Annotated in this window: 54 protein-coding genes, 1 tRNA gene and 3 pseudogenes (1 of these 58 running past the window's edge); 24 read left to right on the top strand and 34 right to left on the bottom strand. The window is 64.5% G+C overall.

The window, feature by feature from the left end; translation table 11 throughout:
- Both A5634_RS11895 and A5634_RS11890 read left to right on the top strand, forming a co-directional pair.
- Positions 1–2,009: the 3' portion of a (Fe-S)-binding protein gene (locus tag A5634_RS11895; protein ID WP_065144242.1), read on the top strand. The gene continues 1,039 nt to the left of window position 1, outside the view; only the last 2,009 of its 3,048 coding nucleotides appear in the window; its start codon lies off the left edge, out of view; it ends in the stop codon at positions 2,007–2,009.
- A 30-nt stretch (positions 2,010–2,039) separates the two neighbouring features.
- Positions 2,040–3,328: pseudogene (locus tag A5634_RS11890) on the top strand (pyridoxal phosphate-dependent aminotransferase).
- A gap of 35 nt (positions 3,329–3,363) precedes the next feature.
- Here the strand turns inward: A5634_RS11890 and rfbA are convergent.
- Genes rfbA through A5634_RS11875 form a run of 3 tightly spaced genes read right to left on the bottom strand, consistent with a single transcriptional unit; the run spans position 3,364 to position 5,374 of the window.
- A complete protein-coding gene (gene rfbA / locus A5634_RS11885) occupies positions 3,364–4,230 on the bottom strand; it encodes a glucose-1-phosphate thymidylyltransferase RfbA (protein WP_065144240.1) in 867 nt (288 codons plus the stop codon).
- Positions 4,231–4,247: 17 nt separating this feature from the next.
- Positions 4,248–4,607, bottom strand: a complete 360-nt coding sequence (locus A5634_RS11880) for a nuclear transport factor 2 family protein (RefSeq protein WP_065144256.1) — start codon at positions 4,605–4,607, stop codon at positions 4,248–4,250.
- An 11-nt stretch (positions 4,608–4,618) separates the two neighbouring features.
- The gene (locus tag A5634_RS11875; RefSeq protein WP_065144239.1) at positions 4,619–5,374 is read right to left on the bottom strand and encodes a maleylpyruvate isomerase family mycothiol-dependent enzyme; all 756 of its coding nucleotides are present in this window, start codon (positions 5,372–5,374) and stop codon (positions 4,619–4,621) included.
- A 106-nt stretch (positions 5,375–5,480) separates the two neighbouring features.
- Here A5634_RS11875 and A5634_RS11870 point away from each other — a divergent pair, with 106 nt between their 5' ends.
- Complete coding sequence (locus tag A5634_RS11870; RefSeq protein WP_081290373.1) at positions 5,481–5,933, top strand: PaaI family thioesterase; 453 nt, start codon at positions 5,481–5,483, stop codon at positions 5,931–5,933.
- Positions 5,934–6,006: 73 nt separating this feature from the next.
- On the top strand, positions 6,007–7,794 hold the full coding sequence (locus A5634_RS11865; RefSeq protein ID WP_065144237.1) for an N-acyl-D-amino-acid deacylase family protein: 1,788 nt from the start codon (positions 6,007–6,009) through the stop codon (positions 7,792–7,794).
- Here the strand turns inward: A5634_RS11865 and A5634_RS11860 are convergent.
- The 8 genes from A5634_RS11860 to A5634_RS11825 form a co-directional block, all read right to left on the bottom strand.
- On the bottom strand, positions 7,784–9,115 hold the full coding sequence (locus A5634_RS11860; RefSeq protein WP_065144236.1) for a UDP-glucose dehydrogenase family protein: 1,332 nt from the start codon (positions 9,113–9,115) through the stop codon (positions 7,784–7,786). The genes A5634_RS11865 and A5634_RS11860 overlap by 11 nt on opposite strands.
- A gap of 73 nt (positions 9,116–9,188) precedes the next feature.
- Complete coding sequence (locus tag A5634_RS11855; protein WP_437339968.1) at positions 9,189–10,559, bottom strand: DUF7159 family protein; 1,371 nt, start codon at positions 10,557–10,559, stop codon at positions 9,189–9,191.
- 129 nt (positions 10,560–10,688) lie between these two features.
- A complete protein-coding gene (locus A5634_RS11850; RefSeq protein ID WP_437339967.1) occupies positions 10,689–12,515 on the bottom strand; it encodes a DUF7159 family protein in 1,827 nt (608 codons plus the stop codon).
- Between the two features lie 44 nt (positions 12,516–12,559).
- Entirely contained in the window at positions 12,560–13,132 is a 573-nt protein-coding gene (gene dcd, locus A5634_RS11845; RefSeq protein ID WP_065144235.1) for a dCTP deaminase, read from the bottom strand.
- Positions 13,133–13,168: 36 nt separating this feature from the next.
- Positions 13,169–13,846, bottom strand: a complete 678-nt coding sequence (locus tag A5634_RS11840; RefSeq protein ID WP_065144234.1) for a hypothetical protein — start codon at positions 13,844–13,846, stop codon at positions 13,169–13,171.
- 287 nt (positions 13,847–14,133) lie between these two features.
- The gene (locus A5634_RS11835) at positions 14,134–14,325 is read right to left on the bottom strand and encodes a ferredoxin (RefSeq protein ID WP_065144253.1); all 192 of its coding nucleotides are present in this window, start codon (positions 14,323–14,325) and stop codon (positions 14,134–14,136) included.
- Between the two features lie 26 nt (positions 14,326–14,351).
- Entirely contained in the window at positions 14,352–14,831 is a 480-nt protein-coding gene (locus tag A5634_RS11830; protein ID WP_065144233.1) for a hemerythrin domain-containing protein, read from the bottom strand.
- 13 nt (positions 14,832–14,844) lie between these two features.
- A complete protein-coding gene (locus tag A5634_RS11825) occupies positions 14,845–15,291 on the bottom strand; it encodes an OsmC family peroxiredoxin (RefSeq protein ID WP_065144232.1) in 447 nt (148 codons plus the stop codon).
- 181 nt (positions 15,292–15,472) lie between these two features.
- Between A5634_RS11825 and fdxA the strand changes: the two genes are divergently transcribed.
- The 3 genes from fdxA (at position 15,473) to A5634_RS11810 (ending at position 16,587) form a co-directional block, all read left to right on the top strand.
- Entirely contained in the window at positions 15,473–15,826 is a 354-nt protein-coding gene (gene fdxA / locus A5634_RS11820) for a ferredoxin (RefSeq protein WP_065144231.1), read from the top strand.
- Complete coding sequence (locus A5634_RS11815) at positions 15,823–16,500, top strand: helix-turn-helix transcriptional regulator (protein WP_065144230.1); 678 nt, start codon at positions 15,823–15,825, stop codon at positions 16,498–16,500. The genes fdxA and A5634_RS11815 overlap by 4 nt, the downstream gene beginning before the upstream one ends.
- A gap of 16 nt (positions 16,501–16,516) precedes the next feature.
- A tRNA-Gly gene (locus A5634_RS11810) sits at positions 16,517–16,587 on the top strand.
- 84 nt (positions 16,588–16,671) lie between these two features.
- Here the strand turns inward: A5634_RS11810 and A5634_RS11805 are convergent.
- The 6 genes from A5634_RS11805 to A5634_RS11780 form a co-directional block, all read right to left on the bottom strand.
- A complete protein-coding gene (locus A5634_RS11805) occupies positions 16,672–17,607 on the bottom strand; it encodes a hypothetical protein (protein ID WP_253861564.1) in 936 nt (311 codons plus the stop codon).
- A gap of 132 nt (positions 17,608–17,739) precedes the next feature.
- Positions 17,740–18,939 carry a tyrosine-type recombinase/integrase gene (locus A5634_RS11800; protein ID WP_065144229.1) on the bottom strand — a complete coding sequence of 400 codons (1,200 nt, stop codon included), beginning with the start codon at positions 18,937–18,939 and terminating at the stop codon, positions 17,740–17,742.
- A 1-nt stretch (position 18,940) separates the two neighbouring features.
- The gene (locus A5634_RS30325) at positions 18,941–19,132 is read right to left on the bottom strand and encodes a helix-turn-helix domain-containing protein (protein ID WP_065144228.1); all 192 of its coding nucleotides are present in this window, start codon (positions 19,130–19,132) and stop codon (positions 18,941–18,943) included.
- Between the two features lies 1 nt (position 19,133).
- Positions 19,134–20,846: a replication initiator gene (locus A5634_RS11790; RefSeq protein WP_081290372.1), complete on the bottom strand. Its 1,713-nt coding sequence runs from the start codon at positions 20,844–20,846 to the stop codon at positions 19,134–19,136.
- Positions 20,847–20,849: 3 nt separating this feature from the next.
- Positions 20,850–22,274, bottom strand: a complete 1,425-nt coding sequence (locus A5634_RS11785) for an FtsK/SpoIIIE domain-containing protein (RefSeq protein WP_065144227.1) — start codon at positions 22,272–22,274, stop codon at positions 20,850–20,852.
- Positions 22,274–22,720, bottom strand: a complete 447-nt coding sequence (locus tag A5634_RS11780) for a hypothetical protein (protein ID WP_065144226.1) — start codon at positions 22,718–22,720, stop codon at positions 22,274–22,276. Before A5634_RS11780 ends, A5634_RS11785 begins: the two co-directional genes overlap by 1 nt.
- 188 nt (positions 22,721–22,908) lie before the next feature.
- Between A5634_RS11780 and A5634_RS11775 the strand changes: the two genes are divergently transcribed.
- Positions 22,909–23,769, top strand: a complete 861-nt coding sequence (locus A5634_RS11775; RefSeq protein WP_065144250.1) for an AAA family ATPase — start codon at positions 22,909–22,911, stop codon at positions 23,767–23,769.
- 226 nt (positions 23,770–23,995) lie between these two features.
- Here the strand turns inward: A5634_RS11775 and A5634_RS11770 are convergent, their stop codons facing one another.
- The 3 genes from A5634_RS11770 to A5634_RS11760 form a co-directional block, all read right to left on the bottom strand.
- Entirely contained in the window at positions 23,996–24,592 is a 597-nt protein-coding gene (locus A5634_RS11770) for a TetR/AcrR family transcriptional regulator (RefSeq protein ID WP_065144225.1), read from the bottom strand.
- Between the two features lie 21 nt (positions 24,593–24,613).
- The gene (locus A5634_RS11765) at positions 24,614–27,697 is read right to left on the bottom strand and encodes an RND family transporter (RefSeq protein ID WP_081290371.1); all 3,084 of its coding nucleotides are present in this window, start codon (positions 27,695–27,697) and stop codon (positions 24,614–24,616) included.
- A gap of 132 nt (positions 27,698–27,829) precedes the next feature.
- The gene (locus A5634_RS11760; RefSeq protein WP_065144224.1) at positions 27,830–28,135 is read right to left on the bottom strand and encodes a hypothetical protein; all 306 of its coding nucleotides are present in this window, start codon (positions 28,133–28,135) and stop codon (positions 27,830–27,832) included.
- A gap of 178 nt (positions 28,136–28,313) precedes the next feature.
- On the opposite strand from A5634_RS11760, the gene A5634_RS11755 reads away from it, so the two are divergent.
- On the top strand, positions 28,314–28,907 hold the full coding sequence (locus A5634_RS11755; protein WP_437339969.1) for a TetR/AcrR family transcriptional regulator: 594 nt from the start codon (positions 28,314–28,316) through the stop codon (positions 28,905–28,907).
- Between the two features lie 255 nt (positions 28,908–29,162).
- Here the strand turns inward: A5634_RS11755 and A5634_RS11750 are convergent, their stop codons facing one another.
- A complete protein-coding gene (locus tag A5634_RS11750; RefSeq protein ID WP_065144247.1) occupies positions 29,163–30,179 on the bottom strand; it encodes an LLM class flavin-dependent oxidoreductase in 1,017 nt (338 codons plus the stop codon).
- A 107-nt stretch (positions 30,180–30,286) separates the two neighbouring features.
- On the opposite strand from A5634_RS11750, the gene A5634_RS11745 reads away from it, so the two are divergent.
- The 3 genes and pseudogenes from A5634_RS11745 to A5634_RS11735 form a co-directional block, all read left to right on the top strand.
- On the top strand, positions 30,287–30,925 hold the full coding sequence (locus tag A5634_RS11745; protein WP_081290370.1) for a TetR/AcrR family transcriptional regulator: 639 nt from the start codon (positions 30,287–30,289) through the stop codon (positions 30,923–30,925).
- A 41-nt stretch (positions 30,926–30,966) separates the two neighbouring features.
- Positions 30,967–31,413 (top strand): PaaI family thioesterase, encoded by a 447-nt coding sequence (locus A5634_RS11740; protein WP_437339966.1) that lies wholly within the window; start codon positions 30,967–30,969, stop codon positions 31,411–31,413.
- Positions 31,410–32,000, top strand: a pseudogene (locus A5634_RS11735) (alpha/beta hydrolase); the annotation flags it as partial. The gene A5634_RS11740 and the pseudogene A5634_RS11735, both read left to right, overlap by 4 nt.
- Positions 32,001–32,103: 103 nt before the next feature.
- Here the strand turns inward: A5634_RS11735 and A5634_RS30130 are convergent.
- Positions 32,104–32,250 carry a hypothetical protein gene (locus A5634_RS30130; RefSeq protein ID WP_367593456.1) on the bottom strand — a complete coding sequence of 49 codons (147 nt, stop codon included), beginning with the start codon at positions 32,248–32,250 and terminating at the stop codon, positions 32,104–32,106.
- Positions 32,251–32,702: 452 nt separating this feature from the next.
- Between A5634_RS30130 and A5634_RS11730 the strand changes: the two genes are divergently transcribed.
- Complete coding sequence (locus A5634_RS11730; protein ID WP_253861563.1) at positions 32,703–33,293, top strand: TetR family transcriptional regulator; 591 nt, start codon at positions 32,703–32,705, stop codon at positions 33,291–33,293.
- Positions 33,294–33,824: 531 nt separating this feature from the next.
- Entirely contained in the window at positions 33,825–33,974 is a 150-nt protein-coding gene (locus A5634_RS28170) for a hypothetical protein (protein ID WP_155769495.1), read from the top strand.
- On the opposite strand, the gene A5634_RS11725 is transcribed toward A5634_RS28170, so the two are convergent.
- Entirely contained in the window at positions 33,961–34,887 is a 927-nt protein-coding gene (locus A5634_RS11725) for an NAD(P)-dependent oxidoreductase (protein WP_216638732.1), read from the bottom strand. The genes A5634_RS28170 and A5634_RS11725 overlap by 14 nt on opposite strands.
- 640 nt (positions 34,888–35,527) lie before the next feature.
- On the opposite strand from A5634_RS11725, the gene A5634_RS11720 reads away from it, so the two are divergent.
- On the top strand, positions 35,528–36,349 hold the full coding sequence (locus A5634_RS11720; RefSeq protein ID WP_253861562.1) for a carotenoid biosynthesis protein: 822 nt from the start codon (positions 35,528–35,530) through the stop codon (positions 36,347–36,349).
- A gap of 51 nt (positions 36,350–36,400) precedes the next feature.
- Here A5634_RS11720 and A5634_RS11715 read toward each other — a convergent pair whose 3' ends face one another.
- Both A5634_RS11715 and A5634_RS11710 read right to left on the bottom strand, forming a co-directional pair.
- A complete protein-coding gene (locus tag A5634_RS11715) occupies positions 36,401–36,886 on the bottom strand; it encodes a DUF456 domain-containing protein (protein WP_065144220.1) in 486 nt (161 codons plus the stop codon).
- 35 nt (positions 36,887–36,921) lie between these two features.
- Positions 36,922–37,581: a TetR/AcrR family transcriptional regulator gene (locus tag A5634_RS11710; protein ID WP_065144219.1), complete on the bottom strand. Its 660-nt coding sequence runs from the start codon at positions 37,579–37,581 to the stop codon at positions 36,922–36,924.
- A 120-nt stretch (positions 37,582–37,701) separates the two neighbouring features.
- On the opposite strand from A5634_RS11710, the gene A5634_RS11705 reads away from it, so the two are divergent.
- The 3 genes and pseudogenes from A5634_RS11705 to A5634_RS30125 all read left to right on the top strand — a co-directional run.
- Positions 37,702–38,388: a hypothetical protein gene (locus tag A5634_RS11705; protein WP_253861561.1), complete on the top strand. Its 687-nt coding sequence runs from the start codon at positions 37,702–37,704 to the stop codon at positions 38,386–38,388.
- Complete coding sequence (locus A5634_RS11700; RefSeq protein WP_065144217.1) at positions 38,385–39,197, top strand: SDR family oxidoreductase; 813 nt, start codon at positions 38,385–38,387, stop codon at positions 39,195–39,197. Before A5634_RS11705 ends, A5634_RS11700 begins: the two co-directional genes overlap by 4 nt.
- Before the next feature lie 160 nt (positions 39,198–39,357).
- Positions 39,358–40,215 (top strand): annotated as a pseudogene (locus A5634_RS30125) (PE family protein); the annotation flags it as partial.
- 368 nt (positions 40,216–40,583) lie between these two features.
- Here the strand turns inward: A5634_RS30125 and A5634_RS27300 are convergent.
- The 4 genes from A5634_RS27300 to A5634_RS11680 form a co-directional block, all read right to left on the bottom strand.
- On the bottom strand, positions 40,584–40,901 hold the full coding sequence (locus A5634_RS27300; RefSeq protein WP_081290368.1) for a DUF3761 domain-containing protein: 318 nt from the start codon (positions 40,899–40,901) through the stop codon (positions 40,584–40,586).
- 102 nt (positions 40,902–41,003) lie between these two features.
- Positions 41,004–41,549, bottom strand: coding sequence for a TetR/AcrR family transcriptional regulator (locus tag A5634_RS11690; protein ID WP_065144244.1), 546 nt, complete (start codon positions 41,547–41,549; stop codon positions 41,004–41,006).
- A 428-nt stretch (positions 41,550–41,977) separates the two neighbouring features.
- A complete protein-coding gene (locus tag A5634_RS11685) occupies positions 41,978–42,574 on the bottom strand; it encodes an RES family NAD+ phosphorylase (protein WP_065144215.1) in 597 nt (198 codons plus the stop codon).
- On the bottom strand, positions 42,571–43,275 hold the full coding sequence (locus A5634_RS11680) for a helix-turn-helix domain-containing protein (RefSeq protein ID WP_155769494.1): 705 nt from the start codon (positions 43,273–43,275) through the stop codon (positions 42,571–42,573). The genes A5634_RS11685 and A5634_RS11680 overlap by 4 nt, the downstream gene beginning before the upstream one ends.
- Positions 43,276–43,403: 128 nt before the next feature.
- Between A5634_RS11680 and A5634_RS11675 the strand changes: the two genes are divergently transcribed.
- A complete protein-coding gene (locus A5634_RS11675) occupies positions 43,404–44,657 on the top strand; it encodes an NAD(P)/FAD-dependent oxidoreductase (protein WP_065144213.1) in 1,254 nt (417 codons plus the stop codon).
- 125 nt (positions 44,658–44,782) lie between these two features.
- The gene (locus A5634_RS11670) at positions 44,783–45,883 is read left to right on the top strand and encodes a ferritin-like domain-containing protein (protein WP_065144212.1); all 1,101 of its coding nucleotides are present in this window, start codon (positions 44,783–44,785) and stop codon (positions 45,881–45,883) included.
- On the opposite strand, the gene mtnA is transcribed toward A5634_RS11670, so the two are convergent.
- Positions 45,880–46,851 (bottom strand): S-methyl-5-thioribose-1-phosphate isomerase, encoded by a 972-nt coding sequence (mtnA, locus tag A5634_RS11665; protein WP_065144211.1) that lies wholly within the window; start codon positions 46,849–46,851, stop codon positions 45,880–45,882. The two genes, A5634_RS11670 and mtnA, sit on opposite strands and share 4 nt — an antisense overlap.
- Before the next feature lie 71 nt (positions 46,852–46,922).
- Here mtnA and A5634_RS11660 point away from each other — a divergent pair, with 71 nt between their 5' ends.
- Complete coding sequence (locus tag A5634_RS11660) at positions 46,923–47,753, top strand: class I SAM-dependent methyltransferase (protein ID WP_065144210.1); 831 nt, start codon at positions 46,923–46,925, stop codon at positions 47,751–47,753.
- Between the two features lie 36 nt (positions 47,754–47,789).
- Here A5634_RS11660 and A5634_RS11655 read toward each other — a convergent pair whose 3' ends face one another.
- Positions 47,790–50,405, bottom strand: coding sequence for a flavin-containing monooxygenase (locus tag A5634_RS11655; RefSeq protein ID WP_065144243.1), 2,616 nt, complete (start codon positions 50,403–50,405; stop codon positions 47,790–47,792).
- A gap of 123 nt (positions 50,406–50,528) precedes the next feature.
- Between A5634_RS11655 and A5634_RS11650 the strand changes: the two genes are divergently transcribed.
- Entirely contained in the window at positions 50,529–51,851 is a 1,323-nt protein-coding gene (locus A5634_RS11650; protein WP_081290366.1) for a VWA domain-containing protein, read from the top strand.
- Here the strand turns inward: A5634_RS11650 and A5634_RS11645 are convergent.
- Positions 51,848–52,225 (bottom strand): EthD domain-containing protein, encoded by a 378-nt coding sequence (locus A5634_RS11645; RefSeq protein ID WP_065144208.1) that lies wholly within the window; start codon positions 52,223–52,225, stop codon positions 51,848–51,850. The genes A5634_RS11650 and A5634_RS11645 overlap by 4 nt on opposite strands.
- Before the next feature lie 64 nt (positions 52,226–52,289).
- Between A5634_RS11645 and A5634_RS11640 the strand changes: the two genes are divergently transcribed.
- The gene (locus A5634_RS11640) at positions 52,290–53,051 is read left to right on the top strand and encodes an alpha/beta hydrolase family protein (RefSeq protein WP_065144207.1); all 762 of its coding nucleotides are present in this window, start codon (positions 52,290–52,292) and stop codon (positions 53,049–53,051) included.
- A 3-nt stretch (positions 53,052–53,054) separates the two neighbouring features.
- On the opposite strand, the gene A5634_RS11635 is transcribed toward A5634_RS11640, so the two are convergent.
- Both A5634_RS11635 and A5634_RS11630 read right to left on the bottom strand, forming a co-directional pair.
- A complete protein-coding gene (locus A5634_RS11635; RefSeq protein WP_253861565.1) occupies positions 53,055–55,652 on the bottom strand; it encodes an AAA family ATPase in 2,598 nt (865 codons plus the stop codon).
- A gap of 107 nt (positions 55,653–55,759) precedes the next feature.
- The gene (locus A5634_RS11630; RefSeq protein ID WP_253861560.1) at positions 55,760–55,948 is read right to left on the bottom strand and encodes a hypothetical protein; all 189 of its coding nucleotides are present in this window, start codon (positions 55,946–55,948) and stop codon (positions 55,760–55,762) included.
- Between the two features lie 130 nt (positions 55,949–56,078).
- Between A5634_RS11630 and A5634_RS11625 the strand changes: the two genes are divergently transcribed.
- Entirely contained in the window at positions 56,079–57,107 is a 1,029-nt protein-coding gene (locus A5634_RS11625) for an AbrB family transcriptional regulator (protein ID WP_065144204.1), read from the top strand.
- The last annotated feature ends 39 nt before the right edge of the window (positions 57,108–57,146 follow it).

Genomic DNA, 57,146 nt, shown 5'->3' with positions numbered 1-57,146 from the left:
CGCCCGAGGGCGGGCTGGGTGAAGAACTGCGCGGCGAGAAGCACGCCGAGGAGCATCACGTTCCCGAGTCCGGCTTCGGCCGGGTAATGGGTTCCGGGCCCGAGCAGGCGACCCGCCCGTTGGTCGGCACCGCCGAACAAGGCGGTGTCATCGACCCCGATGTGTTGTGGTCCTGCGTGACGTGTGGTGCTTGCGTCGAGCAGTGCCCGGTGGACATCGAGCACGTCGACCACATTGTTGATATGCGCCGCTACCAGGTGATGATGGAGTCGGAGTTCCCCTCCGAGCTGTCCGTCTTGTTCAAAAACCTTGAAAACAAGGGCAATCCGTGGGGCCAGAATGCCTCGGACCGCACCAGCTGGATCGATGAGGTCGACTTCGACGTTCCGGTCTACGGCGAAGATGTCGAGAGCTTCGACGGCTACGAGTACCTGTTCTGGGTGGGCTGCGCCGGAGCCTATGACGACAAGGCGAAGAAGACCACCAAGGCCGTCGCCGAACTGCTGTCGATTGCCGGAGTCAAGTATCTGGTGCTGGGTACCGGCGAAACCTGCAACGGCGACTCGGCTCGCCGCTCGGGCAATGAGTTCCTGTTCCAGCAACTGGCCCAGCAGGCCATCGAGACCCTTGACGGGGTGTTCGAGGGCGTGGAGACCGTAGACCGCAAGGTCGTCGTCACCTGCCCGCACTGCTTCAACACCCTGGGCAAGGAATACCGACAACTGGGCAGCAACTACAGCGTGTTGCACCACACCCAGCTGCTCAACCGCCTGGTGCGGGACAACAAGCTGGTGCCGGTCAACGCCGTCTCCCAAGACATCACCTACCACGACCCCTGCTACCTGGGCCGGCACAACAAGGTCTACGAGGCGCCGCGTGAGCTGATTGGCGCCGCGGGGGCCACCCTGACCGAGATGCCCCGCCACGCAGAGCGCAGCTTCTGCTGCGGCGCCGGTGGAGCACGGATGTGGATGGAAGAACACATCGGCAAGCGCATCAACCACGAGCGCGTCGACGAGGCACTGGCCACCAACGCCACCACCGTCGCCGTCGCGTGCCCGTTCTGTCGGGTGATGGTCACCGACGGCGTCAACGACAGGCAGGAAGAGGCCGGGCGCAGTGGCGTCGAGGTGCTCGACGTGGCCCAGGTCCTGCTCGGCTCGCTCGACCGCGACAGCGTCAAGCTGCCGGAGAAGGGCACTGCCGCAAAGGAAGCCGAGCAACGCGCGGCCCAGGCGGAGAAGGCCAAGCCCAAGGCCGCCGCACCGGCCGCGCCCGCGGAGGCCGAGCCGCAGGAAGTCACCGAAACGAAGCCGGCGCCCGCGGCGGAGGAAAAGCCTGCCGCGGCGGCACCCGTCAAGGGTCTGGGTATGGCCGGCGGCGCGAAGCGCCCCGGTGCCAAGAAGACCGCCGCTCCCGCGGCAACGACGGCCGAAGCGCCGGAGGCCGCGGCCCCCGCGGCGCCGACCAAGGGGCTCGGCATGGCGGCCGGCGCCAAGCGTCCCGGTGCCAAGAAGGCCGCTGCGGCGCCTGCCGAGACAGCCGCAGCGCCGGAAGCCGCGGCGCCCGCAGCACCAGTTAAAGGCCTCGGCATGGCGGCCGGCGCCAAGCGTCCCGGTGCCAAGAAGTCCGCACCCGCGGCGGCAGCGGAGCCAGCGAAAGTCGAGGCTAAAACCGAGACACCGGCTCCTGAAACACCGGCCCCTGAGACACCGGCCGCCGAGTCGGCCAAGCCCGAGGCACCGGTCAAGGGTTTGGGTATCGCGGCCGGCGCCAAGCGCCCGGGTGCGAAGAAGAGCGCACCAGCTGCCCCCGCGAAGCCCGCCGAGCCCGAACCTGCGGAGCCGGAAAAGGCCGCCGAGCCCGAAGCGAAGTCCGAGCCCGAAGCAAAGTCGGAGCCCGCTGCGTCCTCGGAGAGCAACGGCGACCCAACTCCTCCGGCGGCACCTGCTGCCCCGGTCAAGGGCTTGGGCTTAGCACCGGGTGCGCGTCCACCGGGCAAGCGCTGATCACGTTTTGACACCGATCAGCAAATATCGGTGGACAGCGATGGGACGATGTTGAAGTGACCACTCATCAGCTGCCCGCGCATACCTCCGGGCATCACCGGCAGCGCGCGTTCGCGCAGTCGTCCAAGCTTCAGGACGTCCTGTACGAAATCCGCGGCCCGGTACACGCACACGCCGCGCGGCTGGAAGCCGAAGGGCACCGCATCCTCAAGCTCAATATCGGCAACCCGGCGCCGTTCGGCTTCGAGGCACCCGACGTGATCATGCGCGACATGATCCAGGCACTGCCGTACGCGCAGGGGTACTCCGACTCCCAGGGCATCCTGTCGGCTCGGCGCGCGGTGGTCACCCGCTACGAGCTCGTCGAGGGTTTCCCGCGATTCGACGTCGACGACGTCTATCTGGGCAACGGGGTCTCCGAGCTGATCACAATGACGCTGCAGGCGCTGCTGGACAACGGCGACCAGGTGTTGATCCCGGCGCCGGACTATCCGCTGTGGACGGCGTCGACCTCGCTGGCCGGCGGCACCCCCGTGCACTACCTGTGCGACGAGACCCAGAATTGGCAGCCCGACATCGCCGATCTGGAATCCAAGATCACCGAGCGCACCAAGGCGCTGGTGGTGATCAACCCGAACAACCCCACCGGAGCGGTGTACGGCCGCGAAATCCTTACGCAGATAGTCGCTTTGGCGCGCAAGCATCAACTTCTGCTGCTAGCCGACGAGATCTACGACAAGATCCTCTACGACGATGCCGAGCACATCAGCGTGGCTTCACTGGCACCGGACTTGCTGTGCCTGACCTTCAACGGTCTATCCAAGGCCTACCGGGTAGCCGGCTACCGGGCCGGTTGGCTGGCGATCACGGGGCCTAAGGACCACGCCAGCAGTTTCATCGAAGGAATCAACCTGCTGGCCAATATGCGTCTGTGCCCGAATGTCCCTGCGCAGCACGCGATTCAGGTGGCGCTCGGTGGATACCAAAGCATCGAGGACCTGGTGCTCCCAGGCGGTCGACTGCTCGAACAGCGCGACGTTGCCTGGACCAAGCTCAACGAGATTCCCGGGGTTTCGTGCACCAAACCGGAAGGCGCGTTGTACGCGTTCCCCCGGCTTGATCCCGAGGTCTACGACATCGACGACGACGAGCAGTTGGTGCTCGACCTGTTGTTGCAGGAGAAGATTCTGGTCACCCAGGGCACTGGATTCAATTGGCCCGCACCGGATCACCTGCGCATCGTGACTTTGCCGTGGGCGCGCGATCTTGCAGGCGCGATCGATCGGCTCGGCAACTTCCTGGCCAGCTACCGGCAGTAACCGGCCCCGTCCGCGGGCGGACTCCTGTTCGGCGCTCAGCTGCGCTTCAACAGCTCCAGTAGGTAGTTGCCGTAACCGGACTTGGCCAGGCGATGGCCACGCTGCGACAGATGCTCGTCGTCAATCCAGCCCAGCCGCCACGCCACCTCCTCGGGAACGCTGACTTTCAATCCCTGCCGCAACTCCAGCGTGCGAACGAAATCGGCTGCGTCCAAGAGTGAATCGAACGTCCCGGTGTCCAGCCACGCCGTCCCGCGGGCCAATACCTCCACCGACAACCGGTTGCGGTTCAAATAGATCTGGTTGACCTCGGTAATCTCATATTCGCCGCGGGCCGACTTCTTCAGCCCCTTGGCGATGTCGACCACCTCATTGTCATAGAAGTACAGGCCCGGTACCGCGTACTGCGACTTCGGAGTAACCGGCTTCTCCTCCAACGACACGGCCATCCCGGCGGCGTCGAACTCCACCACACCGTAGGCCGAGGGGTTGGCCACCCAGTATGCGAAAACGGCTGCGCCGTCGATGGATTGGAATCTGCTCAGTCGGGTTCCCAGACCGGGGCCGTAGAAGATGTTGTCGCCCAACACCAATGCCACCGAATCGTTGCCGATGTGGTCGGCGCCGAGGACGAAGGCCTGGGCCAGACCCTCTGGCTGTTCTTGGACTGCGTAAGTCACGTTGATTCCGAATTGACTGCCATCGCCGAGAAGTCGGTGGAAGCCGGGCGCGTCATGCGGGGTGGTGATCATCAAGATGTCGCGGATGCCGGCCATCATCAACGTGGTCAGCGGGTAGTAGATCATCGGCTTGTCATAGACCGGCAATAGCTGCTTGCTGATGCCCATGGTGATCGGATACAGACGGGTGCCCGAACCACCAGCCAAGATGATGCCGCGCATACGTGGCTCCTATCGCCTCAGTCGACCCGGTCGCCCTCGGTGAGTTCGGTGGCGGCCAGCGCGGATGCCAGATCCTGGTGACGAAACACCGAGGTGACGTGGTCCTTGACCACCCTGAATGCGGACGCCTGGGTGCCGGCCCCGCCGCTGATCGTCTGTTCGACGACCACGATGCCGTCGTGGACGTACATCCGGCCCAACTCCGCGGTCGTCGTCAGCGAGGCAGCCCACCTACGCAGCGCGTCGTGCCCCTGCGCGCCGCCGTGCGCGTCGCCGATATCGATGTCCTCACTGGACAATCCGACCAACGTTTCGATGTCAGCGCTGTTGAGGGCGTCGTGCCATGCCAGAACGGTGGCAATCTCCGATGTCGTCATGGTCTGCAAGTCTAAAGAGGCGTGCGGTCAAGCCATCTTTGCCATACGGCATTGTCACCGAAGACCTCGATCCCGGTGTCGCCGAGCGAGGCTCGGCGCGTCATCGCCAACAGCAATTCGGTCGCCGTGCCACGGAGTGCGACGCTGCCTTTGCCGTGTTCATGCGCCCACGTGACGGCACCGTCGTGAAGTCGGACTGTCCACTCACCGGCTTCGCCTATCCCGGGATCGGTGGCATGCAGATGTATGGTGTCGCCGCCTTCCAGCGGAAGTGGCGCGCCGTCCGCGCCCGCCCGGATCACGATGCGTTCCAGAAACTCATCGATTCCGTCGGCCGCAACCTCCGGCCGCATCACGAAGTCGGCGCCGACCGCCAAGGCGGCATCGGCTCGGTGCACCGCGTTCTCGTGCAACCGGCGCCGAATCCACCAGTTGGCAGGGCGCGTACCCAAAAACGTCCACACCGGCGTCTCAACCCCGGTTTGTTCGACGGCGTCGATCAGGTGTTGCGCGCCCCCGTTCAACCACGAGATGGCATCGTCGAGGTCCGGTGGCGGCTTGCCGGCTTCGACACTGCGGAAATCCAGGAAGGTGTCCATCCGGTCGCGGACGATCTGGGCGGCCCAGCGGTCGCCGCGACCGACGTGACGGAACAATTGCTCGATGCTCCAGCCCGGACAGGTCGGTACCGGCGCTGACTGGTCGGCCTCGCGAATCAGTTCCCCGAAAGCGCGCGTTTCCTCGACGTAGGCCGACGCGTAATCCACGCGGGTGACGCTACTCCGGTTGGTCCTGGGGCGGCGATCCACTGCGGGAAAGGTTTCGTGATCGCTACTGTGCTATTCGGATGAAGCCCGCTCGGATAGGACAGCCGTGAACGCGATATCAGTCCAGGACCGACTCTTCCCGGATATGACCTGCTTCGGCTGCGGGCCCGCCAACCCGCGCGGCCTGCGCCTCAAGAGTTACCTTGCCGATGGGCACGTCACCGCGACCTTCACGCCATGGCCTGAGCATGACAACGGCCTGGGTTTCCTCAACGGCGGCATCATCGCCACGCTGCTGGACTGTCACAGTGCTGCCGCGGCCCTCAACGAGGCTGCGCTGCAGGGCTGGGACCCAGCCCCGGGTGCGTCGCTTGCGTTCGTGACCGCTGGCATCGATGTCCGCTACGTGCGTCCCAGCCCGCTCGATACACCGGTCGAGTTGCACGCTGTCGTCGTAAAGTCCTCCGAGCCCGAAATCGTCTGCGATGTCGAACTTTTGCACGACGGTAAGACCCGAGCCACCGGGCATGCGGTATGGAAGCGGTGGCGCACCCGCTAGCCGCGTGGCCCGACGCGCCGGCATAGCGACTAGACGATTTCGGTAAGCTGTCCATTCGAGTGAGGAGAGCGCATTGACTTTCGACACAGTGGTCGCAAATGGCAGGTGGTTCGACGGCACCGGCGCACCGTCGGCGATTCGTCACATCGGCATTCGGGACGGTCGGGTAGCGGCCGTCTCGCCGACACCGTTGGACACCGATGGCTGCCCGAATGTGATTGATGCTCAAGGCAAATGGGTCATTCCGGGCATCATCGACATCCACACCCATTACGACGCCGAAGTGCTGGCCGCGCCGACCTTGTCCGAGTCGCTACGCCACGGTGTCACCACGATCGTGCTGGGCTCGTGCTCGCTGTCCACCGTGCACGTCGACGCGGGCGAGGCTGCGGACCTGTTCGGGCGCGTGGAAGCGATTCCGCACGAGCATGTGGTGCGCATCGTCGGCGAACACAAGTCGTGGAAGAACGCTCGGGAGTACATCGAGGCGCTCGAAGCACTGCCGCTGGGTCCCAACGTGACGGCCTTCATCGGACATTCGGACATGCGTACGTCGGTGATGGGCCTGGACCGCGCCACCCGCGAGGACACCAAGCCCACCGCGGCCGAGCAAGACCGTATGGAGCAGATGCTGACTGAGGCGCTCGATGCGGGTTTCCTCGGAATGTCCTCGCAGCAGCTTCTTTTCGACAAGATCGACGGCGAAACTTGCCGGTCCCGCACGCTGCCGTCGACGTACGCCAAAGGACCGGAGCTCAGACGCCTCAAGATGCTGCTGCGTCGCGCCGGACGCGCCTTGCAATCCGGGCCCGACATCAGCCATCCGCAGAACATCGTCTCGCAAGCGCTGCAGTCGCTGGGGTTCCGTCGGCCCCGTCTGAAGACCAGTCTGCTGGCGGCCGCGGACATGAAGTCGGCTCCTGGCAGCGTGTGGTTGACGAGCACGTTGGCGGCCATCGTGAACCGTCTCGGCGGCGATTTCCGGTTCCAGCATCTGCCGGTGCCGTTCGAGGTGTACGCCGACGGGATCGACCTGGTGGTGTTCGAAGAGTTCGGCGCCGGAGCTGCCGCGCTGCATCTGAAAGATGAATTCGAGCGCAACGAACTCCTGCGCGACGAGGAGTACCGCAGGGAGTTCCGCAAGGACTACGACACGAAGTTCGGTCCGCGCGCCTGGCACCGCGATTTCTTCGACGCCGAGATCGTGGGCTGTCCCGACGAGTCGGTGGTGGGCAAGTCGTTCGGCCAGGTGGGTTTGGATCGGGGCGGCCTGCATCCGGTCGACGCGTTCCTCGACCTGGTGCTCGAACACGGCACCGCATTGCGTTGGCGCACAACGATTTCCAACCATCGGCCGAAGATGCTGCGCCGCCTGGCCCGCATGGAAGGTCTGCAGATCGGTTTCTCCGACGCCGGTGCCCACCTGCGCAACATGGCTTTTTACAACTCTGGCCTACGCCTGCTCCGCCATGTGCGCGACGCGGAGATGCAGGGCCGCCCGTTCCTGTCGGCCGAGCAAGCGGTACACCGGCTCACCGGTGAGTTGGCTGACTGGTACGGCCTGGACGCCGGGCACTTGCGGGTGGGCGACTGGGCCGATCTGGTGGTCATCGACCCGCAGCACCTCGACGACTCACTGGACGGCTACCACGAGGCCAATGTCGAAGCCTACGGCGGGCTTTCACGCATGGTTAACCGCAACGACGCGACGGTGCAGGCGGTGTTGGTCTCGGGTCGCGAGGTGTTCCGCGACGGGCAGCCGACGGCCATCCTCGGTCGCGAGCGCACCGGCGGTTTCCTGCGCGCCGACGGGCAACCGCGCAACGTGCCCCGCAAAGTCACAGGGCCGGTTACCGCGTAGGCCGGCGCGCCCCCAACCGAAAGACCCGCCAACCCGCGTCCTCCCAGCGGGAAACGTCCAGACAATTGCGGCCGTCGACGATGGTGCGGACCCGCACTCGTTCGGCGAGGTCATCGGGGTCTAGGTCGACAAACTCGCGCCATTCGGTCAGCACCAACACGGCATCCGCACGCTCGCAGGCCTCTTCGACCGATACCGCATAGTTCAACGTCGGAAACAGCCGGTTCGCATTGTCCAGCGCTTTGGGGTCATAGACGTTGACCGCGGCACCGTTGAGCTGCAGCTGACCGGCAACGTTGAGGGCCGGTGAGTCGCGCACGTCGTCAGATTCGGGCTTGAACGCCGCGCCGAGAACTGCGATGTTCGCGCCCAGCAGGGAGCCGCCGCATGCGGTGGTCGCCAGCTCTACCATTCGGGTCCGTCGACGCATGTTGATGCTGTCGACTTCGCGCAGAAAGGTCAGCGCTTGGTTGGCGCCCAGCTCGCCCGCGCGCGCCATGAACGCACGAATGTCTTTGGGCAGGCAGCCACCCCCGAAACCCAAACCGGCATTGAGACATTGGCGCCCGATGCGCGGGTCGTAGCCGAGTGCGTCGGCCAACAGGCTGACGTCCGCACCCGCCGCCTCGCACACCTCCGAGATGGCGTTGATGAACGAAATCTTGGTTGCCAGAAAGGCGTTCGCGGAAACTTTGACGAGTTCCGCCGTCTGCAAGTCAGTCACCAGGAACGGCACGCCGGCATCCAGCAGCGGCCCGTACAACTCGCGCACCGCCGCCTCGGCACGGACTGAATCCGCTTGCACGCCAAGCACAATGCGGTCCGGGTGCAGCGTGTCGGGTACGGCGTAACCCTCCCGCAGAAATTCCGGGTTCCAGGCGATTTCGACGTCCACGCCCTTGGGGGCCAGCGCGGCGGCGCGCGAAGCCAGGTCCGCTGCGGTGCCAACCGGCACAGTCGATTTCCCGATCAGGACAGATCCCCTGCTCAGCTTGGGCACCAGCGCGTCGATGACGGCGTGCACATGGCGTAGGTCGGCGCCGTATTCGCCCTTCTTCTGCGGTGTGCCGACACCGAGGAAGTGCACATCGGCGAATTCGGCGGCCATGTCGTAGTCGGTAGTGAAACGCAGCCGGCCCGCAGCTAGGTTGGCGGTCAACAACTTTCGCAAGCCGGGTTCGTAGAACGGGATGTCGCCTCCGGCCAGCTTGGCGACCTTGCCCGGGTCGATGTCGACTCCGACGACCTCGTGCCCCAGCTCCGCCATTCCAACGGCATGGGTGGCACCGAGGTACCCGGTGCCGAAAACGGTGCATCGCATACCACCGTGTGTATGGGGTCGCAGTGAGCGAACCGCATCGCGGCGCTGAACAGCAGACGGCTACCCGGCGAAATCAGATGCCAGGAACGAACGGGATGTTGAACCCGCCGCGACCGCCACCGCCTTTGCCACCTCCGCGGCCCGGCCCCTTGCCACCGCCGGGCAATTTGGGTCCAGGAATCTTGCCGATGCCCGGCGGTTTGCCGCCGCCGCCTGGGTTCAGCGGCAACTGCGGGGTGAGGATGGGCACCGGGATCGGCACCGGGATTGGTGCCGCCGGCGCCGGCGCTGGCGCGGCCGGCACCTCGACGGGGGCTTGCGGCGCGGGAGCGGGCGCTTGCGGCGCCGGCGCGGGTGCCTGCGGAACCTGCGTGGGTACCTGCTCGGGAACCTGGGGCGCGGGTGCCTGCGGTGTCGGCACCTGCTCCGGGACCGGGGCGGGTGCCTGTGGTGTAGGAGCGGGAGCTTCCGGCACTTGCTGGGTTGGTACGACGATGGCCTGGCCGGGCTCGGGCCGGGTACCGGAGGTGGTCCGGATGCTGACCGCCAGCGAGACCACGAGCGAGGCCACGCCGATGACAAAGATCGACGCCAAGACGCTGCCGAGCAACGCGAACGGCTTGCGGTCCTCCCGGTCGGGTTCGCTGTCCACTGCGCTGTAGGCCAAGCCGCTGTCGACGTTTTCGAACAGTGCGGGGTCGACCGTGTATGCGCCGGTGCCGGGATCCTGCGCGTAGGCCCGGGCCGCTGTCGACGAGACGAGCAACGGCGTGTGCGCCGAAGCCAGCGCTGCACCCCGGGCGAGTGCGGTCTCGGGCTCCTCGGGCGCAGTCAGCGGAAGCGTGGTCGCGGCCTCAAGCGCCGGCTTGATCAACGGAATGTCGACACCGGAGCCGACCAGAAAGACCGCGTCCGGGCGGGTCTCTAACGCTTCGGCACCGGAGACCAGTTCGGCCAACTGGGCCACCGCCGCTTCGTCGTCCTCTACCAGCGGCTGGCGACTCACCTCGGCAATCGACCCGTCGGCGCTGTTCACCACCGCCAGCGTCGCGGTTTCAGGCTCGATGAAAAGCAGGGCGGTTTGCGCGTAGTTGGTTTCGCTGCCCACCGACTGCGCCAGTGCCGCGGCGGCCAGGAAAGCCGACACCAACATGACGTTCTCGATCTTGCGATGGGCCAACGCGTCACGAAGCGCGGCGGCCTGGTTGGGATCGCGCCAGGTAACGCCGGTCGAAGCCAGCTGGTAGCCGCCCTCGGCGGCGCCCTCCCGGGTTCCCAAGATGGCGGCAATGACCTGGTCGGCAGCATCGACAGTGGCTGCGTCCGGATCAGCAGCGACGTTGAACTCTTCTTGGTCGACGAGCGCGCCGTCGCCGTTTTCGCCTTCTACCAGCACCATCCGGACCGCCGTGGGTGCCATCGACACACCAAGGACGGTGTCCACCACTCCCCCAATCGACTATTCGGATCCCCCAACCCGCTCTTTCCAACGTACCCAGACCGCCGATTGCTTTCCATCTGAGTTCTCTGTGTGCCACAGATCACGGGTCGGGCCGGAGCTGCTCGGTCAGGTTTACCTGCGGCCGTGACCGCCGCCCCCACCGCCGAAGCCGCCAGAGCCGCCATGGCCGCCGGAGCCACCAGAGCCACCGGGGCCACCGCCGCCGAAACCGCCGCCTCCACCGCCGAAGGGACCGTGCGCACCTGGTCCGCCGCCTCCGAAGCCGGGGCCGCCGCCCCCGAACGGGCCGCGTCCGCCGCCACCACCGAACGGTCCGCGTCCGGGACCGCTACCGGGGCCGCTGCTGGGGCCACGCGCGGGACCACTACCGGGGCCACCGCCGCCGAACGGGCCGTGAGCACCCGGTCCGCCACCAATGGGCCCGCCAGACCGCCCGGGAACGGGCAGACCAGGAATGCCGGGTAGTCCAGGTAGCCCGGGTATTCCTGCGCCGGGACCGCCGCCGGGTCCGCCGCGTCCGGGTCCGTTGGGACTAGGGACGCCACCCACGCCGGGAATGCCCGCGCCGGGCCGCTCGGGCCTGGGCCCGCCAAAGGGGCCCCGCCCCGGGTTGGGCGACGGGCCACGAACCGGAGGACTCTGAATCACCGGCGCCTGCGGTATCGGGTTGGTGATGCGCGGAGGCGCCGCCGGAACGGGTGCCCGTGGCGCAGGCGGCTGGGGTATCTGACGCGGGACCTGTACCGGTGCCTGGATCACCGGGGGCCGCAGCACCCGCTCAGGGCTTGGCACCTGAATAGGCGGCACCACGATGGGCACGACCGGCGGCACCACCGCCGGTGCGGGAGCGGCCGGAGCAGGCGCCTCCCGAGCCTCGGGAATCGGCACCGCGGCGGCTGGCTGCGGGATCTGCGGCCGGCCCACGATCTCGGGGCCCGGCAGGTCGATCTTGTGCTGGGGGGTCGCCACCTCGGTCGGGGCGGGCGCCGGAGTGGGCGCGACGAAGTGGTTTTCGCGGGGCCGTGGCTGCATGGCGACCGTCGGGCGGATGTTGATCGCCAGCGCGACTTCCAGCGCCACCACCGCGGCGATAGCGACCACCGCAAGGCCGGTGCCCACCAGCAGCGCCGGACTGCGCTGCCCGGCGGCGTCATCTTCGGAAGCGTCGCTGAGTTCGTCATCGGCCGTCGCATCAGCCTGGTCCTGGTCACGGTCCTGCGCGTAAGCCATCGCCGCAGTGGTCGCCGCGAACAGCGGAGAGCTGCCCGAGGCCAGCGCCGCACCGCGGGCCAGCGCCATCTCGGGTTCTTCGGGCACGCTCAGCGTCAACGATGTGGCCGCTTCCAAGGTCGGCTTGATCCTCGGGACGTCGACCCCGGAGCCGACCACGTATAGCCCGTCCGGGCGCGTCTCCATGGACTCGGCGCTGGACACCAGCCCGATCAGTTCGGCGACCGCCGTGTCGTCGTCGTCAGCTAAAGACTGGCGTCGTACGTCGCACAGCGACCCGTCGGCGGTGTTCACCACCGCCAGGGTCGCGTTGTCCGGCTCGACGAACAGCACACCGGTGCGCCGGTAGCCGACGGCTCCGCCGACCGCCTGCCCCATCGCGACGGCGGCCAGGAAGGCCGAGACCAGCATGACGTTCTCGACTTTGCGGGCGGCCAACGCGTCACGCAGCGCGGCCGCCTGAATCTGATCGGTCCAGCTGACGCCGACCGAGGACAGCCGCAAGCCGGCATCGACCGCACCTTCACGGGTGCCCACGATCGCGGCGATTACCTGGTCAGAAACGCGGGTCGGCGCGGTGTCGCGTGGGAGGCGGAAACTGTCTTCCTCGACGATGACGCCATCGGCGTCTTCGCCCCCGACCAACGCAATGCGGACAGCCGTCGGCGCCATAGAAACCCCGAGTACGACGTCCAAAACCCCTCCCACACCAGCGACCTGAACCCATTGTGGGCGCGGAAGCTATGCGGGGGCTAGGTCGTTCTTATGAAGTTCTGATACGACCTAGACGGCGTCGGCCCCCGCTGCCCCTGGTATTTCGAACCTACTGCCGAACTGCCATAAGGGTGCTCGGATGGGCTGGTCAGCCGCAAAATACACAGCTGGCCGATTTTCATGCCGGGCCACAAGATGATTGGCAGGTTGGCGACGTTGGACAGTTCCAGGGTGATGTGGCCGCTGAAGCCCGGATCGATGAAACCCGCCGTGGAGTGCGTCAACAACCCCAGCCGGCCCAGCGACGACTTGCCCTCCAGCCGTCCCGCCAGGTCGTCGGGCAGGGTGCATATCTCGAGTGTCGAGCCGAGCACGAATTCGCCGGGGTGCAGCACAAACGGCTCACCTTCGACGGGTTCCACCAGGCTGGTCAGCTCGTCCTGCTGCTTGGCCGGATCGATGTGTGTGTAGCGGGTGTTGTTGAAAACCCGGAATAGAGAGTCCAGTCGGACGTCGATGCTCGACGGCTGAACCAGGGCGTCGTCGAACGGATCGAGGCCTAGTCGACCTGCGGCGATTTCGGCTCGGAGGTCACGATCGGAGAGCAGCACCCGACGAGCGTATCTGCCGTGCTATCCGGCGCTGGCTCAGCGCACGTACAGTTCGTCGCCGCTGGGGTAGCCCCCACCGGTAGTGGTCACGTGGACGTGGTCGTAGTGCCCGTAGCCGCCCGATTGAGCGCCGCCGCCGGGCGTGTAATAAGTCCCACGCCAGATGGCGTCTTGGATCCCGAACCGATCCGCGTTCTGCATTACGAAGGTGACGATGGCGTTGCCAAGTTCGATGCCCTCGTCCGAGCTCGGGTCGGGAATCATCACGTCAAGGGCCAGTCCGTCTGGGTGCCATCTCAGTGCGTCCGGCCGAACACCACCGATCTGGTGGATTTCGGGGAACAGCGCGCTGATGCTGCGCGCCACCAGGATGGTCCTGACCTGCAGCCCGGCTTCCGGCGCGACACCGGCGGCCAGGACGGTAGATCCCAGATTGGCTCTCGATCGGTCGGCGCGCGATCGTTGGATCGGTGCCATCTCTTCGATGTTGAACTTCAACCGGGAAGTGTCGAAGTCGGGCGCAATCGGTGCCGATGCGAGCTCAATGCAGCACGACGACTCAGAACCAGCGACGGTCGGCTTGGCCAAGTCGCGGGCGACGCTGTCGGGATTCACATCTGCGGCGACCGCGAAGAACACGGCTGCCGGAGCGATGGCCGCGACCAGGAAAACCGGCGGCTTACGCCGCTTCCTGGCTAACTGATGCCTGCCCACGAGAGGTCACAATAGAGGGTTACGGATGATAACGAAAGAGTAAACATCACATTCTTGGGATTTGCACTAGACGTTTGTCTAATGGCTTTACGAATCACTTGCTGGTGATTTGGACCTTATCAAGGGACGTCCGAAGCGCAAATTCGGCAGTTTTCGCCGACGCCAATCATCGGCTCGGGTCGCGACCGGTGCGATGTTCGAATACGTTGCTATACAGCCTATTTCAAGACCTTGCTCCGGCGATGGGTCACCGCTGACCTTGATAGGTAGGAGGGCTAAAAGACTATTTAGCCTTCCCGCGACAGGGCCGCGCGTGGGCACGCCTCGATGGCTTGCTGAGCAAGTGCCTCCTGCTCGGCGGGGACAGGGTCGGCGATGACGCGGGCGTACTCCTCGTCGTCGAGTTCGAACACTTTCGGCGCGATGTTGACGCAGAACGCATTGCCCTCGCAGCGATCGAGGTCTACTACGACGCGCATGGTGTTGATCCTCCTTCGGTCCGACTTCAGCCGGCCGTGGCCCGGGCCAGCCCACAAACCCATCCGTCGGGCATGCACCCAGTCTCGACGAACCGGGTCGCCTCCGCACTGGTCTGCGGCGGCAGATCGCGATCGGCGTGCGGATAGATGACCGGCTCCTCTTTGGCGTTGTGCTGGTCGAGTTGGGCCAGCAGCCCTCGACAGGTATCCCCCAGGTCACTGCGGTTTCCCTCGGCACACAGTTCGGCGAGGGCGTCCATGGTGCGCCACAACTCACCGTGTTCGCGCATCATCACAAAGATCGGCATGGTCAACCCCGCCTCCCGGATCGGCGGAAACAGAAAGACCTCTTCCAGATAGATGTGCCGACGCAGCGCCGCCAAGGCTGCGGTCAGCAGTTCGGGCTGCACGCTGCCGCCGTCGAGTTTTTCAAGGAAAGCCGCTATGCCGCTGTCGATCTCGCGGTGTTCCTGTGTGAGCGCGGCAGATAGGACCAGGCCGGACATGGCGAACTCCCGGTTACGTCTCGTCAAGCTCAGCGTCGACACTGATTTCGGCACCGGCGAACAACCGCGACACTGGACACAGCTGAGCCGCTTGGTCCACCACCACCGCAAACGCGTCGGCGTCTAGCCCGGCGACCTTCGCCTTGACCTTCAGTTGAGAGGTCGTAATCGTCGGAACCCCGTCCACCGCATCCAGGGTCACGGTGGCGGTGACGTCGAGTTGGGTTGGCGGTGTGCGGTTTTCGCCCAGCTTCAAAGCCAACGCCATCGAAAAGCACGACGAGTGTGCCGCTGCCGCCAATTCCTCAGGACTGGTCTTGCCGCCCGGTTGCTCGGTCCGAGACGCCCAAGTCAGCGGCAGCCCGTTCAGCGCCCCACTGCTGTCCTGCGACAGCCTGCCTTCGCCGGATTCCAGTGCGCCCTCCCACGTTGTCCGGGTGGAACGTTCGGCAATGCTCATACCCATCAGCTCCGTACTCTCGCATCCAGCAGCGATACTTTATACAAGTACTACCTGTGCAAACCCTAGCCCGTCGCCGTCAGGTTGGCTAGTACGTCGAAGATGCCGGCGTCAAATTGCCTGTCGGGCATCAGCTCTCACATCTAGTTTTTACAACCTTGAATTGTGTAAACTACTTGGCATGACATACGTGATCGGGAAGCCTTGTATCGACATAATGGACCGGGCTTGCGTCGAGGAGTGCCCGGTGGACTGCATCTACGAGGGTGGGCGGGCCCTCTACATCCATCCCGACGAATGTGTCGACTGCGGGGCGTGCGAGCCCGTGTGCCCTGTCGAGGCGATCTACTACGAGGATGACCTGCCCGAGGACCTGCAGCCCTACCAGGAAGACAACGCCGCGTTCTTTTCCGAAACACTGGCCGGCCGCGACGAGCCGCTAGGGTCTCCTGGTGGGGCGGCCAAAGTGGGCCCGATCAGCGCCGACGCACCACTGGTGGCTAGCCAACCCAAGCAGGACTCGCAGGAAGGGTGAGCAATATCGTCAGGCCAGCCGCGGAGCAGTCCGGCCGTCGTCAAGAGGTGCTGCGGGTACTGAACGCGGCGAACGGCCCGATGACCATCACAGCGATCGCCGATGTGCTCGGTGTGCATCCCAATACCGTCCGCTTCCATCTGAACACGCTGATCGGCGACGGACAGGTGGAGCATGCCGAACCGGACCGTAAGCTGCCCGGTCGGCCGCCGCTGTTGTTCCGGACGACCAGGCAGATGGATCCGCGCGGACCACGCCGCTACCTGCTGCTTGCCGAAATCCTCGCGACAAGCCTTGCCGCCGAGCGCAATCCACGGGCCAAGGCACGTGCCGCGGGCCGGGCGTGGGGGCTCGGGCTGCCGTCGCCGCCGGGGCGCGGAAAGGCAACGAGCGTCAAGAAATCGGTCGACCGGCTCATCGATGTGCTCGACGAGTTCGGATTCGCCCCCGAGCGCCGCAACTCCTCTGGGGAGCAACAGATTGGCTTACGACACTGCCCGTTCCTCGAACTTGCCGAGAGCCGATCCGATGTCATCTGTCCGATCCACTTAGGCCTAATGCAAGGAGTCCTGGAGGGCGGTGGGGCGCCTATTACCGTGGACCGGCTGGATCCATTCGTCGAACCGGATCTGTGTCTGGCGCACCTCACTCCGCGAGCGAGTGCCGGGTGCTAGCCTCTTGGGCGATAGCGCCGATGTAGTTCAATGGCAGAACATCAGCTTCCCAAGCTGAATACGCGGGTTCGATTCCCGTCATCGGCTCCGCCCTGACCAGCATCAACAGTGTTCGAACTGTTCGATTAACCCTGCTGAGTGTCACGAGATGTCACAACTCAATCGAAAGTGTCACCAGCGGACTTGAGTGCCTGGGGCTGCGAGTGCCCCGTCTGCCATCGCGGACTCAGCCAACACGGCGAACCCGAAGTAGAGATGACTGAGATTCGTTATGGCGCTCAGCACCGAGTGCTTGTAATAGCAGGCGTTCTGTTCAGCTTCCAGCAGCGTCGACAGGTTCGCCTCTTCGTCCTCCGAGAAGTGGATCGTGTCGCCGTAGTTGAAGGTCAAGATCAGCTTCTGCGGGTTGATGTTCGCATAGCTGAATGGCGGCACCTCACGATCCGGCGGAACCGGTGGAGCGGCCATCTCACACACGATGGTGTTCAGCATTCTGTTCATCAATGCGCCACGCGCTTTTGCCCACTGCGCTACAACCCTTCTCGCACTCTCCTTCTCGCTCGCGGACAGCAACTTAACGGCCTTCATGATCCTGCCCCGCGTGCGACTGAAAGAGGCGAATTCGTCGTCGCTGTGCAATTGACGGAACGCGAGCGAGGTCCCGGCGAAGGCTTCGGGCGACGGGAACACCAACGTGATTTCGGGGGCTCCGCCGCTCTTGAAGTTGTAACGCATACCACTTTCCTCGTTCAGCGAGGAATATCCCGCAAGCTGACGACACATCCGCGCATAGCGCTTGAGGAGCCGGCGGTCGTCGTCCGTCAACCCCGGGAGTACCGGAAACGCCCCGGGATCTGGCAGGTTGAACGCGTACGTAAGTAGCTCCCAATGGTGCCGAAAGCCGTGGTTCACGCCCACCGCATGCTCGATTAGGGGCGGCTCAAATTTCAACTGAACCGGTTGGACGGAGTTCTCGTAGGGCACCATCGACAAGTTCCGGTCCCCCGTCAGCGGGTTGACCGTGTTGCCCACGATCTTGGAGAGCATCTGCATGTCACCCCACTCAAACGAGAGAATCTCGGCCTGTTCGTAGTCGGGGGTCGTCATTGAAACAGGGTTCCTTCGGCGCGGCGCGGCTCGCTCATGCGTTCGAGCGACTGAGGTCACTGTACGACCGCCATCTGACACGAGTCGGCGTGTGCCACCCTGACCAGCATCAACAGTGTTCGAATTGTTCGATTAGCCCTGCTGAGTGTCACGAGATGTCACAACTCGATCGAAAGTGTCACCAGCGGACTTCAGCGCCTCGGGCTGCGAGTGCGTATAGAGCTTCATCGTGAAACTGGCATCCGTGTGACCGAGCCACGCGGCAATGACAGCTGGAGCGACGCCATCGAGGGCCAACTGGGTGGCGGCCGTGTGCCGCGCGCCGTGCAGTTTCAAGTGTCGCAGCCCGGCCTTCTTCACGGCGGCCACCCAGTACCGGTACACGACCGGGGGCGCATACGGCAGTCCAGCCTCGTTGGACACGACGTACTCAAACGGGCCAGCGTCGACCCCGAGGCGCAGCCTCTCCTTTGCTTGCCGACGACGTGCAGCGCGCAACACACCGACCAGGCGATCGGGCAATGGCAGCTCACGACGAGATGCCTTCGACTTTGGGTCGTTCTCACTGACACTGCCACCAGCCGACACGCGATTGTTCACGACGCGTAGGGTTTTGGACTTAAGTTCGACATCGCACCAGCGCAGCCCCGCGATCTCACCCCGACGCAGCCCAACTAGGGCCAACTCGTATGCATGGGCCAGGCGGTCACCGGCGAAGCTGGCGCGCAACATGTCGACTTCAGCGACGCTGTAGGTATCCACGTCTTTGTGGGCCGACGGCAGGGGCTTGACGAGCTCAGCGGGATTGCGAGCCAGAAGCCCTTGGAACACCGCATCTGCGAATACCCCGGTGATCGCTTGGAGGCTTTTGTTAACACTCGCTGATGACCACGGTCTGCGCTTCCGGCCCTTTGCGGTCATGCTGCCGCCCTCGGCGAGATCGCGGACCAGCGAATCGATATCTGTCTTGGCGATTCGCTGGGCCAAAACATCGGCGAAGCGCTCCACCAGCGGCTGTAGGTCGTAAGCCTTCTTGTCGCGCGCAGTGGGACGCAGGTCATGTCGACCCGCCAGGTAGTTGTTGACCATCTCGCCGACTGTGAGTGTGCGCCTCGGCACGAATACTTTCTTCTCAGCCGCGTCGCTGATTTCGCTCAGCGCACGACGTGCGTCCTTCTCGGTGCGGTAACGCCGTCGAACCTGTCGACGTCGGCCAGTCTGAGGGTCCTCGCCCACGTCGACTGTCAGTTGATACCGAACCACGTCTTTGCCGGTACGCCGGTCGCGGACGGTCAGCTTCTTGATCTGCGGTGGCAATTGTTGTCGGGACATGTCACGCCGCCGTATCACCGGTTGACTCGGCGTCGAGTTTCGCAATGTATTCCGCAACAGCAGTTTCCGTGACGAACCGCCGTCGGCCGATCTTCACTGACCTCAACTCACCAGACCCGATCAACTCGTAGTACTTGCTGTGACCGATCGGAATCAGCTGCCGCACTTGTGATTCCGTTAGCAGTTGTAGCATCTTAACGTCCACGACTTCCCGGTCCCGGTGATGCGCCTGCTCCGATTCTCTGTCCTTCGGGTGGTCCGATGGCGGCGATTGCGGTGGCGTATTGGGCTTTCCAGGTGAGTCGTTGGGAGATGGCTCGCATGATGAGTTCGCTGCGGGGTGGGGTGCGTTGGCCGGATTCGAGGCGGTAGATAAGAACATTGTCTCGCGCGTCCGGGGTGATGCCGGCGTCGGCGAGCAGTTGCCGAACAAATTCGTGCCGGTCGGCTTGGTGATCAGGCAGGGTTTTACCGGACCATTTCCGGGACACCAAGACCCGCCGGCCCGGCAGCCCGAGGGTGCTTCGACGGTGCGCTTTCGATTTGCACTGCCCGGCAACCGTTTTCGATGTTGCACCCTTGGGGACGATGCCGTAACGCAGCCAGATGGGACAGCGCGGTGAGCATGGGGTTATCGCCAGTTCGGTGTGCAAACGCTCGTGATGGGCATGCTGCGCGGCGGTGGTGGGTGTGATGATTTCGCCGATCGATTTGGTCAGGTACTTAGTCAGATACCCGATGTGCCGTCCCGCCTCGGTGCCGCCGCCGAGGATGCCTTTGGAGTGCACCTGTTCCCCGAAGCGCACCACATGCGCCGGGTTCGCACCGGGGTCGTCATCGACGGCCTGTAGGGCGTCCTGCCAGCTGGTGAGGGGTGTGTGGGTGTCGGGGTCGATGAAGGTGCACCGGGTCGGATTCCACACCGGCAGCCTGCCGGAATCGGTGTAGATCAGCTGGTCGTGGTTCGGCCACCACACCTGGTGGTAGGTGGCGGCAGCCACTTGGCGGACGAGGGCGTGAGGGATCGCGCCGCGCAGCGCCATGTGCACGTGCGGGGCGCCGCGTTTCTGAGGTTCCACGGTGGCGAAATACTGGACGTCCCAGCCCAGGACGCGCCGCAGGTTCTGGATGAACCGGTCCAGCAGAGCGGCGAAGTGGATCGCATCGCGGGCCGCACGCCGGTAATCATAGGCGCTGGGATCGACCGGGGCGCCGGCCTGGATCGGCCCGTAACTGTCACAGGTCAACGTGAGGAACATCGACGGTCGATACTTACCCACGTACTGCTGGCCGATGGTGTTTTTGCGGACCTGCCGGGTAGGCAGGCCGATCACGTCGTGGCGGCGTTTCGTCGACCGGGTACGCACCGGGGTGGGCCGGGGGTCCAGTGGTGGCAGGGTGCCGCGCATCCCGGTGGCACGCAGCTCGGTGTCGAGCTCACCGACCGCCGCCCGCAGCTCAGCGACGGCTTCGCGGTCGTGGTCGCGGTCGGTGGTTGCGTCGCGGTAAGCGGCGACTAGATCAGCGCGGGAGCGCAGCAGTGCGGATTGCTGCTCGGTGGGTTCGATGGCCGGTTGGACCGGTTCGTGGTCGAGGTGCCATCCCTCGCGGCACTGCTGCATGCGCAGTGCGCGCGCTTTTTTCGCGCACGGGACGCATTGCGATTCCATGGTCGATTTGCAGGGCACCGCCGCGTAGTCGGTGGCGCCGGTGTCCAGATTCACCGTTCCCATCACCAGCGGGCGGACGCACACCCCGTGAGTTTGTGCGGCGGCGACGGCGATTTCGTGGAAGGAGGGCCGGGCTCGCCGTTCGGCGGCGGTTTCTCGTCGGGGCAAAGGGTCCGCGGAGTGATCGGGCGGTGGCGGTGCGTGGGGGCTGACCGGTGCCGGTGAGGGGGTCGGCATGGCTCAGCCCTGCGAGGAAGCAGTGTCAGGCCGGCGCGGGGGTCGGCGGCGTTTGGGTGGCTGGAAATGCGTCGCTAGGTAGTCGATGTCGTCGTCGGTGACATGAAACGCCCGGACCCGTTGTGGTTCGGCGGTGCCGTCCACCATGACGTACCCGACACCCGGTGTGGAGTCGGGGATTTCGTCGCACACTGCCCCGGCATCGCGCGCCGCCTGCCCAAGAATCATCGTGGTTTGGTTCGATTCGGTCAGGCGCAGTCCCACCCGGACGGTGAAGTGCTGGCGCAACGACACCACTTCTTTTGACGGGTCTTGCACGGCGCCAATCAGGGTGATCCCGACGGCACGGCCTTGCGAGAGCAGCAGCCCGAGCAGCTGGTCAACTTCGGCGCGGATTTTGCGGTCGGTGCCATAGGCGGTCAAGGCGGCGAGTTCATCGATGATCACCACCGTCAACGGGTCCTCGACGCTCGGGGTGTGGGTGCGGGTGTGGCCGCGCAACAACTGGGTGCGGCCATCCATCAACTTGACCAGGCCTCGCAACAAAACCAAGGTCTGCTCGGCGCGGTCAGCGGCGAACACGGTGAACAGCCCTGCACCGCGGGCGAATTCCATCCCGCCCTTCGGGTCGATCACACAGAGTTGCACCAGTCCTGACCGCACAGCGGGGGCCAGTCCGGCGACCAGGGACTGCACCACGCTGCTCTTGCCCGACCCCGTTGAACCGGCGACCAGAATGTGATGACCCTGGATCGGTAGCCGCCACGGCGTGCCGGTGTCGGTGACCCCCACCGTCGCCGCCGCCAGCTGCACTCGTGTCGCGGTGGTTGGCCGGGGCAGCCGCACCGCAGCCGCGAGGGTGTCATCACGGTGCACGGTGACCGTGAGCTGGCCGGGCTGCGGGGACCGCACCGTCACGCGGCCGCTTCCCCAGGCGTGGGCCAGGGCGTCGGCTTTCTTGCCCCAGTCGGTCGCGGTCTGGCCGGTCACCATGCCGATGTTCAGCGTGTCGGTGGCGGTGCCGATGCGCACCGACCGCAGCCGCGGGACCAGGGTCCGCTCACCCAGCGTTGCGGTCAGCCCGTGCAGGGTGCACACCTGGGCCCAGGCGTGCTTGTAGCGCCACCAGGTCAGGTAGGCGGTGCGGACCGGTAGCCACGATGCAGCGCGAAATCCGGCCGGGTCGACCAACGTCCACACGATGTAGATGAGGGCGTATACCCCGGCCACGACCAGCCCGCCGCCCCACCCAAGCCAGGCGCTCGCCCATGCGACGATGATGATCGGCAGGCTCAACACCGGGAACCGGACCGTCCACGATCCGAGCAGCCCAGCGAGCTTGGCCAGCATAAGCAATATGTCTTCGAACAGCTGGTCGGCCGTACTCTGACCGCTGTTGCCGGACGGTTTCGCGTTGCCGGTGGCCATCACGCACCCGCCTTCACGGTCTCGCCGCGCGGCGCTGATGACGACTTGCTCACGGGCGCAGGTGAATTCACGTCACCTCTGATGCCGGTCGCCCTGTAGACGTAGCCCACATAGGTGTATTCGCCCTGGCCCATCCGCCGCGGTTCGGCGGTCAGGCCTTCCAATTCGATCATGCGAATTCCGCTGCCCGCCACCAGTTCCGGCGTGGATGGCACCGGCTGTACCTCGGCCAGAAATGTCACCACAAAGCTCGCCCGTTTGGCTTTCGGCTCATCGGGGTCCGACACTGCGCCGGCCCACTGTCGCAGTCCTGTCGCCGGATCAGCCTTCTGTACATTCGGACGCTCAAATTCCATATCCGGGCCGATCGGACCCAGCAACATCAACCCTCTCGGGAACGCGTCTGCGTGTTCCATCGGGAACCGGTGCCCCTTCTGTATCGCCATGTCAGCTTTCTCCTGTCTATGTGACTTGGACCACGACAACATATCAACTGATATTTCTAGCGGTCAACTGTTATGGGTACATGGATCCGAGAGAATGTGATCACGCCACGAGGCACTGGCAGCGACTCGTTTTCAACTGATTGCGGCTGATATTGTCGGGCATCTCAACTGCTATGGATGGAGTGGTCATGACCTCACCGACTACGCCCCGGCAGGCGATGCACCGCCAGATCGCCCAAGCCGTTCGTAACGACATCGAGGCCGGCATTCTGCGCGACGGTGAACGGCTGCCTTCCACACGCGAGCTCGCGTCGCAGTGGAACGTCAGCGTCTTCACGATCACTCAAGCGATGGACCTGCTTACTGCCGAAGGCCTGGTGCGCAGCAAGGACCGCTCGGCACGCGTCATAACCGCCCCCGACACCGCGGCAGCACCCAAAAGTCTGCAGCTGCCCACCCCGCAATTCGTCCTTATCGGTGGTTACGCCGGCAGCGGAAAAACCGAGTTCGGTCGCGTCTTAGCCCGCCAGACCGGATGGACAATCCTCGACAAGGACACCATCACCCGGCCGCTCGTCCAGCGGTGGCTCGAGGACCTTGGCGCTTCACTGGATGACCGCGAATCCCCTATCTACATGAACAAGATTCGTCCCCATGAGTACGAAGCACTCAACGCGGCAATCGAAGAGAACATCGAGTGCGGCAACTCCATCATCTCCACCGCGCCCTACCTGCACGAGCTCACCGACCTGTCATGGATCGACCGCACTCAGGCCCGAGCCGACGACCTCAATGCCAACCTGTCCATCGTGTGGGTAACCTGCGCGGCCGACACCATGAACCTCTACCTCCGACGCCGGGCCGCAGCACGTGACCGATGGAAACTCGCGAACTGGCACACTTACCTGGCCAGCGTCGACACCACCTTCGTTCCCCCGGTGCCGCATACGCTGATCGAGAATGACCCCGACAGCCAGCCCTTGCAGGTTCAGGCCCGCAACTTCGTCAAATCCATCCGAGCACAGGCCGGGCAGCAGCAGGGCACTTGATCGCCGCGCTCGTCCTTTACTGCCTCGGCAAACTGTGGGTCTGTAACTGATGGCGTTGGGTTGTTGAGATTGGTTTGGCCTTGCGGACGGTGGGGTCGACGCGGGTAGGTGGGTTTTCGGGGCTCAGCAGGGTGCGCTTATGAGGTCGGTTGGTGTGCGGCAATTAATCTGCGGAGGCTATGGCCGGAAAGCCTGACGGGTGTGGACCGGGGTGGTGCGGGTGTGTTTAGTGGAATCCGGCGAGGGTGATGCGCAGGGCTTGTTCTAGTTGGGTGTGCAGTGGTGGGGTGGTGGTGTTGAGCCAGTGTTGGAGCACGATTTGTGCGGTGCTCAGGGCTGTGTGGATGAGCAGTGTGGGGCGGATGTCGGTGGTGGGGTCGGTGTTCATGCGGGTTGCGACCATGGCGGTGAGTTGACGAGTTTGGTTGTCGCTGAGCAGTGTTGAGCTGTTGAGCAGGTGTGGCGCGGTTTGTAGGGCTTTTTTCCAGTGTGGGGAGTGTTGATTGGCGGTTTCGCCGAGGTGGTCGGCGAGGAGGTGGGTCAGGGCGGTGGCTGCTGTTTCGGTGTGTGGCCGGGTGTTGTAGGTGGTGGTGATGTGGGCGATGGCTTGTTGGATCGGTGCGGTGAGTAGGTGTTCTTTGTTGGGTGCGTGGCGGTAGTAGGTGCTGATGGAGATGCCGGCGGTGGCGGCGATGTCGTCGTTGGTGACTGCGGCGTAGCCGTGTTGGGCGAAGAGTTGGTGTGCGGTGGCGTGGATGTGGGTGAGTAGTTCGGTGCGGCGTCGGTCTCTGAGGGTGGCGGGTGTGGGGTTGGCGGTGGTCATGGTCGATCCCGGTGGGTGTGTCTAGGTTCGGGTGGGAGAGGGTTTGTGGCGCAGTGGGTTTCGTTGTGGCCACCAGCTGGTTTCGCGGAGCAGGGTGGCGATGGCGGGCACGGTGAGGGTGCGTACGACGAAGGTGTCGAGGAGCAGGCCGCAGCCGATGATGAGTCCGGTTTGGATCATGATGGCTATCGAGCCGATCATGAGGCCGAACATGCTGGCGGCGAAGATGAGTCCGGCGGAGGTGATTACGGAGCCGGTGTTGGCGATGGTGCGGAGCACGCCGACGCGGATGTTGCGGGTGGATTCTTCGCGCAGTCGTGCGATGAGCAGCATGTTGTAGTCGGCGCCGACGGCGACCAGGATGATGAACGCCAGAAGTGGTACGGGCCAGGCGATTTCTTTGCCGAGGCCGTATTGAAATATCAGGGTGCCGATTCCTAGTGATGCCCCGTAGTTGAGGATGACGGTGCCCAGTAGGTAGAGCGGTGCGACCAGGGCGCGGAGCAAGACGATGAGGATGAGGCCGACGACGAGCAGGGTGGCGATGGCCATCAGGCGGAAGTCGGCGGAGAGCAGGCGTTGGATGTCTGAGTTGACGGCGGGGAATCCGGCGACGGCGATGGTGGTGTTGGCCAGTGAGGTGTTAGGGCGTGCTGCGTCGGCGACTTCGGTGAGTCGGTGGGCCAGGGTCATAGCGTCGCTGCTGTAGGGGTCGAAGCTGGACTCGATGGCGTAGCGGGCGGTTTTGCCGTCCGCGGATAGGAAGTGTTTGGCGACGTCGGCGAATTGTTGGTTGTCGAAGGCGTCGTTGGGGAGGTAGAAGCCGCTGGCGGTGTCGGATCCGGTTGCTGATCGTGCGGATTGTTGGAGTTGGGCGGCGATTTTTCCCATGCCGGAAAGCATTTCGAGGTTGCTGTCGACGAGGGTGTGGACGCCTGTGGCCAGCGAGTGAGCGCCGGATGCGAGTTGGTGGACGCCGGTTTGGAGGCGTCCGATGTTGGCGGCGAGGTCGCCGGAGCCTGCGGCGCCCATGGCGGTGTCCAGGGTGGTGATGAGCCGGGTGACGTCGGCGAGGGTGCCGCCGCCGGTGTTGGTGGCCGGCTGGTAGAGGTCGGCGAGGGTGGTGAGGTGGTCGAAGAATCCGTTGTCGCGCAACGTGATGAGTAGTTGGGCTTGGTCGTGTAGTTGGGCGCATTCGGTGGCGGCGGCGCACGCGGGCCAGTTGCTGATCGCGGCGATGAGGGGCTCAAGGGTGGTGATGGCGGTTTGGGCTTGTTCGGCTTGGTGGCGTAGTGCGGGCCCGGCGGCAATGGCGTGATCGACGGCGGGTGCCGTGGCGGAAAGCTGTTGCAGCAGCGGCCGCAAACGCTGGGTTTGGATGCCCGCGGTTTGGGCTTGGCCTAAGAGCCCGGTCAGTGGGGTCAGCGCGGTGCCCAGGGTGGTGTCGAGTTGGGTGAGCCCGTCGGCGAGCTGGTCGGCGCCGTTGGTGAGTTGGCCCAGATCGCTACGGCGGGATTGGCCGTCGTTGACCGCGCCCGCGAGCCGGTCACCGATTTGGCCGTTCTGCCAAGACAGTTGGGCTTGTTCGAGCCGTTTACCGCCGGGGCGGGTGACTCCGGAGACTTTGGTGACACCGGGTAGTTGGGCAAGGCGGGAGGCCATTTCGTCGAGGTCGGCCAGTCCTCGGCTGGTGCGCATGTCGGTGGGTGACTGCACGACCAAGAACTCGTTGATCACGATGTCTTTGCGGAAGTGGCGATCCAGCAGTCGATACCCTTCGTTGCTGGCCGAGGTGGTCGTTTGGCCTTGGCGGTCGTCGTAGCTGATGCGCATGGTGGTCGCCACTGCGCACAGAGCTAGGACGAAGATCAGGCTGGCGGCCAGCAGGGGCACGGGGCGTCGTACGACGGCCACCGCGATCCGGTTCCAGTAACGGCGGGTGCGGTCGGTGTTGGGTTCACCGATCCCACGCCGGGCGGCCAGCGCGAGTACGGGGGGAAACAGAGTGACCGTGGCGGCGAACCCGATGATCACGGCGATGGCGCAGGCCGGGCCGAGTGCGGCGAAGACGCTCAGTTCGGCGAAGGTCATGGACAGAAATGCCAGCGCGACGGTGGCGGCCGAGGCCGCGATGACCCGCCCGATGGTGGCGGTGGCGTGGATGACCGCGGTCTGGGCGGGGACCTGTTGGCGGCGCTGTTCGTGGTAGCGGCTGATCAAGAACACTGAGTAGTCGGTGCCGGCGCCCAGCAGGATCACCGTCATGAACGCGACGGTGAACTGAGACACCGGCATGCCGGCTTCGCCGAGTCCGGAGAGCACCCCGCGCCCGACCGCGAGGCTGATACCGATCACCAGCAGCGGCAGCATCGCGGTGAACACCGACCGATAGATCAGCAGCAAGATCATGGCGATCAGCCCGGCGGTGGCCACCGAGATGAGAATCAGATCCTTTTCAGCGGAATCGATTTGATCGCTGAAGGTGGCGGGTGGGCCGGTGACGCGCACGGTGGTCGGTGAGTGCCCGAAAACCTCGGCGACGATGCCGCGTACCGCCCGCACCGATTCCGCGGTGCTGGGATCACCGAGGGTTCCGGCCACCCCCACCGGCACGTACCATGCCTTGCGGTCGGCGCTGAGAGCTTGCGCGGCGGTGACCGGGTCGGCCAGGAGGTCTTGGACCTGCCGGACGTGGCTGGTGTCGGCCCGTAACCGCTGGATCAACGTGTCATAGCGCTGCCTAGCCTGCGGGGTCAGCCCGCTGGGATCCTCCATCGCCACGAAGATCGTGGTCTTGGAGCCTTGTTCACCGAACGCCGAGCCCATCCGGTCAACGGTCTGCAGCGACGGCGCCCCGGGCGGTATCAGATGCACCGACTGGTGCTTGACGACCGTTTCCAGTTGCGGGAACAGGATCGCCAGCACCACTGCGGCGCCGATCCAGGACCCGATCACCAATGCTTTGTGCCGGATCGCGAAACCCGACAGCCGCGCTAGGCGCTCACTGTAGGTGTCGCGGCCCTGTGCCGCTTCCGCGACGCCACGCTGCTCCCTGAGGCGACTCAACGTCGCCACGCCAGCATCGCCCCAGCCCTTGATTACCATCCCGGCCCCCCCCGGCGGCATAAAGAAAACTGTCGGTATCGCAACAGTACTATCGGTATCTTTGTGCGGCATCCGGCAAAGCGCAATACGCCCGCCCGCCGGTCGTGGCCTGCCCCCAGCCTCCGCGACAGCTCAGTCCAACATCTCCCGGTCCATCAGCTCGTCGTCGAGATAGGAACACGACCGCGGCGGATAGTGGCGGGGACGCACCCAATCACCCGCGGTCGCAACCCGGGCGTGCCCGAGCTTGGCCAGATCATGGCGAACGTGGCGGACCTCCTCGAACAAGACGCCGGGCAGCAGCCGCTTGGCCGCCCGCGCCACCACCGCGCCCGTGCGCCCGACAGCCTGTGCGGGCCGCCGCGTCAGTGGCGTCGCCGCGGTCGGGTCCTGGATCTGGCGCCGGATGAGCTCCCGGCGTTGCTGATGATTCACCATGGCCTTACCCCCTCGGTGTTGGCCTGCACGGCGATACAAGTACTAACGGTATCGCTCCGATACTAACGGTATCGTTTAGGTGGATGCCAGCCCCGCGTCCGCGTTATCGGCGTCGACGCCCGGCGGCGAGGATTACGGTGAACAGGTGGAGCCAGGCGCGGAGGAACGTGCTGTCGATATCGACGGCGACGAGGTGGATCCACGACTGGCGCGGTCCCGGACCCGGCTGCTCGACGCCGCGGCCAAGCTGCTCAGCGCCGGCGGGGTCGAAGCGGTCACCATCGAGGCGGTCACCAAGGCCTCCAAGGTGGCCCGAACCACGCTCTACCGCCACTTCACCAGCTCCACCCACCTGCTGGCCGCCACCTTCGAGCGGCTACTGCCCCAGGTCAGCCTGCCGCCGGCGCAAGGCTCGCTGCGCGAACAGCTCATCGAACTGCTCAGCCGACAAGCGATCCTGTTTCAGGACGCACCCTTGCACGCCACCACGCTGGCCTGGGTCGCCCTCGGGCCGACACCGGAGCGCCCCGACGAGGTGCACGACCGCCACGCGCTACGCACACGCGTCGTGGCCCATTACCGACAGCCCTTCGCCGAGCTGCTGCAAAGCCCGGCCGCCGCCGCCGAACTCGACGACTTCGATGTCGACCTCGCCATGTGCCAGCTCGTCGGCCCGATCGCCTTCGCCCGTCTGACCGGCTTGCGTGCCATCAACCGTGAGGACTGCGAGCACATCATTGACGACTTCCTGCACGCTCACGCCCGCAACTGATCGCCCCACCGGCATGGACGCGGTGTTTGACGTGTCAGCAAAGTTGGCATTCGGACCACTACGGCACTTTCACACCTCGGGCTGCCACAACTCGCTTGGAATACGGCCCGTCGAGACCTTGCTGGGTGCTCCTGGGCCATCCAGAACGTTCAGCAGCCCCGCGAACATAGCCGACATAAGCGCAAGGAGATAACATCGACCCGCACCTCGCGCTGGCCGGAAGGCGCGTAGCTCAATCGAATTGGCCGCGTTCGCCTAATGATTCGGGGCGCAGTGCGTGATCAGATCGTTGAGGTTGTCGGCGACTCTGTTGTTGGGGATCCCGACCGACGGTGGGTAGAGCATGATGTGGTCGAGCACGCCTTCGTAGCGGCGTAGCCCTTCCCTGACATCACTCGCGGTGCCGGCAACACCCATAACGTCAATCATGTCATCGGACACTGCGTCGAACATCGCTACGAAATCACCGCGCGCGAACGCCTCTCGAATGTCTGCGCCCTGTCTGGTGAATCCACAAAAATCAAGCAGCGGTTCGTAGGTCTTCACCGATGCATAAAACGCGATCTGTTGTGCTACCTCTCGACGAGCGACTGCCGGATCATCGTGGATTGAGCACATGACCATAGAGATGATCTCGACGTCCCGCGGGTCACGTCCGGTGTGTTCGGCACCTTTAATCACCGCTGGCCGAACGATTTCCTCTACGTACGAGGTTGTGAAGAGCGGATGCCCGGCAAGGCCATCGGCGACTCGGCCAGCCGCTTCACACATTCGCGGACGCACAGCCGCTGTCACGATCGGAATCCTGCGCGCGGGTGGCTCAACCGGGCCGCTGGGTATGAGATTCATTTTGTAGAAGCGGCCTTCATGGTGGACGGGACCTTCGTGCAGGTTCCAGATACGCCTGATGAGTGGTACGAGCTCTTCGATGCGCAGCGCGGGTGCACTGAAGTCCGCGACGCTGTGCCAGTCGCTCATCATTCTCTTGGTCCCGTTACCGATGCCGAGCACGATCCGGCCTCCGGACAGCTCGTCGAGATCACGCGCCTCGGTGGCAAGTACGAGGGGGCTGCGCCCGACCCCGTAGAGGATTGACGATCCGACACGGCATGTGCGCGTCGCCGCGGCTATGGCCGCCATTGAGATCGACCCGGAGCGTGTGTAGAACTCCGACGCCCATACGCCGTCGAAACCAGCTCGATCGGCCGCATCGGCGGTAGCCCCCATAGCCTGCAAAGTGGGCGCGAGGACCGAGATTCCATACGTACTCACAATCGCGCATCGCAATTTGTCGCGATCCGCTGAGACATACACGCGATATTGTCACGATCGGACCGCACCCACAACACCGCGTCGCGGCAAACCGTCATACTTGCCCGATGGTTACCAAGTTGTCGCGATGGGGTAGTTCCGCCCCGGCGGACCGCGACTCTGCGCGCGATCGACTGCTCGACGCAGCTGAGAGCTGCCTCGAACACCATGGCCTGGCCGGTACCACCATGGAAGACATCGGACGGCAAGCCGGGGTCTCGCGGGCGACGGTCTATCGGTACTTCTCAGGTCGAGAGGCTGTGATCTCCGGGGTCATCATCAGAGCGACTGAACGTTATCTCAATCGAATCGCACCCCGGATCGCCACACACCGCGATTTAGGCTCAGCTCTAGTAGATTTCATCGAGGTCACGGTGCGAGCCGCGCGCCGGGAACCCATCATCGGTCTGCTGTTCGGCAGCGACCACGAACTGGCCGTCGTCGGCCTGGGCGAAAATACGTCCGCATCACTATTCGAACTCGTCACCGAGTTCCTGCGCCCAGTGTTCGTGGCCCACTGGTCCGATGTCGAAGCCGGAGTGTCCATCGACGACGCCGCCGAATGGGTTCTTCGCACGATCCTGAGCCTGCTGACCGTCCGCGGCCCGCGGGAGCGCAGCAGAGACGGCCGCCGAACCTACCTGCGGCGGTTCCTCATCCCTACGATTGTCGGGCGCGATCCGAAACTAGTTGATGCGACAGAATAAGCGTACTGTCTCGTGAAGTAACTACTGAAGGAGCGCGATCGATGCATGTGACTTTCGCCAGCTTCGACGAAAAAATTGCCGAACAACTGCAAAGCGCACCGATGCTCTCTGCCGGCCTAGCCGGCTACCTAGGCTTCCGGCATACCGACTTCAGCGCCGGACGCCTGATCGCTGAAATGGACGCGCGCCCAGAGCTGCTGACCCCGTTCGGCAACCTGCACGGTGGCTGCCTCTCGGCCATGGTCGACCATTGCCTCGGAGTGGTTTTCTATCCCGTCATTCCCGCCGGGGCGTGGGTGGCCACAACCGAATTCAAACTGAATCTCCTGAAGCCGGTATCCAGCGGAACCTGCATCGCCACAACCGACATCATCGCCCTCAGCCGGCGCAGCGGAGTCGCCAGAATCACTATCACCAATGAGGGCAACGCCGTCTGCGCGGCGCAAGGCACGGTAACCATCGTGACACCCAAAGCCGGCAGCTCATGATCAAAACCTCCAGCTCAGGCTCACAAACCACGGATCCCATCACTGAACGGATATCTATCGGCAAAAAGCTCTCGCTGACAGCGGATATCTACCCGCACCCAGACCCGCGAGCAGTCGTCCTACTACTGCATGGTGGTGGGCAAAATCGCCACGCATGGCAGACCACCGCCCACCGGCTGCATGCACTCGGCTATACCGTCATCGCATACGATGCCCGCGGGCATGGCGACAGTGACTGGGATCCCAAGGGTCTCTACGACATCGACCGGCTCGCCTCCGACCTGCTTGCGGTCCGCGCTCACACATGCTCAGGACACAAAGCCGTCGCGATCGGAGCCTCTATGGGCGGGCTGACGATCCTGGGAACTCACCTTGTCGCTGCACCGGAATTGTGGGAAGCGATCGTCTTGGTCGACATCACGCCGAGAATGGAACTGCAGGGCGCACGTCGCGTCATTCAACCCGAACCGCCGCCGGCCCGAGAACCTAGACGGGCTACGCAAAGTACTTCGCCAACGCGAAGATCACCGATGGGTCTGGCGATGGGATCCCTCCTTCATCACGTCGAATTTTCAATTCCTGCAAGAAGACTCACAGGGCGGCGCCGACGAGTTCGAGGCAATAGGCGCCCTACTCACCGGCGGCGCACGGCGTATCACAGCGCCGACGCTGCTGGTCCGCGGACTGATGTCAGACGTCGTCTCTCAAGAAACAGTCGAAGAATTTATCGACCTCGTCCCGCACGCCCACACCGCCGATATCACCGGCGCCGGCCACATGATCGCCGGCGATGACAACGACGCCTTCACTCTCGCAGTAATTGAGTTTCTCGGCCACACGGTCTGACCGGCCAGTACAGATGACGTGCCACCACGGAACCGAAGGCTTGGTCCATGATCATCGGTCACAGCTGTGAGGCTTTGTTGCACGTGACAGAGCAGAGTTCTCCCTCAGCTCCGCCCAGTGTGGTACTAACGGTATTGCAGCGAAACTTCTAGTATCGGAGTGCGTTTTGCGTGACAGCCAGCCTTCCGTGGCCCAACTACAACCCAGTTTGGTAACCGATATCGCATTCCCGATCATGACACCCTCCCGCGCATCTGGTGGTGCGACAACATCGAGTTCGGTGAGGTTGCCAAGCCGCTTGTGGGCTGGTCACTAGTCCCAAAAACAGGCATGACATGAAAGCGACGGAGCAATTACCTAATTCCCTGAAGGCGTGCACGCAAAATTCGGGTCACAACCGCACAGTGCAGCCTGCCGGCGAGCCATCCCACACGAGTGAGATCTTGGACGCGACCCTGCATGCGGCGACGTGCGGCGGCTATAGCGCGGTGCAGATGCGGGCGGTGGCTGATGTCGCCGGCATCGGTGTGGGGACGCTTTACCGGTATTTCCCATCCAAACCGCATTTGCTGGTCGCCGTGCTGCGCCGCGAATTCGACCGGCTGGCCGCCGATTGCCCATGGCACCGGCACGACATCGCGCCTGCCCATCGGGTCGCGGCCCTGACCTCGCGACTGCACGCCGAATGGCAGCTCGACCCGAAGCTGACCGCAGCCACCACCCGTGCAGTAGTGGTCGCTGACGCCACCGCCGCGCCCATCGTCACCCAGACCGCCGATATCCTGCAACAGCTATTCGCCCGTGCCCTGGGCGGCGACACCGTCACCGAAAACCACCATGACCTCGCCGGACTCATCACCGATGTCTGGCTAGCCAACCTCACCGCCTTCAGCGGCCACCGACTCTCCGCAGCCCAAGCCCGAGAGCGCATCGACCGCGGCACCGAACTAATACTGCGCCAGGCCTCATCAATAAAGCCCCACGTCATAAAGGGCAAAGACCACCCGAACCAACCACCCTCCAAGGCGGGCTGACCGGCGAACGACGGTCAGGCCGCACAATCGCACCGATCTGTAGGAAGAACTAGAAGATCCGATGAAACTCAGGCGTCAATCACGAGGACTGGCAGCCGTTCGGAGCCAAGTAGATAACTCGAGGTGACCCGGCTCCGCTACAGCGCCCCTCTGTTATCAGCCGAACAAACCGCACGCGTTAACCGACTGTCTGCCGAATTTCGCTCTCAAAGATCAAGACGGCGGCGCTGGCGCGCCGCCCGCCGCACTCGCCGCGGCCTGCCGCTCCGCTTCGGCCGCGCGGCGCGGCGCCTTCACTAACTCCTGCCATCTCAACCTGCGGCAAGTTTCCGCCATCGCGCCGAGCATCCGTCGCCCACAACGGCGGCCCGCAGCACGCCTGCTGTTCTCCGGGTCCAATTGCCGCGGCTGCGCTTCGACACCCACCAACCGGAACGTCGCGCCCTCAGTCCTGCTCCGATACGACGCGCCCCACCGCCACTACGTGGCGGCGGGGTCCAAATTCACGCGGTCGGCCTTCATGGCGCGTCAGTGGGCAACATCGTCCAGGCCGTTGCCGCCGGCGACGACACCCGGCGTGATGAAGTCTGCGATCTGATCCTTCGCAGCATCGATGTTCTCGTTGATTTGCGCATTGGGCCACTTCTTCCCCGCTACGAGCAGCGCGTCAGCTACCGGTAACCACCGCGTTCGACGGCGATCCTCCACTCAGGAACGTGCGTATCTGTTCTGCGGCCACGGCGTAGCAGAGGGCGTTCGTTCCCGGCACGGTCCGCGCCATGTGAGGGCTAATGATCGTGCCTGGGCAAGCCCAGAGGCGATGGTCTTGCGGCAGCGGCTCAGGCTCAGTGACGTCGAGGGCCGCCCGCAGTCGCCCGGTCTGCAACTCCGCTACGAGTGCGTCGGTGTCAACGATCTTGCCGCGGGCGGCGTTGACGACCAGGGCGCCATCCGGGAGTGCACCGAGGAATGCCACGTCGACCATGCCCTGCGTCGAGTCGGTTAGGGGCGCAGTAATAACGACCGCATCGCACGTCGGCAGAATCTCGGGCACTGCTTCTGGGCCGAGCACGCCGCCGCGTTCCCGACTGGCAACAAGGACAGGTAGAGCGTCGAATGCCCGCAGTCGCTCGGCGACGGCCCCACCAATTGCACCCGCTCCGAGAATCAACACCCGGCTCCCGGCGAGAGTGTCAGCGGCAACGCGACGATGCGCCCACGTGTGCTCCCGCTTGAAATCTACGAGCGCCGGCCACTGACGGTAGAGGCACAGGATCGCTGACAGCACCCACTCGGAGACGGGTCCGGCATGTGCCCCGCGGGCGGTGGCCAGGATGACGTCAGGCGGCACGTCAGAAGCCCACTCGTCGGCCCCCGCGGACAGAAGCTGAACCATGCGGAGGCCGTGGAGTTCTTTCAACAGCGGGATCGGGCGATGGCTGCTGCGGTACGGCGGGGTCAGGATCGCAGCGTCGCGCTGCTCAGGAGAGAGTGGCCCGCTGGGGTCGTAGGTGACGACCTCGAGTCCGTCGACGCGACCGAGCAGGTCAACGCCGACTCTGTCGTCGTCCTCGTGACTGACGAGCACTCGCATCGGAATGTTTCTCCTCAGTTGCCGGTCGAACGGACGGGTGAGCGGCGAAGTCGCCAGACCGGGAACCATACTGCTACCGGATGCGGGTCATGCTCCTTCCGACCCACCCCAACGCGCCTCGCACGTCAGCACCTCGTTGTCACACCGATGTCACAACTGAGGCCCACAACCCCGGACTTGGGCGGACAGGACCAGATGATTCGCCCAGCTCGACAGACCAGCGCAAACCTCGACAGAGCCGACCAGACGCCGCCGTTCGACTTCCCAAGCTGAATACGCGGGTTCGATTCCCGTCATCGGCTCCATATCTAGCAGGGCATTCGCCCACTCCACGCAACTGCCAGCGGCGCGCGGTCCCGTAGCGGTCCCGTAGTTCGGGAGCTGAATGCCGCCGCGAGCATCGGCCGTTCCTTATGCCGCCGGAAATAGCTGAGATCCGCACCTCCCGGGCGATAACGTGAGCCAAGAAAGAATCGGCGTGCGTTGGGCGCACCGAACAGCACCGCGGAGGGTGCGCAACATGACTAGTGAAGAGACCACACAGCGGGTGGCAGCCGATACGCTGACGCGACTGCCTGGCCAAACGGAGGCGCGGTGGCGGATTCTCAGGGCATCCTGTTGGGTCTTACTCTGTCTCACGTTGCTCGCCGCAGTGGTCATGGCGGTGCGTCCGTCGCTGGCCGCGCAAGCCGCGGGGGCCCAAATGGCCTTTCTCATTCTGTTTGTTGTCATCCATGCCTGGCTGGGCTACTCCGCGCGAGGCATGGCTGCATTCGTCGCCATCGCCGGCATTGTTGCGTTCGTAATCGAGGCAATTGGTGTCGCGACCGGTTTCCCGTTCGGCTCTTACACCCATCACTTACCGGGACCGAAACCCCTGGGCGTCCCCCCGGTGGCGGTCGTCAGCTGGATCATGTTCGGCTGGCTGGCCTTGGCGCTGGCGCGCGTGATCATGCGACCTGTCCCAGGTACGGCGGTCGGTGGCGCCGAACGCTTTACGACGCCCATCGTGGCAACATTCATTCTTGGGGGTTATGACCTGGTCAACGACCCCATCGGGGCGACGGCGCACGATTATTACTCCTATCACCACCCGACCGGCGCGCTGGGAGTTCCACTGACGAACTTCCTCGGCTGGCTACTGACGGGCTGGTTGATCTTCCAACTTGTAGCCCTCGTCGAAGCGCGATTCCCCGGAAGGCCCGTCACCCTAACCCGCACGTACTGGCTGCTGCCGTGCCTGTTCTGGCTTTCCACCACCACCCAGGTCTTCATCAGCCTGATGCATCCGCCCGACGGCGTCGCCGTCCGCGGCGGCAAAACTATCCAGATTGCCGACGTGTACGAATCGGGCGCATCGGCGGCGCTATTCACAATTCTTCTGACTGGGATCATGGCGCTGACCTGCCTGTACAGTCGTCAGCCCTCGAAGATCCGTCGTTCCTCTACAGAAGAGGCTTAGAACACAAAATCGATGGAAACCATTCGGGGTAAAACGCTCTCAGCCGGGCGCCTACTGGGTTAGATACACCCCGAACGCCCACGCGACGGTGGCGAGCAATGCAGCAGCCAACTCGATACCCATCGACAATGCGACACCTTTCACGGCGTGCTTTGTCGAGGTCCATGCCAGCCGCTGGTCTCCGCGGCTGGCCAGCTCGGCCACGTAGACACCCAGCACGAAGCCGATCACCAGGCCGATCACCGGAATTACGAAGAAACCAATGATGCCCACAATCGCGCCCGACACAAGACTCAGCGTGCGCACGTCGGCGGCCCGCATCCGCTTCACGGGCCAGGTGTATTTGATCAGTGTCGCCACACCGAGCAGCGCGGCCACCACGCCGAGCGTCACCCACGCGGTGATGTTGTTCTCGACGACGGCCCACACCACGATCGCGGCGAACACCAGCAGCGTGCCCGGTAATAGCGGCAGCACAATGCCGATGATTCCGACGGCGATCGCGAGCGCTACGAGGACGATGCCGGCAGCACTCATGTTTTCAACGTATCTCTCGACTGGTTACCGAGCCCTTAAGAGGACATCCGCCTGGCCTGCGCCACCTGCGCGGCACCGTTTCCGGTAATCAGCCACAGCGTCGCGATGCTCTGAACCAATTGCTCTTTGGTAACTCTGGCGCGACCTTCCACGAATGCGAGTATCGCGTCGGCGGTGCCGCCGATTATGAATGCGGGCGCCACCTCAGCCAGCGGATCGCTTTCGAGTTCGACGTCGTGCACGGTGCGGGCGTGCTCGACGAGTACCCCGGTCAGACCGGTCATGATGTCCTCGCGGTGGCGCTGTAAAGCGGGCGATAACACCGCTGAGCCCAATAACACCCTCGCGCGCCGCGGATCATCGGCCAGCGTGTCCACTAGAGCCGTGACCGTTGCGAGTGCCTGCACTGCCAGCGGCTCAGTCGCACTGGCTGCAACCGCCTCTAATGCCACCAACCGCACTTGCTCGGCGATGTCGTCAACCACGGCCGTGGCAACGGCGTCGAGGTCGGAGAAGCTTTCGTAGAAGTAGCGTTTGTTCAGCCCGGCCGCGGTACACAACTTGTCGACTGTGACGCCGCGCCAGTCGCCATCAGTGAGCACGTCGAGGGCGGCTTCGGTCAGCCGGCCTCGACGATCGCGCCGCCGAATGTCTGCCGACCGACCGGCATACATGCGCGAGGTGGCGTCAGACACCGCTCGATCGTCGCACTTTCTCGTCAATCCACCGCTCTTGACTGACTTCCTCTTATCTGGCACGGTTTCGAACCAGATACTTCTGGTACGAAATGGTGTCAGATAACTTAAAGGAGAACCGTGAGCCCCTCACCACAGGTACATCCCGTCGGCACGGTGGCGGCCGTCGATGCCGGCACGTCCGCGCTGCGCGATTTGCGCGAATTAGCGCGCGTTGCACCGGTTCTGGCGCAACGCCAAGGCTGGGACTACCTCAGGGAGTTGGGCAACCGCGGACGACACGACCAGCTCGCGGCTCTGTTCGGGCGCGGCGATGCACCAGAAGAGATCGACGGTGCGCTGGAAGGCCTGATCGTCGGCAAGCTGTTCGGCATTCCCGAGGCACACCTGGCCAACCCGCTCCTCAAGATCGAGCCGACCTGGCGTGGCAAATCCTTCGATCACGCCAGAGGGACCGGTTTCAACCGGCTCGCACCGATCGCCCGACTGGTCATGCCGGTCATTGCACCGGGATATCGCGGCCTGCGCCGCGTGGGCTCAGAGGTCAACGGGTTTCACTTCGATCACCGGCTCGACACGGCTGCGGTCGCACCGTTCATCACGGTGCGCGCGTTGGACTATTCCGTTGAGGCCTATCGCAATCCGAGTGTGCGCACGTTCCCGATCAAGCGCACCAGGGACGAGATCGTCGAGCTGACACCAGGCCTCTATCTGGGTCGGGCACTGCTCACCATGCCCAACGGTGAGGTTCGGCTGATCGCCTATTTCGCACTGCGGCAATTCAGCGACGAAGCCGTTGACGCATGATCGATCTGGCAGGAGCGGTCGCGTGTGTCACCGGCGGCGCACGGGGCATCGGTCAAGCCACCGCAGCAGAGCTGGCTCGCCGTGGCGCTCGGGTGTGGATCGGCGATCTCGACGTTGACGAAGCACGACGTACCGCTGACCGGATCGGCGCTCGCGCAGTGCATTTGGACGTCACCGATCCCGACAGCTTCGCCGCGTTCCACACCGCGGCAGCCAGCGAGGACGGACCCATCGCGATGCTGGTCAACAATGCCGGTATTCAGTACATGGGGCCGTTCGCCGAGCAAAGACTGGAGTGCTACCACCGTGAGGTCGCCGTGAACCTTGGCGGCGTTATCAATGGGATGCACGAGTTCCTGCCCGGCATGCTCGAACGGAATCACGGCCACATCGTCAACGTCGCTTCGATGGCGGCGAAAGTGACCACTCCTGGGATGTCGGTGTACTGCGCCACCAAATATGCCGTCGCGGCGCTGTCACGCGCCGTCAGAGCCGAGATTGCACGAACGCATGTCACTGTGACGACGGTGTTTCCGACCGCGGTCCACACCGAGCTCACCGCGGGAGTTTCGCTGGATCTGTTACCGACCCGACAACCGGCCGACATCGCCGTTGCGATTGCCGACAGTGCCCGCCGCCCACGCAACGAGATCACCGTGCCGCGCTGGCTGGCACCGTTTGGGGCGCTCGAAGAAGCAACCCCGGAGCCGCTGCTGCAGCGCGTCAAAAGCCTTGTGACGCTGAGGAAACCGCCAGGGCATTACGACCCCGTCGGCCGACGCGCCTACCTGGACCGCATCGGCCGTTGACCATCCTGGGCCAGGCTGCGCGCTGTTCCCTGTCGAACTCGAAGCAGAGTGCGCAATTTTGTCCGAGCGCAAAGTAATCCGCGTACGCTAAGCAGTCTCAGGTCAAATCCTGATGAAACACATATTTGCCGGTGCGTCGGCGGCGCAACGGGAGGCAACAATGTCGTACTTGGCGGCGGCTCCGGACTTGCTAGCTTTGGCGGCAACGGACCTGTCTAACATCGGCTCTAGGCTCGTCGCGGCCAATGCCGCGGCAATAGATCCAATTACCGCACTGGCCCCCGCTGCGGAAGACGAAATATCGGGGGCCGTTTCGTCCTGGTTTGCCGGCCACGCGCGCGACTACCAAGTGCTGAGCGACCAGGCCGCCGTGTTTCATGCGCAGTTCGTACAGGTGTTAAACGGAGCGGGCAGCGCCTACGCGGCCGCTGAGGCTGCTAGTGGCTCGCTGCTGCAGACCGTGGGGCAAGACCTCTTGGCGGTGATCAACGCTCCCACCAATTTGCTGCTGGGACGTCCGCTGATCGGTGACGGCGCCAACGGGACAGCGGCCAACCCCAATGGCGGAGCCGGCGGGTTGTTGATCGGCAACGGCGGCAACGGCTTTTCGGAAGTGGGCAACCCCGGAGTGGCCGGCGGTGCCGGCGGGGCTGCGGGTTTGATCGGCAACGGCGGGCTCGGCGGCGTCGGCGGGACCGGCGCAACGGGCGGGGCCGGCGGCGCCGGCGGTTTCATATACGGAGATGGCGGCGCCGGCGGCAGCGGCGGAGTGGCCTCGCGGGCCGGTGGCGTAACGGCCTTCACCGGCGGCGCAGGCGGGGTCGGCGGCGCCGCAGGGCTGTGGGGCGCTGGTGGCAGCGGCGGACACGGCGGCAACAGCGGACCTAACAATGCGACGCTCTCAAGCGGCCAAACCACACCCATCGTCCTGAACGGCGGTAGTGGCGGTGACGGTGGGCGCGGCGGGTGGCTTCACGGTCAGGGCGGGGCTGCCGGGCAAGGGGGCACTGGCAGTACGGCCGGAGTTGTCAACCTCACCGCCGGTTCGAGTTTTACGCTCCTCAACAACACCCCCGGCAGTGCTACCGTCGCCTTCCTCATCGGCCCCGGCGGCACTGTCACATCCATCAGTCCGGCGGGTGCGACGATGGCCACCGGCGGCACGATCCCGGTGGCCCTCACATTCACGAGCGGTAATACCAGCGGCGATATCTCTGTGTTACAGCTACCCCCTGTCGCCGGTGCCATGGGTCAGGCAGGCAACCCCGGGGCCAACGGGTGGCTATAGGGCCCCACGGCTAGCAGGCTTACCCAGCCCTGCGCTACGCGTGCGGTGCACATCGGGCCGTCACGTCCCTGTCCGCGGCGGATTCAGCCGTCAACCGCTCAGTTCGACAGCCACCGCTGTACCCCGCGGTGTCCCGAGCAGGTACCGCTGCGGTGGGTACCGAATGAATAGGTGCCATCTCGGCAGATCGCGGTAGCCCCGGGGGGTGGCCCACCGCTCTCCAGCAGGCCCGGAGCGCCGTTATTGGGCAGACCCGACGACGGGCGGGAGATGCATTGCCCGTCCGAGTTTTCGTAGTAGCCGGTGCTACAACTGGCGAAAACCGTTGTCGGTGCGCTCCCGACGAATGCCGGCGAAACGAAAAGCGCCAACGCGCCAATCGCGGTCGCGAAGATTGATAGAACTCGAACGCGCATACCCCACCCCACACGAAACTGCATTGGTTGCTGAGCGCCCGAAGCCCGCGGGTCAGCGTAATGCTTGCGTGATTCGAGCGCGGGAGTTTGGGTGTTTGGACCCTAATTGAAGGCCGGTGCGACGAATCGTTGCACGATTTGGTGTTCGATTTCGCTATTGCCGATAGGCCAGTAAGCCAGCGACATCACGACGCGAACGATCCATTGGGCGGCCGCTGGGTCGTCGTCGGTTATCCCGGTGAGATCGGCGGCGAGGCGGCCCAGCACCGGCGACGAAGGAAGCGCGGTGAAATCGCGGCCTGCGCTCAAACCGGTCATCATCTGACGTATCGGATCTGATCGAATGTGTTCCAGCGCAACCGTAATCGCCTTTACTACTCGCTCCGACCCACTCAGGCCATCGACTGCATGCCGAACCGAGTCGACGATGCGAGCTGCAAGACGCACTAGAACTGCGTCGCGTATCTGGGCTTTGCCTCCGGCGTAGCGATAGATCGTGGCTCGCGAACAGTGCACTCGTGCGGCCAAGACGTCGATGTCGAAGGCGTCCAGGCCGTCGCGGACGACCATGTCGGTGGCAGCGGCATAAATGCGCTCCGCAGCAGCAGTACGACGCTCGCCTCCGATGAGCCAGTCGTCTCGAACCACAGGTTCTCCCTCCATACGCAACGGGCCAATCGTCTCAGGGCTGAGACAAATTTGGGAATTGAAGCGGTCACTGTGCCTGGAGGCATGTGTCTGTTTGCCCGGCTCTGAGCGACTCCAGTCTGGTGCGCCGCGCGGCCCAGACGATTTGTCGCGCAGAGGCGGGCAAAGTGAGTGGCACTCTGCAGAGCCGGCCGAGCCACGGCGGCGGCGCACCCGACCCGGCGCGGCCCGCCCCGGCCTCGGCCGTCTGTGTCTGGAGGCATGTGTCTGTTTGCCCGGCTCTGAGCGACTCCAGCCCGCCGTGCCGCGCGGCCCAGACGATTTGTCGCGCAGAGGCGGGCAAAGTGAGTGGCACTCTGCAGAGCCCCGGCGACGGCAAGAGCCACGCCTGCGTCGCCCACGAACCCGCAGCACCTCTTCAACGGCAACTACCGCGTCGCGGACGGATCTTCGAACAAGTCGTATCGCTCGGTGGACTTCCACTGCTCGAGCGCGCGGTGCGGTCTGCGCCGCCAGCGGACGTGCGCCGCCACCTCTGCAGGGGGCCGCGCTCCGTCTGTCAGATGGCCGGTCGGAATGTCTTCAGGTGCCAGCGGCTCGCTCAAGAATCCTGTCAGCAGTCGGACACCGAAAAGAATCAGGTTGTGGGTTCCCGGCAGCGCGGCCGAGGGCACGATCATCGCGTCCGCACCGGTGCCTTGCACGGTTTCGGCAAGTGCTTGTGTCGGGACGTAGTCCTCGCCGACGAGTTCCTCAGGCGTGAGCCCGTAGTCGGCGCAGTCGTCGAAGTCGACTCGCACAGCTTCCACGTCGACGATCGCCGTCCACAAGTTCAGGAGTAGATCGTCAGGATCCCCGCTCGGACCGATGTGGTGGCGCAGCATCTCGGCTGCCGGGCCTAATGGATGAAGACACAGGTACTGCACGGTATCCATTCCGGCGCGGTGGAACCTGCCGTCGCTCGCGCTGGGAAATGCCCACCACGGCGTGTCGTAGGCCGCGTGCCGAAAGACCGTGAACTTCATGCGGTCATTGCGCGGGCCTCGGTCGCCGTCGCAAGGAGCCGCGGATAGCGCAGCGGATCGTCGAGAAGGTCGATCGGGCGGCAGCCAAGCATCGGATGCTCCCGGTAGAACCACGCGACCACTCCCGGACCGGTAAACGAGTGGCGAAGCTGGTTAACCACCTGACCGAGCACACGGATGCGTGCGGCGTCGTCGGCACTCGGGCCGGTCCCGTCATCGGCAAGCCAGCGCTGTAGCTGGCGCACGGACACTCCCAGCAACTCGGCGAGCGTCTTCTGCGGGGTTGCCAAGACGTCGGCGGTGTTTGCCAGCACGACTCCGACGGGCGCGTCGTCGCTGTAGGGCTGGTTTTCGACGATGTCGCGTAGCGCATGGCGGAACTGCTCGAGCGCGATACGGACATCCCGGCGTTGCTGTTCAGGGTTGTCGTGGCGGAGCGCTTTTTGTGCACGAAAGGCGGCGGCCCACAGACTCGTCGTCAGATACGGGTCGGCTTTGAGACGTGATGGCCTGGCAGCGTCCAGTTTTCGATCAAAGCTGTCGATCAGCTGGCTGACTTCATCCGGAACCGTAGCCGACCGCTGCAGCAGCCTGGTGGTGTCGTTAACGCTTTGAAGCAGGTCGCTGAGTCCGGTTTCCAGCGTCGTCGTAGTCATGTCGCTATGATACGACATATTTGCGCATGCCGCATGCTCCGCCATCCACCGTCTCGTCGGGCGCTGTTGGGTAGCCACAAATCCTCAGACGCGCATTGTCCGGCCACCGCAAGAACTTTCACGCGAGGCCGTCCACCATCGAAGTCAGAGACACGTGAAGGGTGGAGGTTGCAATGGTTGACGTTGATGATTTCGACGGTGAGCCCCGGTCAGTGATCGTTATCGGTGCGGGCATCATCGGGTTGTCGACGGCATGGTTTCTTCAGGAACGCGGCATCGAGGTCACCGTCGTCGACCGAATTGGTCCGGGCGCGGGTGCTTCGTGGGGCAACGCCGGTTGGATCGCGCCGAGTTTGACGATTCCGCTCAACCAACCGTCGGTGCTGGCCGAGGGATTGCGGTCGCTACTGAAACGTAATGCGCCACTACATATCCCGAAGACCGCCGATGCGGGTTTGGCCATGTTCCTCGCGCGATTCGCAGCCAACTCCCGGCGTTCGGCATACCAGCGAACGGTACAAGCAAACCTCGCTCTCAACGAGGAAAGCTTGGAAGCCTTTGATGTGCTCACCGGCAACGGCGTCGACGTGCCGATGACGACCTCTCCGATCACCGCGGTTTTCGAGAACACCGCGCAGGCGCAACGACTGCTGAACGAACTGAGCCGACTCGAAGAAGCCGGACAGACCATGCTCATGACCGGCATCACCGGCAGCGCACTCTACGAGCAGGTCCCATTGGCTTCCTCGGTGGCGGCCCTCGGGCTCAACATCCACCGCCAGCGCCATGTTGACCCCGGTCGCTTTGTGCGGGCACTGTCCAAGTCGGTCGTCCAGCGCGGCGGGACGGTTCGGGAACTCGACGTCGTCGACGTGGTGCCTTCGCGCAGGGACGTCACGGTTTTCACAAGCCGTGGTGATGCGCTGACCGCCGACGCGGCCGTGATCGCAACCGGCGCCTGGCTGCCGCGCCTGGCCGGCCGCTGGATCAACGTGCCGCTGCGAGCCGGCCGCGGCTACTCGTTCACGGTTCCCATCGAGCGACCGATGCCGAGTCCGATCTACCTGCCCGCGGCACGAGTCGCGTGCACGCCGTACCGCGGTGCGATGCGGGTGTCCGGCACCATGGAATTCCGCGATCCGGACGAGCCCGGTGCGCCCGAACGGGTGCAAGCGATCATCCAATCGGTGCGACCCATGCTGCACGGGGTGCGATGGGGTGCGCGCAGCAACGTCTGGGTCGGCTCGCGACCCGTCACCGCCGACGGCAGGCCACTGATCGGGCAAGTGGCACAAGGGATTTACGTCGCGGGAGGACACGGCATGTGGGGCTTCACGCACGGCCCGGTGACTGGTCGGCTGCTGGCCGAGCAGATCAGCACCGGAAAAGAACCTCAGGGGCTGTGGGAATTCAACCCTCTGCGGTAGCCCAGCGGGGGGACAGCGGCGGCCGGCGCCGCTGTCCCCGGAGGGAGTTGACGCCGACGCCCCCGCGGCGCAGTGTGATACACGTCACGTGACCACCGGTCGCAGAGGCGGAGAGGCGGCGACTCATGAGCACAAAGGACAAGTACACCGAGGTGCCCGCGCCGTACTCGTGGGAGGTGCAAAGCGCCGGGGACGCGCGCTTCACGTGGGAATACGACGATGGGCGCGCCCGACTCCTTTCCCTCTACCAAAAGGGCAAGGACAAGCAGTGGGATGCCCAGTCGCGCATCGACTGGACACAAGACGTCGACCCGAACAACCCGATCGGTCTGCCCGACGAGTTCCATCCACTGTTCGGCAGCCCGATGTGGGAGTCCGCAACCGCAGCACGCCGCGACGAGATGCGCCGGCACTTCCAGGCCTGGCAGTTCTCACAGTTCCTGCACGGCGAGCAGGGCGCGATGGTGTGCGCGGCCAAGATCGTGGAGGTCGTCCCCGACCTTGACGCAAAGTTCTACGCGGCCACCCAGACGATGGACGAGGCCCGGCACGTCGAGGCTTTTTCGCGGTTCCTCCAGGAAAAGATCGACCTGGTCTACCCGATCAACACGCACCTGACCGCCCTGCTGGAGGACACCCTGCGCGATTCCCGTTGGGACATGCCCTATCTCGGCATGCAGGTCCTCATCGAGGGACTCGCGCTCGCCGCCTTCGGGGTGTTGCGCGACATGGCGGCGCCGGACTCGCTGGCCAAGCAGGTACTGGCCTATGTGATGCAGGACGAGGCCCGCCACGTCGCCTTCGGCCGAATCTCGTTGAAGGACTACTACTCCGCGCTGACCGAAGCCGAGCGAGACGAACGGGAAGAGTTCGTCGTCGACGCCTGCTACCTGATGCGCGACCGGTTCCGCGGCGAGGAAGTCTTCGAAACCCTCGGCATGGACGTCCAAGCGTGTGCCAACTGGCTAGACACCTCGCCGCTGATGATTCAGTTCCGTGCACACCTGTTCAGCCGCATCGTGCCGATCGTCAAGGACATCGGTTTGTGGGGCGACAAGGTGCAAAAAGCCTTCTCGGATATGGGCGTTCTCGACATGGCCGGCTCCGACATCGATGCGCTGATGAAGGCCGACGAGGATCAGGCCGCCGCCTTGGACAAAGCACACGCCGAGATGGCCGACCGGGCCCTCGAGGTGGACCAGGTGATCGCGGCCGGGGCGAGCTAACTCGGCGGCCGGTAGCGGCCGTGCTCGGTGACGACGGCGGAAATCAACTCCGCGGGAGTCACATCAAAAGCGGGATTGAACACGCGGGCGTCCGGCGGCGTAATCGCAGCGCCGACAAAGGTTTTGAGTTCTTCTGGCGCGCGTTCCTCGATAGCGATCTCGGCACCGGTGAGTAGCGACTTGTCGACGGTGGACGACGGCGCGACCACCACCAGCGGCACGTTGTGGTGATGGGCCGCAATGGCCAGGCCGTAGGTGCCGATCTTGTTGGCGACGTCGCCATTGGCCGCGATCCGGTCGGCGCCGACCAGCACACAGTCGACAAGGCCGCGCGCCATCGCCGCGGCCGCGGCGGCATCCGGTTGCACCCGGTAGGGCACGCCGGCTTGCGCCAGTTCCCATGCCGTGAGCCGGGCGCCCTGCAGCAGTGGACGCGTCTCGTCGACCAGCACCGAGTCGACCAATCCGCGCTCGTGCAGGTGCCAGACGACACCGAGTGCACTGCCCCAGGCCACCGTGGCCAGATGCCCGGCGTTGCAGTGACTGAGCAGCCGCAGCGGGCGGCGATCGCACAGCTCGAGAACGATGTCGGCGGCGTGGGCGGATGCGGCGCGGTTGAGTCGTTCGTCCTCATCGAGGATTTCGCACGCTTCGGCCAGCACGGCTTCGGCGCCTTCGTCCAGCTTTTGCAGCGCGCGGGCGACTCCCCAGCTCAGGTTTACCGCGGTAGGTCTTGCCTGTGCGACGCGCTCGGCGGACGCGCGCACGTCGCCTCCCTCGCGGACCGCCAGCACAACGCCCAGTGCGCCCGCCGCGCCGAGTGCCGGGGCGCCCCGCACGGCCAGGCGGCGGATCGCGTCGATCAGTTCGTCGACGGTGCGCAGCTCGAGAATGCGGTAGTCGGCCGGGAGCGCGGTCTGGTCGATGATGGTGACCGCGTTGCCGTCCCAGTCGATGGTCCTGTGCACGAGCCGACCTTACGGGTTGGATCCGTCTGCGTACGAGTGACATAGTTCATTAATCGGATTGTCGCCGCTGAGTGAAGGAGCGCGACTTGAGCCACGACGATAGCCAGAGCGACAGTTACTTCTGGAGCGACCATCAAGCCGACGATGAACTCACGCGCTTAAGACTGATTGAGCAGTTCAACGACCCGTCGACGCTTCGTCAACTTGACGCGATCGGTGTCGCTGACGGCTGGCGATGCCTTGAAGTGGGCGCTGGCGCCGGATCCGTGGTGCGATGGCTTTCGCAACGAGTCGGTCCGGCCGGCAATGTGGTTGCCGCTGACATTGATTTGCGGTTTCTCGGAGACATCAGCGCACGAAACGTCGAAGTGCGTCGTTGCGACATCACTCAAGATGCCATCGAGCCGTCATCGTATGATCTTGTGCACGCGCGAAATGTCTTGATGCATCTGCGCGATCCGGTGGCGGTACTCCGTCGTCTGATCGCTGCGCTGAAGCCGGGTGGTTGGCTGATGGTCGAGGACGTCGACAACGGCACGGTTGAGGCAGCAGACCCGGCGCATCCGTGCGCGGCGGCGTTCGATCGTTGCGCTCAGGCACGGATCGCGTTCCTCTTGGCAAGCGGGGTTATGGATCTACGCTTCGCGCGTACCCTACCGGTCCACATCGAGCAGCTCGGCCTGATCGACGTGGGGAACGAAGGCGTTGCTCAAGTCGGTCCCGGTCGTAGTCCTATGTCGCAGTTGATGATTCATTCATTTCGGCCGATGGACGATGCCATGGTCGCCAACGGAGTCATCGCACAGTCCGACGCGTCCAACGCGCAGCGCGCCTTAAAAGACCCGTCATTCTTCTACCGGGGCGGCCTGATCGTCGCAGTGTGGGGTCGTAAGCCCGGATAACGAAAGCCGTGACCGCACGGAAGGCTCAAGAGACGCTTAGCCCGCCGTCTGCAGTGGTGCGCTCTTGGCGCCTGACCGAGTTTCCGAGGCCGCGAAGAACCCGCGTAGCGCGTCGGCAACCTGGGCCCGGATCGGCGCCCCGGAGACGACCATGTCGACCATCGTCAACGACAGGTGCGTGTGTCCGCGGGCGCGCACGTGCTGGGTGGGAACCCCCGCTGCGGCAAGGGCTTTCGCATATTCGTCGCCCTCGTCGCGCAGCGGGTCGAACTCCGCAGAGACCACGATCGCCGGCGGCAGGCCAGACAGATCCGGTGCACGTAGCGGGGCGATCCGGGGGTCGTCGCGTACTTGCGGATCGGCGTAATGGTCGAAGAACCAACGCATCAGCGGGGCGGTAAGACCGTAGCCATCGGCATTCTCGACGTAGGAACCGCGGGTTTGATCGGTATCGACGACCGGCGTCAGCAGCGCTTGCCCGACGATCGTCGGCCAACCGGTGTCCCTTGCCAATTGGCAGATCACGGCAGCGATGCCAGCGCCGGCACTCCAACCCAACACGGCCAGACGTCCGGGGATGCCGCCGAGTTCTTCGGTGTGCTCGGCAATCCAGCGCACCGCTGCCCAACCGTCCTCGAGCGCGGCGGGGAAGCGATGTTCGGGAGCGTGCCGGTAGTTCACCGACACGATGAGGGTGTCGCTGCCCACGCATAGATCGCGGCACAAGGGGTCGTCTGAGACGTGGTCGCCGAGAACCCAACCGCCGCCGTGGAAATAGACGACCACCGGGTGCGGTCCGGGGCTCGCCGGTCGGTATAGCCGGTAATCCAGCGGTCCGGCGGCACCGGGCAGGATGCCGTCCATGATTTCGCCGACGTCGGGTCCCGGCGGCCGGACGAGGTTCATCTCGTCCATGAAGGCGCGCGCCTGCGCGGGTGGCATCGACTCCAGGGGCGGCGGTTCCAGAAGTGCCATCTGTTCGAGGACCATCTGGACATCAGGTTGCAGCCGACGAATCACGCCGTCATGGCATTGCGAACCCTCCGGCCCAGACAGCTTGAATCCCAGGTAATCCCGGGCCACTAGCTCGTCGCACGCCGCCCGGTAGAAGTCGACACCGGCTGCGTAGGCCATGAAAGTGCGTGGCTTGCCCGGTATGTTCGCACCGACATACCACGAGTTCGCTTGCGGGAACAGGGTTATCGAAGCGGCGTCGTCTACGTGCTGCATCCAGCCGGCTTCGGCGAGCTTGGTCGGTTCGATCTGCTCGAAGCCGTGGGTGCTCACATACGTCATGGCGTCGGCGACGAAATCGACGTGCTGCTCAATGGATACCGCCATATTAGACAGCACCGATGGGCTGTGCGGGCCCGCGATCAGGAAGAGGTTGGGGAATCCCTCGGTCATCAGACCGAGGTAGGTGGATGGGCCGGGAAGCCATTTGTCTTTGAGCACAACGCCTTCCCGACCGACGATGTCGATCGCCGAAACGGCGCCGGTGATCGCGTCAAAGCCGGTGGCGAACACAAGCGCGTCGAACTCGAAAGACTCTCCGACGGTGTCGATTCCGGTCTCGGTGACACCCAGCATCGGTTGGTCTTGCAGGTTCACCAATCGCACATGAGGCAGGTTGAAGGTGGCGTAGTAGTTGGTGTCCAGGCACAACCGCTTCGAGCCGACCGGATAAGTCTTGGGACACAGCGTGTCTGCCGTCTTCGGATCGTGCACGATACCGCGAATCTTATCGTGTAGAAATTCGGCAAAGTCTCTGTTGGCCAACGGATTACTCATCACGTCGGCGTAGAGGTTGAGCACTTCCAGTAGTTCGCCGCGCTGCCAGGCGAGTTCGTATCGTTGCTGACGCTCATCAGCGGACACCGAGAACGCCGGGGTGATCGTCCGCTCCACCGGCACCCCGCCGAACGAGTACTTGGCCGCTTGGCGGTAGGCCGGGTCGTCGACCAGTTGAGCGAGCCGTTCCGGTGTAATCGGACCGTTGTGGGCGGGAATGGAAAAGCACGGCGTGCGTTGGAAGACCACCAACTGCGCTGCCTGCGCCGCGATCAGCGGGATGGATTGGATCCCGGACGACCCGGTGCCGACGACACCGACGCGCTTGCCGGTGAAGTCGACGGGTTCATGCGGCCAGCGACTGGTGAAATACACCTCCCGGGTGAACTTTTCGACGCCGGGGATGTCGAGCTCTTTGGGCACCGAAAGACATCCGGTCGCCATTACCAGGTAGCGACAGTCGATTTCGTCACCGCGATCGGTGCGCACGCGATAGCGCGCGGAACTGTCGTCCCAATGTGCATGGGTGACCCGGGTAGCGAATTGCATGTCGCGCCGAAGGTCGTGCTTGTCGGCAACGTGGTTCAGATACCGCAGGATCTCGGGCTGAGTGGCGTACTTCTCCGACCACTGCCAGTCCCGCGCCCAGTCCGAATCGAAGCTGAACATGTAATCGAGGCTCGGGATGTCTACCCGCGCGCCCGGATAACGGTTCCAGTACCAGGTGCCGCCGATGTCCTCGCCCGCCTCGAAGATGCGCATCGAGCGGCCCGCGAGCCGCAGCCGATGCGCGGCGTACAGACCGGCGAAGCCGGCACCCACGACGGCGACATCGACGGTGGTAAAAGGTTCATCAGCCATGTGCATCATCATGAACTTCAGTGCCCGTTTTGTTAAGGCCGAACAGACGTAAAAGCACCTCATTTCGGCACGAAAAGGGTGCTTTTACGGCTGCTAGCGCGACTACGCTGTACCCACTAACAGATGAATCGGAGGGTCATGCCCGAGCTGACCAAGGGCGCCAACGCGCCCGTGCCCACTGCCGAACTAGTCGTTGAAGTCAGCTGGCAGGGCGTCGGTGGCATCGACGCGGACGCCAGCGCGTTATTGCTGACCGCCGCGGGAAAGGTGCGTGACGACAGCGATCTGGTGTTCTACAACCAGCCCGCTTCGCGCGACGGTTCGGTCCGACACGCGGGCTCGCTGCCGTCCGGTGGCGACCGCCTTGTCGTCAACGCGCCCGCCGTCCCAGAAGTCATCGACCGCGTTGCGTTCGTCGCGTCCATTCACGACGCCACCGCCAAGCGACAATCGTTCGCGCAGCTTCCCGGCCTGTCGATCAAGGTGTTGTCCAGCGGCACACCGGTGGCGAGCTACTCGATCTCCGGCCTGACCACCGAGACCGGCCTGATCTTCGGCGAGTTGTACCGCAGGCAGGGCGCGTGGAAGTTCCGGGCCGTGGGTCAGGGTTACGACTCGGGACTCAAGGGAATCGCCACCGAGTTCGGCATTTCGGTTGACGACGAACCCGCCGCGCCGCCCCCCGCAGCACCGTCTGCACCGCCTTCGCCCAAGATCGACCTGAACAAGCAACGACAGATCAACCTGCGCAAGACTGTGTCGCAAAGTTCGCCGGTGCTGCTGAAGAAATTCGACGCCGCCAGTGTCTCCCTGGAGAAGCGCGGCTTCCTCGGCGAACGAGCCGAGGTGATCCTCGTGCTCGACGTGTCCGGCTCCTCACGCCCGCTGTTCAACAACGGCAGCTATCAAGAACTGGTCGACCGGTTCCTCGCCATGGCACTGCTTTTCGACGACAACGGCACCGTCGACACCGTGCTTTTCGATCACCGAGTACAAGAGGGCGAGCCGGTAACCCTGCACAACCGCGACGGCTGGACCGACCGCGCCATCAACCGTAAGAACATCTGGGGCATGACCAAGTACGCGCCGCCGATCGAGGAGATCGCCGGCGGATTGCAGCGCGGCGCGGCCTTACCGACCTTCGTCGCCTTCATCACCGACGGCGGCAACAGCGACCGAAAGAGTGCCGCGGAAGCTGTCCAGCGTGCCTCCGGCTTGCCGATGTTCATTCAATTCATGGCGATAGGCCGCGAGAACGACTTTCCGTTCCTACAAAAGCTCGACGAGCTGTCCGGCCGGGAGATCGACAATGCGGGGTTCTTCGCTATCGAACGGGTGACGGCGCTGAGCGACGAGGCGTTCTACGACAAGGTGATGACGGAGTTCCCGACCTGGCTCGCGGCCGCCCGCAGGGCGGGCATCGTGGGCGGGCCTCAACCGCGCTAGTCCCCCGCCACGATCTCGTGGTCGCGAACGAAGAACAGTGACGAGTTCTCCAGGTCGATAAACCTGCGTTCGTCTTCCAGCAACGCCCGGCCTGCCTGTCGTCCTTGGGCCGACGAGCTCGCCGCGATCATGTCTTCGATGCTGTCCCAATATAATTCGGCGACGCCGTCGTACGGCGGGACTTGGCAGCCCCGCGCCGCTGCCGCCGGATCGAGGCGCGAATCGGTGATGCCGTGCCCCTGGGTGTATCGGCGAATCCCCAATGTGGCTGCGTGGCTGCGCACCAGCGGTCCATGGCTTTCCAGCCAGTATCGGTAGAACTCGTCTGGTGACAACGTTGGCAAGCGCCTCAGACAAAACACGATCTTGATCATTCGGACTCCTCTACGGCGGGGCGCCGAACACCACCCCCCGCCTCCGGCATGGTAGACCTCACCCATGGGCGAACGTGTTACGTTCCCGAGCTCGACCGGACCGACGCTGGCGGGCATCGTCGACGAGCCGGAGGGCGCGGTACGCGGGTGGGGCGTGTTCGCGCATGGCTTCACCCTCGGTAAGGAATCGCCGGCCGCGGCCCGGATCTGCAAGCAGCTGGCGGCCGACGGGATCGGCATGCTGCGCTTCGACGCGCTGGGTCTTAGTGATTCCGAGGGGGATTGGGGTGACGGCTCGTTCACGGTGAAGGTCGACGACATCGTCAGGGCGTGCGAGTTCATGGACAGTCGCGGGACCCCGGCCGACATCCTGGTCGGGCACTCGTGGGGCGGTGCGGCCGTATTGGCCGCGGCGCGAGAGTCGCCCGGCGTGCGGTCGGTCGTCACGGTTGCGGCGCCGATCGACCCAAGCCACGTCGAAAAGCACTACGACGCAGTGGTGGACCGATGCCTGTCCGAGGGCAGTGCCGAGTGGATGGTCGGCGGACGCACCCTGACGCTCAAGCGCGCATTCGTCGAGGACGTCCGCGAGGCGCACTTACACGACAAGATCAAGAACCTGCGACTACCGCTGCTCATCCTGCACTCGCCCACCGACAATACGGTCGGCATCCAAAACGCGACCGAGATTTTCCGGTTGGCCCGCCACCCGCGCAGCTTCGTCTCCCTCGAAGGGTCTGACCACCTACTTACCACCCGCGGCCAAGCACGCCGAGCCGCCCGCATCATCGGCGCCTGGGCCGACGCCTACCTCGACGAAGACTAGGCGTTACGTTCGGTGCAGCAAGGCCGCGAGTTCCTCGCGGGTCGAGACACCGGTCTTTGCCATCGCCCGGTAGATGTGGCCCTCGACGGTGCGCACCGACAGGGTTAATCGTTCGGCCACGGCCCGGCTGGGTAGCCCTTCGCCGAGCAACAGCACGATTTCGTGCTCCCGTGAGGTCAGCGGAACGCGCATGCCGGCTTGCCGAAGCGCGGGGGTGGCCGCCCCGCCACACCGCTGTGCCAGGGCTTCGGCGCGCGTCGAGCAGCCCAGCGCTGATCCGCGCATGTCCTTGCGTCGATATGCGATGGCCGCGTGCGCGGCAGCATCCACCGCGGCGACCAAGTCACCCATCTCTTCGAATTCGGCTGATGCCGCGGCCAATTCGCTCCCATCGCCGGCGGAAAGTGCGACGGCGAACCGGGCGGCAACGCCGACCCGAGGACCTTCCACTATCGCTTCCAGTTGGCCCAGCCGGGTCGCGGTCGAACCGTCACCGAACTGCGCAGCCGTCTGTAAACACACTACCTCCGCACCGAATTGTCCATTGGCACAAGCAGTCTCGGCTGCAGCTCGGGAGACCTGAATCGCCTCGCTCACCGCGCCCTGGCTAGCGGCCACCCAGGCTTGCGCCAAAGCCCGTTCATACTCGACAAATCCATAGCTGCGATGGTGTTCGGCTTGCGCAGTTCCAAGCGCGGCGGCTGCCTCGGCGCTCAAGCCACACATCGCCAGCGCTGTGGTGAGCGGGATCAAATACCGGTACCGAAAACCGTTGGAGTCACCGGCAAATAGCTCGACAACCGTCTGCAACACGGATCGCGCTTCATCCAGCCGGCCCGATCCGACGGCGGCTCGTCCGATGATCGCGGCACTGAGCAACCGGGCCACACCGGGAATGTCGGCCGTCTGATTACGGGCCGACTCGCCCAACGCAGTCGCCTCTTTGAGCCGACCGCACTGCAGCAGCGCGCCAGCATGCCTGTCGAAGAGAAGCAGCGTCATGTGGGCAGCGGTTTCCATGCGGTCCGCACATTCATAGCCGACCTTGGCCGACCGATCCGCCCGGTCCGCGTGCCCGGCATCGCCGTTGGCGACAACCAGCGCCCACGTCGCCGACGAATTGAGGATGGCCGGCATGCTCGTGAGGTCGAGTCCAGCCCCGAAACTCAATGCCTTCTCCGGTTGCGCCATCGACGCCCAATAGATAGCCCAGTAGGCATCGCACCAGCCGCGTGTGGACGTCGTCGTGATTCGGGAGGCTTCTTCGAAAAGCTCTTTCGCTCCGTCGGGGTCACCCATCCCCCACAACTTGCCGAAGCCTCGCTGACCGAGTAGGTACACCTGGTCGGCCACGGTAAGTCCCTCGGTGGGAGTGCTGGCCACCACGGCATCGGCCTCGGCACCGCGGCCCTGCCAGGCCAGCGCAAACGAACGGATGCTGTACGCCTGAAGCCCTGCGCCCGCACGTATCGCGGCGGCCGCCAGTCGATCGGCCAACGGAGCGTCCGCCAGGAACATGGCGCCGTCGGCGGCGCGGACCAGCAAATCCGGGTCCGGCGCAAGATCGGAGTCGACACTCAACACCGCGCGCCGCACCACCGCTCGCACCTCGTCGCGGTCGTCGGACGCGGCCAATTCGGTGGCGACAAGTCCGCGTAGTCTACGCAATCTCGTTGCGGCAACCCGCTTTCGGCGCAGTTCTCCGTAAAGGGGGTGCGCTAGGCGCGCTTCCACGCCACCCTCGACGGTGTCGAGGGTGATCAACCCACGCACTTCGGCTTCCTCGATCGCTGCCGGGTCCGCTATCCGCGACAACGCCGCCAACTCGATCGGCTCGCCAACGGCGAGCATGTCCACCACGTCCCCGACAGCGCCGGGCAGTGTTCCCATCCGCGCCTCGATCAGCAAAGCGAGGCTCGGCGGCACCACCGGATCTCCGCTCCACCGCCAGTAGCCGTGTCGTTGCGCAAGCCGTCCGTCGGACACCTCTTGCTCGACGATGTTGCGCAAGTAGAGCACATTGCCTCGGGTCAGCCGCCAAAGGCGGTGCACCACGTCCGGATCCACCGGGCCGCCCAGCGCGGCCAACAGCAACTCCGCTGTTTCGTCGGCCGAAAGCGGTTGCAAGTCAAGGCGATCGAAACCTACACCACTCCAAACCTCTTGCACCGCAGCGGGAACCGATTCACCGCTACGGATCGTCAACACCAGCTTCGCGGCCTGTCGTTGGGCTATCTGGTGCAGCACGAAAGCCGAAAGCTCGTCGAGCAGATGCGCGTCGTCGACACCGATCACCACCGCCTGGCCTGCGCTCAGCGACTGAATTGCATCCCGCACCAGGTGAACCAACTGACTGCCACCCGGTTCCGGCAGGCTCACCCACGCGGCGAACGCCCCCAACGGGATCGACCGTGCTGATGCGCTGGCAACCGCCCAACGGGTCACACACCCTCCCCGGGCGGCGGTCGAGAGGGCCTCACGCACGATGCGACTCTTTCCGACTCCCGGCGCGCCGCAGACGATGATCCCGGGTGTTTCCGGTTCGGCGATCGCCCCCTCGACGACCGCCATCTCCTGTGCCCGGCCAATCAACGGCCACATCAAACGCACACGAAGAGCCTAGAAGAGGACCGTGCGCGCGCATAGGTCTCAGCTGATCGACTCCCGGAAATCGGCGCCTTGTTGCAGCGCCTGTGCTGCCTGGTCCCTTACTGTTGCAGCGCAGTGAGTTTCGCTTCGGCGATGCGGTAGACACCATCCAGGGACGCGTTCTCGACACCGACGTACTCGCAGATCAGTTCGCGGGCTACGCCGGCGTCGCGTAGCCGCAGCGCCAGTGAGTACGCCAATGGCAATTTGCGCAGTGCTTGCTCGCGCTCGCTGAGATCCTGAGCCACCGCATCAGCGTGCATCGAGCAGTTCGGCGGCGACCGAGTAGTGCGGTACTCGACTCCTCCGCGCTTTCGGTAAACAACCGCTCACCTGCGTATTAAGAATCCGCCAAGGCCGCTGCCGGAGGCTTCGCCCATGAACACGATCGACCTACTCATCGTTGCTCTTGGCTGCGGAGCCTTCGCCTGGTCGCTGGCGCGCTTCGCGCCCAAAGCCGTGTCTGGAGCAGGATTGGCCGCCCAAGGCGTGCTGGGCGTCTACACCGGGCTGATGGTGCGCGACATCTCGTTCGCTGCGCTGGGCTCGAACTGGACCGTGGTTGTCGCGGTCGCGATCAGCACCCTGATCATCAGCGTCGCCGGCGGCGCACTGCTCGGCCTGCACCGCGACGTCAGCCCCCTGACCGGTGGGCTCGCGCTGGTGGCCGGCGGGTCATCGGGACTGGTCGCCATCGCACGTGAACTCGGTGCCGACGACCGTGTCGTGGCCGCCGTTCAATATCTGCGCGTTGCGCTGATCACGGCCGCCATGCCCATCGTCGCGACGGCTTTCTATCACGGCACCGCGGCGCACAGCACGCAGACAAGCGAAACGCATTCGCTGCCTTGGTATTTCAGCCTGCCACTGATCGCGGTCATCGTGGCCGTCGGTGCAGCCGCCGGCCGCCGGGTACGTCTGCCAGGCTCCGGATTGATCGGCCCGATGGCAATCACCATCGCCCTGGAGTTCTGCGGACTCACCAGGGGCATGGCTGTTCCGATGGTGCTCTTCCAGGCCGCGATCCTGATGATCGTCTGGCAGACCGTGCTCGAGTTCGACCGCGACTCGCTGCGGTCGATTCGCCGGATCCTGCCGGGCGCCTTCTCCTTGATCATGGTGCTCAACGTCGCGGCGGCCGGTTTCGGGGTGGTGCTGTCCCACATGGCTCACCTGAGCATGCTCGACGGCTACCTTGCGACGAGCCCGGGCGGCATCTATGCGGTGCTGGGCACCGCCGCGGGTTCGGGCTCCAACGTGACGTTTGTGATGGCTTCCCAGGTCATCCGGGTTGTCCTGATGCTGTTCGCCGCGCCCCTGGTGGCCCGGCTGTTCATCAGGTTCACCCCGTCAGCCGCGCCCACGACGCGCTCGGCCGGCCGGACGCTGGTCCCCGTCGCCGCCTGACTTCTCCCGATCGCCGGCGCCGCAACGGGGTAAAAAACC

It is taken from the genome of Mycobacterium asiaticum, assembly GCF_001673365.1.
Taxonomy (GTDB): Bacteria; Actinomycetota; Actinomycetes; order Mycobacteriales; family Mycobacteriaceae; genus Mycobacterium; species Mycobacterium asiaticum_A.
The sequence above is the reverse complement of the archived record's forward strand: the minus strand, read 5'-3'. Positions and strand labels throughout refer to the sequence as shown.

What these genes read in the sequence shown, in the direction of transcription:
- A5634_RS11685 (WP_065144215.1), bottom strand. Translation starts at nt 42,574, where the DNA reads ATGAAGTTCACGGTCTTTCGGCACGCGGCCTACGACACGCCGTGGTGG.
- A5634_RS11655 (WP_065144243.1), bottom strand. Translation starts at nt 50,405, where the DNA reads ATGGCTGATGAACCTTTTACCACCGTCGATGTCGCCGTCGTGGGTGCC.
- fdxA (WP_065144231.1), top strand. Translation starts at nt 15,473, where the DNA reads ATGACATACGTGATCGGGAAGCCTTGTATCGACATAATGGACCGGGCT.
- A5634_RS11680 (WP_155769494.1), bottom strand. Translation starts at nt 43,275, where the DNA reads ATGGCGGAGCATGCGGCATGCGCAAATATGTCGTATCATAGCGACATG.
- A5634_RS11675 (WP_065144213.1), top strand. Translation starts at nt 43,404, where the DNA reads ATGGTTGACGTTGATGATTTCGACGGTGAGCCCCGGTCAGTGATCGTT.
- A5634_RS11725 (WP_216638732.1), bottom strand. Translation starts at nt 34,887, where the DNA reads ATGCGAGTGCTCGTCAGTCACGAGGACGACGACAGAGTCGGCGTTGAC.
- A5634_RS11745 (WP_081290370.1), top strand. Translation starts at nt 30,287, where the DNA reads ATGGTTACCAAGTTGTCGCGATGGGGTAGTTCCGCCCCGGCGGACCGC.
- A5634_RS11700 (WP_065144217.1), top strand. Translation starts at nt 38,385, where the DNA reads ATGATCGATCTGGCAGGAGCGGTCGCGTGTGTCACCGGCGGCGCACGG.
- A5634_RS11760 (WP_065144224.1), bottom strand. Translation starts at nt 28,135, where the DNA reads ATGGTGAATCATCAGCAACGCCGGGAGCTCATCCGGCGCCAGATCCAG.
- A5634_RS11860 (WP_065144236.1), bottom strand. Translation starts at nt 9,115, where the DNA reads ATGCGATGCACCGTTTTCGGCACCGGGTACCTCGGTGCCACCCATGCC.
- A5634_RS11825 (WP_065144232.1), bottom strand. Translation starts at nt 15,291, where the DNA reads ATGAGCATTGCCGAACGTTCCACCCGGACAACGTGGGAGGGCGCACTG.
- A5634_RS30325 (WP_065144228.1), bottom strand. Translation starts at nt 19,132, where the DNA reads ATGCTACAACTGCTAACGGAATCACAAGTGCGGCAGCTGATTCCGATC.
- A5634_RS11775 (WP_065144250.1), top strand. Translation starts at nt 22,909, where the DNA reads ATGACCTCACCGACTACGCCCCGGCAGGCGATGCACCGCCAGATCGCC.
- A5634_RS11835 (WP_065144253.1), bottom strand. Translation starts at nt 14,325, where the DNA reads ATGCGCGTCGTAGTAGACCTCGATCGCTGCGAGGGCAATGCGTTCTGC.
- A5634_RS11650 (WP_081290366.1), top strand. Translation starts at nt 50,529, where the DNA reads ATGAATCGGAGGGTCATGCCCGAGCTGACCAAGGGCGCCAACGCGCCC.
- A5634_RS11880 (WP_065144256.1), bottom strand. Translation starts at nt 4,607, where the DNA reads ATGACGACATCGGAGATTGCCACCGTTCTGGCATGGCACGACGCCCTC.
- A5634_RS11740 (WP_437339966.1), top strand. Translation starts at nt 30,967, where the DNA reads ATGCATGTGACTTTCGCCAGCTTCGACGAAAAAATTGCCGAACAACTG.
- A5634_RS27300 (WP_081290368.1), bottom strand. Translation starts at nt 40,901, where the DNA reads ATGCGCGTTCGAGTTCTATCAATCTTCGCGACCGCGATTGGCGCGTTG.
- A5634_RS11785 (WP_065144227.1), bottom strand. Translation starts at nt 22,274, where the DNA reads ATGGCCACCGGCAACGCGAAACCGTCCGGCAACAGCGGTCAGAGTACG.
- A5634_RS11625 (WP_065144204.1), top strand. Translation starts at nt 56,079, where the DNA reads ATGAACACGATCGACCTACTCATCGTTGCTCTTGGCTGCGGAGCCTTC.
- A5634_RS11670 (WP_065144212.1), top strand. Translation starts at nt 44,783, where the DNA reads ATGAGCACAAAGGACAAGTACACCGAGGTGCCCGCGCCGTACTCGTGG.
- A5634_RS11640 (WP_065144207.1), top strand. Translation starts at nt 52,290, where the DNA reads ATGGGCGAACGTGTTACGTTCCCGAGCTCGACCGGACCGACGCTGGCG.
- A5634_RS11790 (WP_081290372.1), bottom strand. Translation starts at nt 20,846, where the DNA reads ATGCCGACCCCCTCACCGGCACCGGTCAGCCCCCACGCACCGCCACCG.
- A5634_RS11635 (WP_253861565.1), bottom strand. Translation starts at nt 55,652, where the DNA reads ATGTGGCCGTTGATTGGCCGGGCACAGGAGATGGCGGTCGTCGAGGGG.
- A5634_RS11715 (WP_065144220.1), bottom strand. Translation starts at nt 36,886, where the DNA reads ATGAGTGCTGCCGGCATCGTCCTCGTAGCGCTCGCGATCGCCGTCGGA.
- A5634_RS11800 (WP_065144229.1), bottom strand. Translation starts at nt 18,939, where the DNA reads ATGTCCCGACAACAATTGCCACCGCAGATCAAGAAGCTGACCGTCCGC.
- A5634_RS11765 (WP_081290371.1), bottom strand. Translation starts at nt 27,697, where the DNA reads ATGGTAATCAAGGGCTGGGGCGATGCTGGCGTGGCGACGTTGAGTCGC.
- rfbA (WP_065144240.1), bottom strand. Translation starts at nt 4,230, where the DNA reads ATGCGCGGCATCATCTTGGCTGGTGGTTCGGGCACCCGTCTGTATCCG.
- A5634_RS11780 (WP_065144226.1), bottom strand. Translation starts at nt 22,720, where the DNA reads ATGGCGATACAGAAGGGGCACCGGTTCCCGATGGAACACGCAGACGCG.
- A5634_RS11770 (WP_065144225.1), bottom strand. Translation starts at nt 24,592, where the DNA reads ATGACCACCGCCAACCCCACACCCGCCACCCTCAGAGACCGACGCCGC.
- A5634_RS11830 (WP_065144233.1), bottom strand. Translation starts at nt 14,831, where the DNA reads ATGTCCGGCCTGGTCCTATCTGCCGCGCTCACACAGGAACACCGCGAG.
- A5634_RS11805 (WP_253861564.1), bottom strand. Translation starts at nt 17,607, where the DNA reads ATGACGACCCCCGACTACGAACAGGCCGAGATTCTCTCGTTTGAGTGG.
- A5634_RS11645 (WP_065144208.1), bottom strand. Translation starts at nt 52,225, where the DNA reads ATGATCAAGATCGTGTTTTGTCTGAGGCGCTTGCCAACGTTGTCACCA.